This window comes from Acinetobacter sp. 24-47-66, from assembly GCF_056779755.1.
Window position 1 is genome coordinate 115,343 of sequence record NZ_JBWYIL010000002.1, and the last position, 57,671, is coordinate 173,013.

General features: G+C 38.7%; 52 protein-coding genes (2 of these 52 running past the window's edge). 31 read left to right on the forward strand and 21 right to left on the reverse strand.

Going from position 1 to position 57,671, the window contains the following annotated elements; translation table 11 throughout:
• From rpoD to AC1M84_RS02910, 8 genes are all read left to right on the forward strand, one after another.
• Positions 1-650 carry the final stretch of an RNA polymerase sigma factor RpoD gene (rpoD, locus tag AC1M84_RS02875; protein WP_228133303.1) on the forward strand. The gene continues 1,288 nt to the left of window position 1, outside the view, so 650 of the gene's 1,938 nt are visible here — the last part of the coding sequence; its start codon lies beyond the left edge, outside the window; the stop codon is at positions 648-650.
• A 127-nt stretch (positions 651-777) separates the two neighbouring features.
• Entirely contained in the window at positions 778-1,065 is a 288-nt protein-coding gene (locus AC1M84_RS02880) for a YbeD family protein (RefSeq protein WP_481594464.1), read from the forward strand.
• 130 nt (positions 1,066-1,195) lie between these two features.
• Positions 1,196-1,852, forward strand: a complete 657-nt coding sequence (gene lipB, locus AC1M84_RS02885) for a lipoyl(octanoyl) transferase LipB (protein WP_481594387.1) — start codon at positions 1,196-1,198, stop codon at positions 1,850-1,852.
• Positions 1,853-1,929: 77 nt separating this feature from the next.
• Positions 1,930-2,463, forward strand: coding sequence for a hypothetical protein (locus tag AC1M84_RS02890; RefSeq protein ID WP_179997739.1), 534 nt, complete (start codon positions 1,930-1,932; stop codon positions 2,461-2,463).
• Between the two features lie 2 nt (positions 2,464-2,465).
• On the forward strand, positions 2,466-3,650 hold the full coding sequence (locus AC1M84_RS02895) for an iron-containing alcohol dehydrogenase (RefSeq protein WP_481594388.1): 1,185 nt from the start codon (positions 2,466-2,468) through the stop codon (positions 3,648-3,650).
• Between the two features lie 68 nt (positions 3,651-3,718).
• On the forward strand, positions 3,719-3,892 hold the full coding sequence (locus AC1M84_RS02900; protein ID WP_481594389.1) for a hypothetical protein: 174 nt from the start codon (positions 3,719-3,721) through the stop codon (positions 3,890-3,892).
• A gap of 24 nt (positions 3,893-3,916) precedes the next feature.
• Positions 3,917-5,311 carry an APC family permease gene (locus tag AC1M84_RS02905; protein WP_035267885.1) on the forward strand — a complete coding sequence of 465 codons (1,395 nt, stop codon included), beginning with the start codon at positions 3,917-3,919 and terminating at the stop codon, positions 5,309-5,311.
• Positions 5,312-5,617: 306 nt separating this feature from the next.
• Positions 5,618-7,135 carry an outer membrane protein transport protein gene (locus AC1M84_RS02910; RefSeq protein ID WP_092766849.1) on the forward strand — a complete coding sequence of 506 codons (1,518 nt, stop codon included), beginning with the start codon at positions 5,618-5,620 and terminating at the stop codon, positions 7,133-7,135.
• A gap of 37 nt (positions 7,136-7,172) precedes the next feature.
• On the opposite strand, the gene AC1M84_RS02915 is transcribed toward AC1M84_RS02910, so the two are convergent.
• On the reverse strand, positions 7,173-7,625 hold the full coding sequence (locus tag AC1M84_RS02915; RefSeq protein ID WP_481593095.1) for a hypothetical protein: 453 nt from the start codon (positions 7,623-7,625) through the stop codon (positions 7,173-7,175).
• A 167-nt stretch (positions 7,626-7,792) separates the two neighbouring features.
• Between AC1M84_RS02915 and AC1M84_RS02920 the strand changes: the two genes are divergently transcribed.
• On the forward strand, positions 7,793-8,872 hold the full coding sequence (locus AC1M84_RS02920) for a hypothetical protein (protein ID WP_481593096.1): 1,080 nt from the start codon (positions 7,793-7,795) through the stop codon (positions 8,870-8,872).
• Positions 8,873-8,931: 59 nt separating this feature from the next.
• On the opposite strand, the gene AC1M84_RS02925 is transcribed toward AC1M84_RS02920, so the two are convergent.
• From AC1M84_RS02925 to cysG, 4 genes are all read right to left on the reverse strand, one after another.
• Positions 8,932-9,906: an isopenicillin N synthase family dioxygenase gene (locus AC1M84_RS02925; protein WP_481594390.1), complete on the reverse strand. Its 975-nt coding sequence runs from the start codon at positions 9,904-9,906 to the stop codon at positions 8,932-8,934.
• 108 nt (positions 9,907-10,014) lie between these two features.
• Entirely contained in the window at positions 10,015-11,349 is a 1,335-nt protein-coding gene (locus tag AC1M84_RS02930; protein WP_481594465.1) for a solute carrier family 23 protein, read from the reverse strand.
• 449 nt (positions 11,350-11,798) lie between these two features.
• Positions 11,799-12,278: a tRNA (cytidine(34)-2'-O)-methyltransferase gene (locus AC1M84_RS02935; RefSeq protein WP_035267879.1), complete on the reverse strand. Its 480-nt coding sequence runs from the start codon at positions 12,276-12,278 to the stop codon at positions 11,799-11,801.
• A gap of 28 nt (positions 12,279-12,306) precedes the next feature.
• Entirely contained in the window at positions 12,307-13,692 is a 1,386-nt protein-coding gene (gene cysG, locus AC1M84_RS02940; protein WP_481594391.1) for a siroheme synthase CysG, read from the reverse strand.
• A gap of 199 nt (positions 13,693-13,891) precedes the next feature.
• On the opposite strand from cysG, the gene AC1M84_RS02945 reads away from it, so the two are divergent.
• From AC1M84_RS02945 to AC1M84_RS02965, 5 genes are all read left to right on the forward strand, one after another.
• A complete protein-coding gene (locus tag AC1M84_RS02945; RefSeq protein ID WP_035267873.1) occupies positions 13,892-15,142 on the forward strand; it encodes a dienelactone hydrolase family protein in 1,251 nt (416 codons plus the stop codon).
• A gap of 45 nt (positions 15,143-15,187) precedes the next feature.
• On the forward strand, positions 15,188-15,709 hold the full coding sequence (locus AC1M84_RS02950) for a flavin reductase family protein (protein WP_179997732.1): 522 nt from the start codon (positions 15,188-15,190) through the stop codon (positions 15,707-15,709).
• Between the two features lie 30 nt (positions 15,710-15,739).
• Complete coding sequence (locus AC1M84_RS02955; RefSeq protein ID WP_179997731.1) at positions 15,740-16,825, forward strand: LLM class flavin-dependent oxidoreductase; 1,086 nt, start codon at positions 15,740-15,742, stop codon at positions 16,823-16,825.
• Between the two features lie 60 nt (positions 16,826-16,885).
• Complete coding sequence (locus AC1M84_RS02960; RefSeq protein ID WP_481594392.1) at positions 16,886-17,728, forward strand: hypothetical protein; 843 nt, start codon at positions 16,886-16,888, stop codon at positions 17,726-17,728.
• Positions 17,729-17,884: 156 nt separating this feature from the next.
• Complete coding sequence (locus AC1M84_RS02965) at positions 17,885-18,904, forward strand: AraC family transcriptional regulator (protein WP_481590631.1); 1,020 nt, start codon at positions 17,885-17,887, stop codon at positions 18,902-18,904.
• Positions 18,905-18,959: 55 nt separating this feature from the next.
• Here the strand turns inward: AC1M84_RS02965 and serS are convergent, their stop codons facing one another.
• The 5 genes from serS to rplU all read right to left on the reverse strand — a co-directional run bounded on the left by serS (position 18,960) and on the right by rplU (position 22,744).
• A complete protein-coding gene (gene serS / locus AC1M84_RS02970; protein ID WP_179997729.1) occupies positions 18,960-20,231 on the reverse strand; it encodes a serine--tRNA ligase in 1,272 nt (423 codons plus the stop codon).
• Positions 20,232-20,343: 112 nt separating this feature from the next.
• On the reverse strand, positions 20,344-21,129 hold the full coding sequence (locus AC1M84_RS02975; RefSeq protein ID WP_481594393.1) for an RsiV family protein: 786 nt from the start codon (positions 21,127-21,129) through the stop codon (positions 20,344-20,346).
• Between the two features lie 110 nt (positions 21,130-21,239).
• Entirely contained in the window at positions 21,240-21,938 is a 699-nt protein-coding gene (gene lolA, locus AC1M84_RS02980) for an outer membrane lipoprotein periplasmic chaperone LolA (RefSeq protein WP_035267863.1), read from the reverse strand.
• 217 nt (positions 21,939-22,155) lie between these two features.
• On the reverse strand, positions 22,156-22,413 hold the full coding sequence (gene rpmA, locus AC1M84_RS02985; protein ID WP_035267862.1) for a 50S ribosomal protein L27: 258 nt from the start codon (positions 22,411-22,413) through the stop codon (positions 22,156-22,158).
• Between the two features lie 19 nt (positions 22,414-22,432).
• Entirely contained in the window at positions 22,433-22,744 is a 312-nt protein-coding gene (gene rplU, locus AC1M84_RS02990) for a 50S ribosomal protein L21 (RefSeq protein ID WP_035267860.1), read from the reverse strand.
• A gap of 407 nt (positions 22,745-23,151) precedes the next feature.
• Here rplU and sdsA point away from each other — a divergent pair, with 407 nt between their 5' ends.
• The 8 genes from sdsA to AC1M84_RS03030 all read left to right on the forward strand — a co-directional run bounded on the left by sdsA (position 23,152) and on the right by AC1M84_RS03030 (position 33,783).
• Positions 23,152-24,129, forward strand: coding sequence for an All-trans-nonaprenyl-diphosphate synthase (sdsA, locus tag AC1M84_RS02995; protein WP_035267858.1), 978 nt, complete (start codon positions 23,152-23,154; stop codon positions 24,127-24,129).
• A 23-nt stretch (positions 24,130-24,152) separates the two neighbouring features.
• A complete protein-coding gene (locus AC1M84_RS03000) occupies positions 24,153-26,204 on the forward strand; it encodes a site-specific recombinase (RefSeq protein WP_180027964.1) in 2,052 nt (683 codons plus the stop codon).
• A 163-nt stretch (positions 26,205-26,367) separates the two neighbouring features.
• Positions 26,368-27,003 carry a phosphatase PAP2 family protein gene (locus AC1M84_RS03005; RefSeq protein ID WP_481594394.1) on the forward strand — a complete coding sequence of 212 codons (636 nt, stop codon included), beginning with the start codon at positions 26,368-26,370 and terminating at the stop codon, positions 27,001-27,003.
• Entirely contained in the window at positions 27,003-28,244 is a 1,242-nt protein-coding gene (locus tag AC1M84_RS03010; protein ID WP_035267853.1) for an efflux RND transporter periplasmic adaptor subunit, read from the forward strand. The genes AC1M84_RS03005 and AC1M84_RS03010 overlap by 1 nt, the downstream gene beginning before the upstream one ends.
• Before the next feature lie 12 nt (positions 28,245-28,256).
• Positions 28,257-31,433 carry an efflux RND transporter permease subunit gene (locus tag AC1M84_RS03015; protein ID WP_481594395.1) on the forward strand — a complete coding sequence of 1,059 codons (3,177 nt, stop codon included), beginning with the start codon at positions 28,257-28,259 and terminating at the stop codon, positions 31,431-31,433.
• A complete protein-coding gene (adeK, locus tag AC1M84_RS03020; protein ID WP_481594466.1) occupies positions 31,433-32,884 on the forward strand; it encodes a multidrug efflux RND transporter AdeIJK outer membrane channel subunit AdeK in 1,452 nt (483 codons plus the stop codon). Before AC1M84_RS03015 ends, adeK begins: the two co-directional genes overlap by 1 nt.
• Before the next feature lie 98 nt (positions 32,885-32,982).
• Positions 32,983-33,333: a YbjQ family protein gene (locus tag AC1M84_RS03025; protein WP_180027966.1), complete on the forward strand. Its 351-nt coding sequence runs from the start codon at positions 32,983-32,985 to the stop codon at positions 33,331-33,333.
• A gap of 9 nt (positions 33,334-33,342) precedes the next feature.
• The gene (locus AC1M84_RS03030) at positions 33,343-33,783 is read left to right on the forward strand and encodes a YbjQ family protein (RefSeq protein WP_481594396.1); all 441 of its coding nucleotides are present in this window, start codon (positions 33,343-33,345) and stop codon (positions 33,781-33,783) included.
• 161 nt (positions 33,784-33,944) lie between these two features.
• On the opposite strand, the gene AC1M84_RS03035 is transcribed toward AC1M84_RS03030, so the two are convergent.
• Positions 33,945-34,751, reverse strand: coding sequence for an SDR family NAD(P)-dependent oxidoreductase (locus AC1M84_RS03035; RefSeq protein WP_035266703.1), 807 nt, complete (start codon positions 34,749-34,751; stop codon positions 33,945-33,947).
• Between the two features lie 18 nt (positions 34,752-34,769).
• Positions 34,770-35,450, reverse strand: a complete 681-nt coding sequence (locus AC1M84_RS03040) for a hypothetical protein (protein ID WP_481594397.1) — start codon at positions 35,448-35,450, stop codon at positions 34,770-34,772.
• Between the two features lie 187 nt (positions 35,451-35,637).
• Here AC1M84_RS03040 and AC1M84_RS03045 point away from each other — a divergent pair, with 187 nt between their 5' ends.
• From AC1M84_RS03045 to AC1M84_RS03055, 3 genes are all read left to right on the forward strand, one after another.
• Positions 35,638-38,532 carry a valine--tRNA ligase gene (locus AC1M84_RS03045; RefSeq protein WP_481594398.1) on the forward strand — a complete coding sequence of 965 codons (2,895 nt, stop codon included), beginning with the start codon at positions 35,638-35,640 and terminating at the stop codon, positions 38,530-38,532.
• A gap of 66 nt (positions 38,533-38,598) precedes the next feature.
• Positions 38,599-39,843, forward strand: a complete 1,245-nt coding sequence (locus tag AC1M84_RS03050; protein ID WP_035266712.1) for an AAA family ATPase — start codon at positions 38,599-38,601, stop codon at positions 39,841-39,843.
• Positions 39,836-40,501 (forward strand): HNH endonuclease, encoded by a 666-nt coding sequence (locus tag AC1M84_RS03055; protein WP_035266696.1) that lies wholly within the window; start codon positions 39,836-39,838, stop codon positions 40,499-40,501. Before AC1M84_RS03050 ends, AC1M84_RS03055 begins: the two co-directional genes overlap by 8 nt.
• A 42-nt stretch (positions 40,502-40,543) precedes the next feature.
• On the opposite strand, the gene AC1M84_RS03060 is transcribed toward AC1M84_RS03055, so the two are convergent.
• On the reverse strand, positions 40,544-41,581 hold the full coding sequence (locus tag AC1M84_RS03060; RefSeq protein ID WP_051586557.1) for a hypothetical protein: 1,038 nt from the start codon (positions 41,579-41,581) through the stop codon (positions 40,544-40,546).
• 57 nt (positions 41,582-41,638) lie between these two features.
• Positions 41,639-43,300 carry a sensor domain-containing diguanylate cyclase gene (locus AC1M84_RS03065; RefSeq protein WP_035266695.1) on the reverse strand — a complete coding sequence of 554 codons (1,662 nt, stop codon included), beginning with the start codon at positions 43,298-43,300 and terminating at the stop codon, positions 41,639-41,641.
• Positions 43,301-43,609: 309 nt separating this feature from the next.
• Here AC1M84_RS03065 and AC1M84_RS03070 point away from each other — a divergent pair, with 309 nt between their 5' ends.
• On the forward strand, positions 43,610-44,287 hold the full coding sequence (locus tag AC1M84_RS03070; protein ID WP_035266694.1) for a YetF domain-containing protein: 678 nt from the start codon (positions 43,610-43,612) through the stop codon (positions 44,285-44,287).
• 82 nt (positions 44,288-44,369) lie between these two features.
• Here the strand turns inward: AC1M84_RS03070 and AC1M84_RS03075 are convergent, their stop codons facing one another.
• Complete coding sequence (locus AC1M84_RS03075; RefSeq protein WP_035266693.1) at positions 44,370-45,362, reverse strand: NAD(P)H-quinone oxidoreductase; 993 nt, start codon at positions 45,360-45,362, stop codon at positions 44,370-44,372.
• 131 nt (positions 45,363-45,493) lie between these two features.
• Between AC1M84_RS03075 and AC1M84_RS03080 the strand changes: the two genes are divergently transcribed.
• From AC1M84_RS03080 to AC1M84_RS03090, 3 genes are all read left to right on the forward strand, one after another.
• Positions 45,494-45,784: a hypothetical protein gene (locus AC1M84_RS03080; protein WP_481594399.1), complete on the forward strand. Its 291-nt coding sequence runs from the start codon at positions 45,494-45,496 to the stop codon at positions 45,782-45,784.
• 138 nt (positions 45,785-45,922) lie between these two features.
• On the forward strand, positions 45,923-48,382 hold the full coding sequence (locus AC1M84_RS03085) for a glycerophosphodiester phosphodiesterase family protein (RefSeq protein WP_481594400.1): 2,460 nt from the start codon (positions 45,923-45,925) through the stop codon (positions 48,380-48,382).
• Positions 48,383-48,646: 264 nt separating this feature from the next.
• Complete coding sequence (locus AC1M84_RS03090) at positions 48,647-51,067, forward strand: glycerophosphodiester phosphodiesterase family protein (protein ID WP_481594401.1); 2,421 nt, start codon at positions 48,647-48,649, stop codon at positions 51,065-51,067.
• A gap of 56 nt (positions 51,068-51,123) precedes the next feature.
• Here AC1M84_RS03090 and AC1M84_RS03095 read toward each other — a convergent pair whose 3' ends face one another.
• The 5 genes from AC1M84_RS03095 to cysD form a co-directional block, all read right to left on the reverse strand.
• Positions 51,124-51,999 carry an SDR family oxidoreductase gene (locus AC1M84_RS03095; protein WP_481594402.1) on the reverse strand — a complete coding sequence of 292 codons (876 nt, stop codon included), beginning with the start codon at positions 51,997-51,999 and terminating at the stop codon, positions 51,124-51,126.
• 121 nt (positions 52,000-52,120) lie between these two features.
• Positions 52,121-52,369, reverse strand: coding sequence for a DUF2798 domain-containing protein (locus AC1M84_RS03100; protein ID WP_481594403.1), 249 nt, complete (start codon positions 52,367-52,369; stop codon positions 52,121-52,123).
• Positions 52,370-52,665: 296 nt separating this feature from the next.
• Positions 52,666-52,839 carry a hypothetical protein gene (locus AC1M84_RS03105; RefSeq protein ID WP_481594404.1) on the reverse strand — a complete coding sequence of 58 codons (174 nt, stop codon included), beginning with the start codon at positions 52,837-52,839 and terminating at the stop codon, positions 52,666-52,668.
• A 120-nt stretch (positions 52,840-52,959) separates the two neighbouring features.
• On the reverse strand, positions 52,960-54,576 hold the full coding sequence (gene cysN, locus AC1M84_RS03110; RefSeq protein ID WP_481593905.1) for a sulfate adenylyltransferase subunit CysN: 1,617 nt from the start codon (positions 54,574-54,576) through the stop codon (positions 52,960-52,962).
• Positions 54,577-54,701: 125 nt separating this feature from the next.
• Positions 54,702-55,616, reverse strand: coding sequence for a sulfate adenylyltransferase subunit CysD (gene cysD, locus AC1M84_RS03115; protein WP_035266686.1), 915 nt, complete (start codon positions 55,614-55,616; stop codon positions 54,702-54,704).
• A gap of 141 nt (positions 55,617-55,757) precedes the next feature.
• On the opposite strand from cysD, the gene AC1M84_RS03120 reads away from it, so the two are divergent.
• Together AC1M84_RS03120 and AC1M84_RS03125 are read left to right on the forward strand one after the other, a co-directional pair.
• Positions 55,758-56,201, forward strand: coding sequence for a GNAT family N-acetyltransferase (locus AC1M84_RS03120; RefSeq protein ID WP_481593906.1), 444 nt, complete (start codon positions 55,758-55,760; stop codon positions 56,199-56,201).
• 15 nt (positions 56,202-56,216) lie between these two features.
• The gene (locus AC1M84_RS03125) at positions 56,217-56,744 is read left to right on the forward strand and encodes a hypothetical protein (RefSeq protein WP_481586517.1); all 528 of its coding nucleotides are present in this window, start codon (positions 56,217-56,219) and stop codon (positions 56,742-56,744) included.
• Between the two features lie 48 nt (positions 56,745-56,792).
• Here AC1M84_RS03125 and AC1M84_RS03130 read toward each other — a convergent pair whose 3' ends face one another.
• Positions 56,793-57,671, reverse strand: the 3' portion of a protein-coding gene (locus AC1M84_RS03130; RefSeq protein WP_481594405.1) for a capsule assembly Wzi family protein. Its footprint extends 570 nt past the window's final position; only the last 879 of its 1,449 coding nucleotides appear in the window; the start codon falls outside the window, past its right edge; the stop codon is at positions 56,793-56,795.

Genomic DNA, 57,671 nt, shown 5'->3' on the forward strand with positions numbered 1-57,671 from the left:
TACAGTTCCTCGATCTGATTCAGGAAGGTAACATTGGCTTAATGAAAGCCGTAGATAAGTTTGAATACCGTCGTGGTTATAAGTTTTCGACTTATGCAACTTGGTGGATTCGTCAGGCGATTACACGTTCAATTGCTGACCAAGCACGTACAATTCGTATCCCTGTCCATATGATTGAAACCATTAACAAGATCAACCGCGTATCTCGTCAATTGCTTCAAGAAATGGGACGTGAACCTACACCTGAAGAGTTAGGTGAACGCCTTGAAATGGACGAAGTCAAAGTTCGTAAAGTGCTTAAGATCGCTAAAGAACCGATTTCAATGGAAACACCGATCGGTGATGATGAAGACTCTCATCTTGGTGACTTCATTGAAGATGGTAACATCACTTCACCAGTTGATGCTGCCACTTCTGAAGGCTTGAAAGAAGCAACACGTGAGGTACTTGAAAACCTGACTGAACGTGAAGCTAAAGTCTTGAAGATGCGTTTTGGTATTGATATGCCGACAGACCACACTTTGGAAGAAGTTGGTAAACAGTTTGATGTAACACGCGAACGTATTCGTCAGATTGAAGCAAAAGCGTTACGCAAATTACGTCATCCGTCGCGTTCTGAACATTTACGTTCGTTCCTTGAGAATGACTAATCTATCCATAGGATAATACAGGCTTGAATATGGGGGACACTCCCCCATAATATAAAGCGTGTAGCAAATAATTCTAAATACCTGCGCATAGCAGGTATTTTTACTAATGAGGTGTCCTATGACTGACATGATCGATCGCAATCCATCACGCGAATTACAAGAGCATCTTTGGATGTTTCCGATGGACTATCCAATTAAATTGATTGGTCTTGCAGGTGAGGATTTACGCAAAGCAGTGAATGACATTTTTGTTAAACACTTCCCTGATTTTGATGGTAATGCAATGACAATTACACCATCGCGTACAGGCAAGTATCATTCAATTACTGCGCAACTTCGTTTTGAAGAGCTTGAGCAAGTACATCAAGTTTATGCAGACTTGGCTGCTTGCCCTTTAATTAAAACTGCACTTTAATAAAAAAACACGCTTCATGCGTGTTTTTTTTATGTTTGTTAATTATTCATCAAGTATGTGCCTAGGTCACACTTAATTCAACAATATTGTCTATAATAAAACTTATTTTTGAATGTGAGCCTCAACCTCCGTGGATGTCAAAACCAAACCTCAATTGATTATTCGTCACTATACCCAAACCACTTCTTATGAAGATCACTTCCATGAAATGAAGCTGATGACAGAACAGCGTGACGAACAAACAGCAGATGAATTTTGGATTTTGCAGCACAATTCTGTGCTTACCCAAGGACAAGCTGGCAAACCAGAACATATATTAGTGCCTAGCCATGTCCCAGTTGTTCAAACTGATCGTGGTGGACAAGTCACTTGGCATGGTCCAGGACAATTAGTTGCATATTTTATGTTTGATTTAAATCGATTAGGCTGGAATGTCCGTACTTTAGTCAGCTATGCAGAAAATGTCATGATCGATTTATTAAAAAAATACGGTATCGAAGCCTATGCTAAACCAGATGCACCTGGTGTTTATGTTGATAGTAGAAAAATTGGATCTCTCGGCTTTAAAATCCGAAAAGGTCGCAGTTATCATGGACTCTCACTTAATATAGATTGTGAACTGGAAGGCTTCCAAACTATTAATCCATGTGGTTATGCAGGTCTTGAAATGGTCAGAATCTCTGATTTGATAAATCCCTACCCAAGTTTTGATATGTTAGTTAAAGACCTCATTGTCTATCTCGAAAAAAGTGACCTGTTCAGTCAAATTATCGTGAAAGATCATTAAAACTCCTTTACTTTGTCATTAGATAATTTTAGAGTATTTACTCTAAATTATAAAACTATGTGATAAGGGACAAGTGAGTGATTTCTATTAACTCTGTAAAGCCCGCGCTAGAACAAGCTTATGTCAAACTCATGCTTGACGTGATTGGCAGAGGCTTAGCGATGGCAAGTCAAGTCGATGAAGAAATAAAACAGGAAATTGCTAAATTTCCTGTCGGCTTCACGATTTCAATGGACGTTTTCAACAGTGATGCGGCTTTTATTGCACAAGTGAATCCACAACATCAACTTGTCTTAGTCGACCATGCATCAAAAAAACCAGATTTAACGATTACCTTTAAACATATGCATCATGCTTTTTTGGTATTTTCTTTCCAAGAAAGTACTGCACAAGCATTTGCAAATGACCGTATGATTGCTGATGGCGATTTAGGTCATGCAATACGTTTAGTGCGTTGTCTGAATAAAATGGAAGCCCTTATTCTTCCAAAATTAGTCGCTGAACTAGCAGTCAAAGAATATCCGGTCAATCTGTCATTAAAAGAAAAATTGACAGGTGCAGCAAATATTTATCTCAAAGTTGCTCAGTCATATATTAAAGGGAGTGCTTAAGCATGGCTAAACCATATTATGAATTTTTCTGTCCAGTTAAAGTGATTGCTGGTAATGCTGCGCTTGAACACATTCCATTTGAGCTAGATTCAATGGGTTCAAAAAAACCGCTCATCATCACAGACAAAGGCGTACGTGCCAATGGTCTACTTGAACCAGTGGAAGCTGCTTTTGCAGCGACAGAAGTAAAAATTGGCTCAATTTTTGATGAAGTTCCACCGGACTCAAGTTTAAAAACAGTAAAAGCCGTGACTGAAATGTATCGTAACAATCAATGCGATGCCATCATTGCAATTGGTGGTGGTTCAGTCATCGACACAGCAAAAGCTGCCAATATTCTCGTCTCCGAAGGAGGCGATGATCTGCTGAAATATTCAGGAGCTCACAACCTACCTCGCCCATTAAAGCCTTTTTTTGTTATCCCAACAACATCAGGTACAGGCTCTGAAGTCACGATGGTTGCTGTGGTTTCAGATACAGCGAATAATCAAAAAATGGCATTTGCTTCAAAATATTTAATGCCTAGTGCTGCAATTTTAGATCCACGTATGACTTTAACATTACCTCCACACCTGACAGCAATGACAGGAATGGATGCAATGACACATGCAGTTGAGGCCTATACGTGTTTGGCAGCGAATCCTATCAGTGATGCTTACGCTACTGCTGCAATTAAAAAAATTAGTGAAAACTTGTTTAAAGTTTTGGAAAATCCAAAAGATGCTGATGCCCGTTTAGAACTTGCTCAAGCATCGACCATGGCTGGTATTGCATTCTCAAACGCAATGGTCGGTATTGTTCACTCCCTTGGACATGCTTTAGGTGCCGTTGCTCACTTACCACATGGTTTGTGCATGAACTTATTCCTCCCTTATGTGCTTGATTACAACAAGGATGTGAATGGCGATAAGATTGCTGATCTGTTATTACCGCTTGCAGATACTGATATCTATGCACAGACACCAGCAAATCAACGTGCAGATAAAGCTATTGCGATTATCAACACAATGCGTGATCGCATTTATGATTTAACTAAACTGCCACGTACATTACGTGAGACAGGCAAAGTTACGCAATCTCAATTAGATGAAGTTGCCGAAAAAGCGTTAAATGACGGATCAATCATTTTCAACCCTAAAGAAGCAACATTAAAAGATTTGAAATCTATCTTAGAAAAAGCTTGGTAAATTTCTCAAAATAAGTAAAGATACGCTTAAAACTAGCCTGATGTTTTTTTAGACATCAGGCTTTTCATTTGTTAGTTGTTTTAACTCATGAGTTCAATACTTTTGGCATAAATCCTGCTAAAAAACTCACACAAACTACTGACAAACTGCACCAATATGGTTTAGATTGGCGCACTTTTGAAAAAACATTAGGGGGGATCGTTCGTCTCAAACGATCCTTAATTGATTTGACTGATCCTTGATCAACGATTAAGAGGATAAAGCCGTTGACTAATATAACTGGGACTCAATCGGCAGCTAAACTGCAAAAAACGCTAGGACTCTGGCATATCATTATTATCGGTTTAGCTTATATTCAGCCAATGACGTTGTTTGATACTTTCGGTTTGGTATCAGAAGAAAGTAATTTCCACGTTCCTACATCATATATTTTTGCACTTGTTGCAATCCTACTGACTTCATTGAGTTATGGTCATATGATCCGTAGATATCCATCTTCAGGTTCAGCGTATACCTATGCTCAAAAATCTATCCACCCTAACGTTGGTTTTATGGTTGGCTGGTCATCATGGTTAGATTACCTGCTCTCCCCCATGGTCAACATCATCCTTGCGGTGATTTATCTTGAGGCTTTATTCCCTGATGTCAATCATTGGGTCTGGGTCATTGTGTTAACAGCATTTATGACAGGTATTAACCTTCGTGGTGCGCGATTTGTTGCAAATTTCAACAGCTTAATTGTATTCGTACAATTAATTGTGATCGCTGTATTTACATGGATGGTCTATACCAAGCTCCAAATGGGATATAACGCGGATGGTCCAATCTCTGCTGAACAACGCTACCAACTTTGGAGTTTAGAACCATTTTGGAATGAGTTAACTTCAGTGGGTGCCTTGATCACAGGTGCAACATTACTCTGCTTCTCATTTACAGGATTTGACTCACTCAGTTCTCTCGCTGAAGAAACTAAAGATACTGAGAAAACGCTACCAAAAGCAATTTTCTTAACTGCTTTAATTGCAGGGATTATCTTTATCGTCAGCACTTACTTCATGCAGATCTATTTCCCTAATAATCCGGGATCATACTTCCAGAATATTGCAGAAACTCAACCTGAAATTTTGTTGTTGGTTGGTGGATCTTTGTTCCAGTCTTATGTGCTTGCATTTGCCATCATTACTGTTATGGCATCAGGTATTTCTGCACATGCAGGTGTATCACGCCTTATGTATGTTATGGGACGCGATGGTGTCATCAATAAGAAAATTTTTGGTCACATCAGCCCTAAAAACTTCACTCCATCATATAACATCATGATTGTAGGTGCAGTCGCATTAACCGCTGGTTTTATGGATTTAGACTTTGTCATTTCATTAATTAGCTTCGGTGCGTTAACAGCATTTAGCTTTGTGAACTTATCTGTTATCTCACGCTATGCGTTACGCGATGGTCGTACTAAAACAGCGAAAGAAATTATTAATTTCGTTATCGTACCATTACTCGGCTTTATTGCAGTATTTGCATTGTGGTTAGAGGTCGATCAAGCATCGCTTAAATATGGTTTGATTTGGGCGATTGGTGGTATTTTGTATTTAGGTTATAAAACCAAAGGCTTTAAATACCCTGCTCCACAACATGATGAGTTTAATGATCGTTAAAAATTGATTTTTTAGAAAAGGCGCTTAGGCGCCTTTTTTTATCATGGAAATTGACCAAAATGATCAAACATCAATCAAAATTTCTTATTTAAAAATAAACTCTACATCATAATATGCAGCTTTATTTCAAAATAATGAGACAAATAACACATTTAAACGCAAATACATGAAATTAAATAAAAAATGATTGGCAAAAAATTACATATTTGTCAGGATACTCATTGACCAAAAATTACACGATGTGTATAAAGAGCAAAATATTTGAGTAAATGCTCTAATAATATTAATTACACAGGGAATGTAATAATGCGTTTGAATACACTTACTGGGGCGATTTTGGTCGCAATGTTTCCAACCGCGGGCGCTTATGCTGCAGCTATGGATCGTTCAGGCCAATCGATGAATGGCTTTTTACAGCCAGGAAACTATGTAGATTTTAGTTACTCAATTTTGGATGCTGATCTTTCAGGAACAATGAGAACTGAACCTTCGGGCCCTGCTTCTGCAGGATTAAGAGACCCGAATGGTTGGAATATGCCTACAGCAGATGATATTAATGCAGGTGGGGAAATTGCGGGCTCAAATTTGAGTGATATTGCTGACACGTTCGGATTTGCAAATATTAATTTAAAATTTCAAGTAACTGACAATATTTCATTAGGTTTAATTTATGACCAACCTTTCGGAGCAAAAGCCTCTTATTCAAACTCTGATAAAAAACATTCCAGAGTCAACAGCTCAGGACGATTGCCATTAGGTGACCTTGAATCTGCGACAAAATATGGTGCATTTCACAGTGAGTATGGCAGTACAGAGGCTGAAGTATCGACAAATAGTTTATCTCTAGTCGTAGGCTTCCAACCTAATGAACACCTTAATTTTTATGCAGGCCCAGTTTATCAAACAGTAAAAGGTGATCTTAGTTTACAAGGAACTGCTTACAGTCTATTAGGTGGTTATTTATGTAATTCACAGACTAGTGGTGTAGCACTGTGTAGTACTTTTAAGGAAAAAGGTACAGGTTCAAGAGATCTTCTTGGTCGTGATACAAGAAAAGATTATCAAGGCTATAAAGCAAGTATGCCTGAAGAAGGTGCTTTTGGTTGGCTAGCGGGTGCTGCATTTCAAATTCCTGAAATTGCATTAAGAGCTTCATTAACCTACAGATCAAAAATTTCTTATTCAGTTCAAGCTGAAGAAAGTATGCCTGAAGTGATTACAGATACATTACCTATTGTACATCCTGGGTGGCATATTGTAGATAAAATTGGGGCACTTGGTACCGACTACCAATATACAGAAGGTAAAACCTCAGCATCAACTCCACAATCAGTTAACCTTGATTTCCAATCAGGTATCATGGCTGATACATTAGCTTATATCAATTTACGTTGGGTAGATTGGTCTGAGTTCAAAATCCGTCCATACAAATTTGGAGTTTTAACTTCTTCTATTACGGAGGGACAAGGTAAAGGACCTCGTGGTTTCGACTTAATCGCTTATGAAAAAGATCAAATATCTGCAACATTCGGTATCGCAAGAAAATTAAATGAAAAACTCGCATTGACCATTATCGGAGGATGGGACTCTGGTGCAGGTGAATATGTTTCTACCTTAGGTCCATCTGAAGGTTTTTGGAGTGCAGGATTAGGTGGTCAGTACAGCTTTAATAAAAATACATTCATTCAAGCGGGTGCACGATATTTTTGGTTAGGTGATGCAAAAGCTCAATCTGCTAGTTGGTTCGGAACCGATCGCTATGATGCAGATTTTAAAGATAATACAGCTATTGGATATAGCTTTAAAATTGGTTACCGTTTCTAGAGTTTAAAAAGCACGGATTTTTCATCCGTGCTTTTTTTTAAATTAATCGACAACTAAAACCTAATTTAGTATCAATTTGATTATCTTTGAATCCCAAATACTCAATAAACCTGTTTCGATCATCCACAATTTTCTGTTCATCTATAGACATACGATGGCGATTTTTTTGCGCTAAAGAATATGTTTCATCTACAGAAGCTTGATATATATGACATAATTCAAGCTGTTTCTTACTTTTTAACACCAAATTTTTTCCTGTCCGCTCGAAATCATTTCGTTTTAACGCCGTACTCCAATTTTCCAAATTTTTGAACATTTTTACTTTCATCTGAGCTAATGCTTGATCGATTTCTTGTTGAGTCAATGGATTAATATTATTTAAATCCGCTTGTTCTTTATTTTCATTTTGTGACATTACTTTAGAGGTCGTCATTCCTGCACAGATGATTACTATAATTCCATAGCTGTATTTTTTAATGTTTTTAATCATACATCCCCGTATCTAATTTATTTCGATAAATTTATGCTCGTATTAGACAACTGATATTTTAAAAAAGCCATTTTAATAATGTAATAGATTGAAATATTAAAGGATTAAGGCATTTTTTTTGCATTATCAATTCACTGATTTAATTATATATTTTTGGTATTGAATTTATGAAAAAAATGTTTCCATTAGGCTGTGCTGGACTAGGCATACAAGCCTCATCATTTGAGCATCCAGTATCTCTTGAAGAACCATCAATAATGGAAAAATTCGACCTACTTGCAGAATCGAGCGTGTGGGATTTTATCGATCACATTCCGACTCATCGTGAAATGATTGATGATTACATTAAAGGGAGTCAAAAATACAATATCTCAGTTTATTCAGGTTACGGATGCTATATTTGGGGAGAACATGAAAAAATATTCAAAGAAAATATCGAGCTTACATGTGCCGTAGGCGCCAAATACCACAACATTATGCTTGCAGCAAAAGACAGTAAATTCAACTATCTTAATGATCAACAAGTTGCTGATGCCTATTTATATTTTTATGAGTATGCCCTAAATAAGGGTATAACCATTACCTTCGAAAATCACGTAGATAATTGGTCTGAAGATTATCGCCGGGTAGAAAGAGTTGCAGCTTTAGTCAATCATCAAGGTATTCCATTTAAAATGGCGATGGACTATAGCCACTGTATTTTCAAAATCGAAAATCCAATCGAATCTTATATCTCATTTCAACATGACCAAGAAGCGATTAGAAAACTTGATCCTTTCAACTGCGATAGTTTTGCAGATGATTGGTTAAATCAAAATTTGGTGCATTGGGGGCAAATACGTCCTGCGGTTCCAAACGGGCCATTAAATACATGGTCCCAAGAATACAGCCCATGGGAAGGTCACGGTCTTAATCGCCCTGGAAGAGGCATTCAATACCCATTTAGGCAGCCACCAAAAAATGCGTGTCCTCATGATGAGTGGCATGCATATAAATTAAGCTGTACCAAAGAGGTCATTCGCAAGATGATTGACCATTATTTAGATCATGAGGATACAAATATTGAAATCATGACCGTGGATAATATTAATTTATGGTCCTATGGTTTGGGTTGGAAATATAATATGTTTGCAGATAGCTGCGAAGTAGCACGCTATATCAGACAAATATATGCGGAAAGAGCATCAATTCATCATGCTAAAAAAGGACTAAGTTCTGAGGACTTTATCAATCAATATCGCTCATAAATCATTAAAATAATTAAAAAAAGCATTATATTGATAATGCTTTTTTTGTATCGCGATATTTAAGCTACCGCATTCTCTTCCGCTTTTTTATACGAACGATTATACATTTCTTCTAAATGCTCCCCTACTGTACATGGTGCATATAAAGGTAATTCACCTTCTTTCAATGTTCCTGGAACTGGCTCAATCACAGCGTGATAGTCTGGTTCATAAAAAAATGGAATTGAGTAACGATAAGCACCATTTGAAAAACTATTTTTTACTCGATGTGGATTGGAGTGATATAGACCATTGGTCCATTTTGGAATCATATCACCTAGATTAACTACAAATGTTCCTTCAATTGGTGGTGCTGCAACCCACTCTCCGTCAGGCATGCACACTTCTAATCCGCCTATTTGATCTTGTGCCAAAATGGTGACTGACCCCCAATCTGTATGCGCGCCAACGCCATATGTTTCATCATCATCTCTAGGTGTAGGTGGATAACGCAACATACGTAATGTTCCCATAGGATCTTTACTAGAAGCATCAAAATAGTTCGATGGCAGATTTAACGTTAATGCCAAAAGTTGCATCAGAAAATTTGCCAGTTTATACATTTCATCGATGTACTCCTGACAAATCAATTCACATTGAGGTAATTCTTCAGGCCACTGATTTGGACCATAGTTTTGATATTTAGCGATTGCAAAAGGATGATCTTGAGGATAATTACGACCACAATAAAACCCTTCTTTATAATCTGGCTTGCCGTAAGGGTCTAATTGCTGACCATTCAGTTTATCAAATCCACGGAATCCAAAAAAATTACGTACATCATATTTTTGCTTAACGTCTTCTGGAAGCGCCAATAATTCTTTTGCTAATGCAAACTGTCGCGTCATCATTTCTAAAGGAACTGTATGATTCTTCACATAGAAAAAACCTGAATGCATCGCAGCTTTTCTCAGTTCAGCAACTACACGTTTAGTCGCCTCACTTTCTGGTTTGTTTATATCTACGCCTGCTAAATCAATTACTGGTATTCCCATTTTTATCCCCTTGTATCAAGTATACATCTTTTACGTTTTCATTATCTTGCTGAAACTTTCGACAATTTAGGATTGACTAAAATTTGTCATAAAAGCTAAGTCTCAAACTTAAGTTTTTTCTGGTACAACGTCTGCTACAATTTGATTCTGCTTTTGCTTAGCTCGATTAAAAATCAGATTTAGAATAATTCCCGCAAATGTCGCCGTTGTAATGCCGCCGAGATCAAGTCCACCAACCATAATCGAATAGTTCCCTGCGCCCATAATCACAGTCACTGATGCCACAATAATGTTGCCGTTTTGAGTAAAATCGACTTTATTTTCGATCCAGATTTTCGCACCAGCGATTACAATTAAGCCGAAAACAATCATTGAAGTCCCTGTCAAAATTGCGACAGGTAATGTGCTAATGAGTGCTCCAAATTTTGGTGATAATCCCAGAATAATGGCGACAATACCCGCAATTACAAAAACCACTGTAGAGTAAATACGCGTTGCCGCCATGACCCCAATATTCTCTGCATATGTAGTTAATCCTGTTCCTCCTACAGCACCAGACATAGAGGTACATACTCCATCTGCCAAAAATGCTCTCCCCATATAAGGCGTAATATTTTTGCCTGTCATTTCACTTACAACTTTGAAATGCGCAAGATTTTCAGCAATAAGAATAAATGCGATAGGTAGGATCAGCAAAATTGCATTCATTTGAAATTCGGGTTGATATAAAGTTGGTAAACCAAACCATGCCGCATTTGAAACCGAGCTAAAATCGATTGGTTTACCCATTCCCATCATGTTAGCTAAAACAAAATATACAAGATACGAAACTATCAAACCCACCAATAGCAATAATCGTCTCAACATTCCTCTTGTAAATACTGCGACACCACCAATACACATTGCGGTCAACAAAGCCATCCATGTATCAAACTCATTACCTGATACAGCTTTAATCGCCCCAGGTGCTAAATTTAATCCAACTATCATAATGATTGCACCAGCAACAACTGGTGGTAAAAGATTCTCCATCCATTGAGAACCCGTTTTCATTACAAGCAAACCCATCAAGGCATAGAAAATACCACATACCACTATTGCACCTAAGGCAATCCCAATATTTGGATTTAACCCTGAACCGGTATAGCCTGTTACAGCAATCACAGCACCAATAAAAGCAAAACTCCCCCCAAGATAGCTTGGCACTCTCCCACCTGTGATAAGGAAAAATAATATCGTGCCAATACCAGATAACAGGATCGTTAGACTAGGATCAAACCCCATGAGCAGCGGTGCCAACACTGTTGCACCAAACATGGCAAATGTATGTTGAAGTCCAAGTACAATACTTTGTCCTGCAGGCAAGTACTCGTTCATGGCAACGGGAGTTTTTTCAATATCTCCTTGAAAAGGAGTAAACTTGGAAAACCAATTCTCTTTCATCACATACCACCCCATTGGTAATGTGAGCCAATGTCGAACATCTTTAGACATTGGCTGTACAATGATAAATTCATTTCGTTTAAGTACAAATCACAGTTCGTCTATCAAATTTATCGGAACCATATATTCACTTTAACTAAGCAACAAATATACCAATTGGTCGAATTTCTAATATCTCATTTGGATGACAGCTAGTTTAAGATCAACAAAAATAAAACCTAACACTCTGTTTTATATAAATATTAAATTCATTAACAAATAAAAAATTTGACCATTTTGTATATTTTTTAAACTTTTACTCAAAAAAATTGGATTCCCGAAATATAAAATCAAATCGTATTTAAAATCATTATTTTAATTTTATTCTTAATGAATATTTCATTATATTAGCCAAGTTTTACTAAACTTTTATGCATTAAAAAAGGTCACCTTTCGATGACCTTACTGACTTAAGTTAAATCTTTAAATCCTTGTTGTCGCCATGCTTCATAAACAATCACTGCCGTAGCATTAGATAAATTTAAGCTTCTAGAATTTGGTGCCATGGGCAAACGAATCCAATGTTGCTTTGGGAACATCATACGGACATGTTCAGGTAGTCCGCGCGTTTCAGGCCCCATGAGTAAAGCAACTGGCCTATTCAGATTCGAGGTATGTGGTGTTTCGGTACCTTTGGTCGTTAAAGGATAAATCGAATCTTGATCCACACCTTGACTCGCTAGATTTTCCAGACATGCTTCAATATTATCCCATATCTGCATGCGAGCCCATTCATGGTAATCTAATCCAGCACGCTTTAACTTCTTATCATCCAGCTCAAAACCTAGCGGTTTGACCAAATGTAATTGTGCTCCTGTATTTGCACATAAACGGATAATGTTTCCTGTATTTGCAGGAATTTCTGGTTCGTATAAAACAACATGAATCACAATAATTTCTCAACTTTATAGCAGACTTTTACAGTTCGTCTTGCCATTTCAACTGTTCTCTTAATTTCACCACCTCACCAATAATGGTCAAAGTTGGCGCCTGAATTTGATTTTCTAACACTTTCGAAGCGATATCTGCCAAAGTCCCCACAACAACTTTTTGTTCTGGTGTCGTACCTTTAGAAATTAAAGCAACAGGCATGTCTGCTCGTTGACCATGTTGAATAAGCTTTTCACAGATTTTTTCTAATCCAACAAGCCCCATGTACAGTACCAATGTTTGGTGTTCATACACGAGTTCATTCCACGGAAGTTCAGGAGAACCTTCCTTCAAATGTCCAGTCAAGAAGCGAACACTTTGTGCGTAATCACGATGAGTTAAAGGGATACCCGCATAGGCTGAACACCCTGATGCTGCGGTAATTCCGGGAACGACCTGAAATGAAATTCCTGCCTCATAGAGTTCTTGAATTTCCTCACCACCTCGCCCAAAAATAAAAGGATCTCCTCCTTTTAAACGGCAGACACGTTTGCCTTCATTCGCATATTTCACGAGTAAAGCATTAATGCCTTCTTGCGGAACAGCATGATTTGACCTTGCTTTACCCACATAAATTTTTTCAGCATCCCGGCGGCATAACTCCATAATAGCACCAGAAACTAAACGGTCATAAATCACAACATCTGCTTGTTGCATCAACCTTAAAGCTTTGAGTGTGAGAAGCTCGGGATCACCTGGACCAGCCCCAACTAAATAAACTTCACCTTTGGGCTTGTTCCATTCTATTAAAGACTGATGAATAATTTTTTCTGCTTCAGCCAGATTATTATTAAATACCCGCTCTTTGAAAGGTCCAGCATACAGCTCTTCCCAAAAGATACGGCGTTCATCAGGATTTTCAATTTTTTGTTTTATACGTTGTCGCCATTCACCCGAGATTTTAGCTAATGCTCCCATTCCATGCGGGATAACAGTCTCAAGTTGAGTTCTAATCTGTCTGGACAAAACTGGGGATGTACCATTACTCGCAATTGAAATAACAAGTGGAGAGCGATCAACAATTGCAGGGACCATAAATCGGCAATGTGGTGGATCATCAACACTATTCACCAATACATTTAAGTTTTCACATTCTTCAAAAACTTGTTGATTCACTAAAGGCTGATCTGTGGCAGCAATCACTAAACGGTAATCGTTTAATTTTAAATCGTGATCTTCAAAATGAGCTTGAATATATTGACCAGAGCTTTTCTCGACAATTTCTAAAAGTTGCGCCTCAATCTCAGGTGAAATAACCGAAATTTTTGCTCCTGATTTTTGCAGTAACAGTGCTTTGCGATATGCAATATGCCCTCCACCGACAATCAAACAAGGTTGCTGCTGCAATTTTAATGAAATTGGAAAAATATCCACTGAATCGATCCTCATATGCCCACTCTATTTTAGCACCTTCTCCACGACTCAAGCTGCTTAAAAGTAAGCAAGTGGTAGCTTTTTTAACAGATGCATATCAATGAAGGGACCTAAAACGGATAAAACTTGAACTCTATTTGGATAGTCAAAAATCCTGCTGATGCCGATGATAAGTTCAACAGTAAAGGAGATTATCGAGATGGCTGGTTCATATATTGATGTACATTCATCAGCAGGTTCGTTTAAAGCATATCTTTCAGTACCTGAAGCAGGTAAAGGTCCTGGTCTTGTGTTATGTCAGGAAATTTTCGGTGTTAATGAAGTTATGCGTCAAAAGGCAGACTTTTTGGCTGAAGAAGGTTATACCGTTATTGTTCCTGATTTATTTTGGCGTATTCAACCTAATGTAGAACTCGGTTATACCGAAGAAGACTTTCAAAAAGCATATGACTTATATACTCAATTTAATCAAGATCTGGGTATTGAGGATATCAAATCTACAATTGAAACACTCAAATCCCTTGAAACAGTTGATCAAGATGCAGGTACTGGATTGGTCGGATACTGCCTAGGCGGTAAATTGGCATATCTCGCAGCTTGCCGCATTCCAGATTTAAAGTGTTCTGTTTCTTACTACGGTGTAGGAATCGAGCAAAACCTAGAAGAAGCAGTCAACATTCAATCCAAACTGGTTCTTCATTTTGCTGAACAAGATCAGTTCTGTGATTCTAACACTCGTGATCAAATCCTACTTGCTCTGCAAAACAACTCAAAAGTCGAAACATATATTTATCCAGATGTTGATCATGCTTTTGCTCGCCCACAGAGTATGCATTATCACAAGCCTAGTGCACTCATGGCACATGAAAGAACCATTACAGCTTTACGCAAAGCAATAGGACCAAATTACGACCTTGCTGCGCTATGGGAAGAGCATGTTCGATTTGAATTTGACACTCGAAATGTTCCAGACACGATGGCAACAATGGTGGCAGAGCCTTATGTCAATCACATTCCAACATTGACAGGTGGCGTCGGCTACAAACAATTAGCTCGCTTCTATCAATACCATTTTGTTCATAACAATCCAAAAGATATGAAACTGACGCCTATTTCACGAACTGTAGGCGCAACTCAAGTCGTTGATGAATTCATTATGAGTTTTACTCATGATGAGGAAATTGATTGGTTAATTCCTGGAATTAAACCGACGGGAAAATATGTAGAGATTCCAATGCTCGGCATTATCAAGTTCCGTGGACCGAAACTATGTCATGAGCATATCTATTGGGATCAGGCAAGTTTACTGGTGCAAATTGGCGTATTAGATCCAACTGGACTACCTGTTGCAGGTGTTGAAACTGCCAAGAAACTTTTAGATGAAACTTTACCCTCAAATGAACTGATGCCAACTTGGCCATCCAGTGAAAATAAACCGATTGGCGAATAAAGGAACTCATTCTGACAATCAGAATTAAGATGAAGGATTATGATCATGTTAAATGAAATGACACCTGTAATACAGTTGGAGCAACGCTCGTTACGCCAACTCTTAGGTCAGTATGCAACTGGGATTACAGTAGTAACTGCATTAGATTCAAATCATAAAAAAATTGGAATGACAGCGAACTCATTTACTTCTGTATCGCTTGATCCACCTTTAATTTTATGGAACATCGCAAAATCTGCGACACATTTCGAAGATTTCAAACAGGCAGAATATTTTGCCATCAATATCTTGAGTGAAGATCAGTATCAAGAGTCTAAGCATTTCTCAAAATCTTCTGATGACAAATTCGAAGGCTTAGATGACGTTGATGAGTATATGGGCATCCCCATTCTAAATAAATCCTTAACCACTTTTGTTTGTCGTCAGTATGAGCTTCATGAAGCTGGGGATCACTACATTATTGTGGGACAAATTGAAGCCTGCCGTAATCAGCTTGGAAATCCATTGGTGTTCCATAACGGGCAATATAAACAAGCAAATCTTCATCAAGCATTTGCTGGTGTATAGCGAATTCACGAAATTTAAGGATTTTTTAAAATGAATCAACATCACTTTTTCAATGATAATCGCTTTCTACTCGGCTCATTTGCTTCTAACTGCTCAGGTGGAATGACCATTTCAACTCTTGAAGATCGATGGAGTGCGAGCTGGGAAAAGAATCTCGAACTAGGAAAAATGCTAGATGAAGCTGGTATCGACTTCATGTTACCGATTGCTCGCTTTACAGGCTATGGCGGTGAAACAGACTTTCAGGGAACAATTTTAGAGACCATGACTTGGGCGGCCGCATTATTGGCTTTAACCAAAGACATTACAGTTTTTGCGACAATTCAGACTGTCCCCAATCATCCAGTTGTAGTTGCCAAGCAGATTGCAACGCTATCTGAGATTAGTCAAGGTCGTATTGGACTCAACATTGTTGCAGGCTGGAATAAACCTGAATATGAAGCACTCGGTCTACATTTACCTGATGATCACGAAACTCGATATGGTTATGCACAAGACTGGTATGACCTGATTAAAAAAGTATGGACCAGTGAAGAAAAATTTGATTTTGAAAGTAAGTTTTTCAAAACCAAAGGAACTTATGGAAAACCAAAACCACTTGTACATCCGCCTATCTTCAATGCTGCTGGTTCAAAAAATGGACGTGAATTTGCCGTTAATAATGCGGACTTTCTTTTTACACCAGCTTCAGATTTGGGCAGAAGCAAGATTGAAATTGATGAGCTTAAACAAGCAGGTCGCGACGTAAACCGAGAAGTCAATGTGATGACCTTCTCCCATGTCATTTGCAGACCTACACAAGAGGAAGCCAAAGCAGAATGGGATCGTCAATTAAACAATGCTGATACTGTTGCCGTTGACAATCTGATGAGCTTAATGTTTGCACATGCTCAAAGTTTCCCAAAAGAGGTTCAACAATCCATTCGTGATGCAATGAGTGTAGGCCATGGTGGCTTTCCATTAGTCGGTACACCTGAACAAGTCGCGCAAGGTATTTTAGATTTACATGAAGCTGGTTTTAGAGGAACGACTCTTTCATTCCTTGATTATAGCCGCGAATTTCCGTATTTCCGTGATCATGTTTTACCAATTTTGGAAAAGCATAATATTCGTTAATCCACCACTTAAGCCGACCGTTTCACTGTCGGCTTATTTATTTTAAGAGGGAATTTAGCTGTGAATTATATTTTAAAGGGGTTATTCACTGGATCAATCTGCTTTGCATTAGGCACTGCAGTTCAAGCGGCAAATTGGAGTGATACTTCACTGGCTGTCAGTTATGGTCAAGATTTCTCAGAACCATTTAAAGACGGTGATTTTGACAAGTATATTTTTAGTCTTGTACACCTAAGCGGCTATAAATATGGCACCAATTTTTTTCAACTCAATATGCATCAATCTTCAGCTGAACCAAATGCAAACAAAGCTTCTGGTCAAGGAGCTCAAGAGGCATATGCAATTTATCGTCATACCTTAGATATCCCAAGTATCACGCAACACAAACTGAATGATTCTAGTTGGTTCAAGACATATGGTTTTACAGTAGGTTTTGACTGGAATACAAAGAATGATGATTATGGTTCAAATCGACAAATGTATGTTGCTGGTCCAAGTGTTACATTAAATACGCCAGGCTATCTTAATCTCAGTTTGCTAGGTTATTACGAGAGCAATGATGCTAATGTACTGAGTAAAAAATATACCTACGATCCTTACTTAGCACTTCAAGTGCTTTGGGATTTTCCTCTTATGCAATCGAATTGGAATTATCAAGGCATAGGTGTTTGGATGAGCACCAAAGGGAAAGATCCTTTTGGTGAGCCTACCGCCAGCGAAATCTTTGTAGACATGTCTTTAATGTATTCTTTACTTAAAGATAAATCTGCCAATCAACCAAAATTGAAAGCTGGGATTGCTTATCAATACTGGAAAAATAAATATGGTAATGATACATCTGGTGTTGCTGGTTCAGGAGCGACCGCGAGTAGCCCTATGTTACGTGTTGCTTACCACTTTTAAATAACATATCAAATTAATCTAATTTAGTACCAAAAGAGTATTTTTATATTCTGCTATTTTAGATTAATTTATTTATTTGAGATAAAACAAAAAAAGCAAAATCATGGATTGATTTTTGCATAAGTAATGATAAGCAAGCTAAGGATAGAGGTATTTATGTATAGCCAGCAACACAGGTCTATTTCTACGATTCAATCACATACGCAGAATATTCATGATGCCAACCATTGTCTTGATTTAATCATTGGCCCACATGATTTAGTCGATTTTAATCAATATGAACCATTGGATTTTAGTTTTAATGGATCGCAAATCGGTCGTATGATTATTGGGGATTTAACATATGGTAAAGATGTAATTTTCAAAACGCATACGCATGAAAATATGAACCACTTTTGTATAACGCGCCCTAAAAATGGGCGACCACTATTTAAAAAAGATGGTCAAACTTTTTACGCCTGTTATGATCAAGCATCCATTGTTTCACCTGAAGATAAATTTGAACTAATTATTGACAAAGACTGTGTGCAAACATTCATTTCTTTTTCAAAGACTTTTGTTGAAAAAATACTTTCAGATTTAATCTCTCAGCCAGTTACCGAACCTTTGGTATTTCAAAATGTGATGGATCAAAACAACCCAAAAATTAAAGCATGGTGGGATTTAATTGACAGTATTAAAAATTTCACAAACAATTTTACCAATACTTCATTTTTTCAAGAAATGCGCTCAGATTTTGAATATATTATTGTGAAGTCATTATTATTATCTCAACCCAATAACTATAGTGATTTAATTTACAAAAATACTTTAGATTATCCTGACTTCTTTACTCGCTTGTTAGAATTCATACAAAAAAATATACATCAAAAAATTGAAATTTCAGATTTAGAATATGCATCTGGATTAAGCAAAAAAAAGCTGAATACAATTTTCAAAAAATATTTAAAATGCAGTCCAAATGCTTATATACGCCATTACCGACTTAAATGTATTTATAATGAAATTTCACAGTCTACGCATAAAATTAATATTACTGAAATTGCTTATAAATGGGGTGTTACACATTTAGGTCGTTTTTCACTTGAGTATAAAGATGCATTTGGGGAAAAACCGAGTGAGACCTTAAAAAAAATTATTGAAAGGCAAACAGGCAGTGCTCAACTCATTCATTAAAACACTCAAAAAAAAAAGCTAACTCAATTGAGTTAGCTTTTTTGTGTTTTATCGATTAATCGATAAAACTTTGTCCACCCATATAAGGACGCAAGACTTCAGGAATCTCAATCGAACCATCTTCTCGTTGATAATTTTCCATTACCGCGAGCAAAGTACGACCAACTGCTAAACCTGAACCATTCAAAGTATGAACAAACTCTGTTTTCTTTTGATCAGCACGGTAACGAGCTTTCATACGACGAGCCTGGAAATCCCCCATGTTTGAACACGATGAAATTTCACGATAGGTATTTTGGCTTGGTACCCAAACTTCTAAGTCATAAGTCTTCGTTGCACCAAAGCCCATATCACCACCGCATAAGATGATTTTACGATATGGCAATCCAAGCGCCTGTAAAATACCCTCAGCATGCCCTGTCAACTCTTCCAATGCTTGCATAGAGTCTTCAGGTTTAACAATTTGAACCATTTCTACTTTGTCAAATTGGTGCTGACGAATCAAACCACGTGTATCACGGCCATAAGAACCAGCTTCACTACGGAAACAAGGTGTATGAGCAGCATATTTCAATGGTAGACGCTCAGGATCAATAATCTCATCACGCACAAAATTGGTCACAGGCACTTCAGCAGTTGGGATCAAGTAATATTCTTTGTCACCTTGAAGCTTGAACAAATCTTCTTCAAATTTAGGCAACTGACCAGTTCCACGTAATGAATCAGCATTCACTAAATACGGTACATAAGCTTCTGTATAGCCATTTTTCAATGTATGTGTATCTAACATGAACTGCGTTAGTGCACGTTGTAAACGTGCAAGCGGACCCTTGAGCACACTGAAACGAGTACCTGTTAACTTAGTCGCTGTTTCGAACTCGAGTCCACCCATCCACTCACCAAGATCAGTGTGATCTTTAATTTCAAAGTTGAATTCACGAGGCGTACCCCATTTTAAAATTTCAACGTTGTCATTCTCATCTTTGCCCTCTGGCACCGACTCATGAGGTAGGTTTGGAATAGAAAGTGATTTTGCTTCAATTTCAGCTTGTAGTTCTGTTAACGCAAGCTCAGCGGCTTTAATTTCATCTCCGATCGCGCTCATACGAGCCATGATTTCAGAGGCATCACCACCTGCTTTTTTGATTTGACCAACTTGTTTAGCACCCGAATTACGTTCTGCTTGTAAAGCTTCAGTCTTAGACTGAATTTCTTTACGACGAGCCTCTAAAGATGCCCATTCTTCTACGTTGAGTTGCACGCCACGTTTAGCTAAGGCTAAATTTACAGCCTCTATATTATTTCTAAGTAATTTCGGGTCGATCATGGTTAATCTTTTCAGGGAAAAAAACTGCCTATAGTGTAAGCGCTTCGTTAAAAAAAATACAGTCGAAGCGCTGACAGCTGAAGCTTATTGAATCAAATTAAAATAGAGTCAATTACTCAGCAGTGAGTTTGGGTAGATTTGGAAGATATTCTGACTGTATCAAACCATTCACACTCACATAAGGTAAAGTGAGTTCAGACATTCCTTCAGCATAGGACGCGAGCTCATACAGCGGATAAACAAAGACGATACCATCAACTCCGTAATAGAAATTGTCGCTTAATTCGAGTTTATCTTGTTCAATATTGTGATCTGTAAGCCACATACTATTAGCACTATAAAGTGTTTCTAATAGCTTTTTATTTTGACCTTTCACAATTAAATCTTGTAGTGCTATTCTTTTTTTAGTTTTTAAATCGAAATGAACATATTCTTTGTGGTACATCCCATGTGCTGCACCAGCAGGATATACATAGCTCAGATATTCAAAACTCGCTATATTCTGATGTTGACTTAAATAACGTACCACAGTCTGACTCTGACTCAACTTCAGCGGATCCACAGTAGTTGTCTCTGTATTCTTAGTAGCCGATTGGAATGGTATAGGGTCTGCTTTTTCAATTCGATTTTTAAAATACGTATTAATCCACGGATGATTAGTTTCAACCGTTTGGAATGAATATTCTGTACACCCTGCCTCATCGCATACTTGCTTCTGTTTAGGCTTTAATTCGACGTTCTTCGATTCGATATACCAAGATTCTGATTGTTTTGCTTGCACAGCAGTCTCATTGCTTTTTTTAGTTTCTGCATCAGATTTAGGCTGACAAGCGCCTAACATGATCATTGATGCACAAATAACACTCAATTTTCCAAACCGATTCATGTGTTTTAGCATATAGCCTCCAATAAAAATGAGTGTTTAACACAGAGACTATAAATTCTAGATGACATGAATTCAGTTGAAATTTGTAGTTAAAAAAAGCAGCGATAAACGCTGCTTTTATATTATTGGTCAATAATGTCTGTGCCTTTAGGCGGTGTAAAGTTAAATGTTGAATCCGGAATACCTGCATTCACTTTCACATTACTAAATTTAACGTGTGTAGTTTGTCCTAATGAATCTTCTAAAATCATTAAGCTTGGCGCTTTATTTGCACCGAAACTAATGGTCAGACTCTGAAAGGCACCATCTTTCTGCTTAGGATATAACGTGTAATAAGTTTTAGCTTTATTTGGCTGTGTTACACGATATGACTGCATAATTTGGTTGGTATTACCAGACAATAATAATGCTGGTGTATTGGCAACTTGCTCATCCATATTTTGACGAATTGCCTGCTGTAGATCTGGGTCATAGATCCAAATCATCTTTCCAGAAGTCACAATTGTTTGTTTTGCTGGTGCTGTAGTTTCCCAATAGAACTTACCTGGACGAGCAACTTTCATCACCCCAGTAAAAGTCTGATTCATATGTTGAGCACTCAAACCTTGTTTTTGTGGTGCTTTACTAGATTTAGTTGCTTTCGTTGTTTGTTCAAAATTTGCCGTTAAACTTTTTATTCCGTTTAATTGACGAACCAAGTTTGCGGTCGCTTGTTGCTCCGAAGCAGCCACTGGCGCTGCGAAAACTTGAGTGCTTGCGACTGGTGCCATCATTGCAGCACTCATTGTAATTGCACCAATCGTTTTACGAAGCATAGTCATGATCCCACCTTTTGTTATTGATCATCATTTGATATGGAGTCATCTTAAACCAAATTTGATCGCTAATAATTGAGAAAATAAGAACTTTTGTATTGTTATTTAGCTAAATTGTTGAAAATACTTCATCATGATGAAGATTCACTTCAGTTCAAAAACTTTCTTTCAGATATAAAAAAACCCACTCAAGAGTGGGTTTTTTGGTTATGCCTGATAAAACTTATACAGTTTCAACAGATACATAACGACGGCCAAATTGACCTTTAACTTCGAATTTGATCACGCCATCAGCGGTAGCAAATAAAGTATGGTCACGACCCATACCAACGTTAGCACCAGCGTGGAACTCTGTACCACGTTGACGAACGATGATGTTACCAGCAGTCACAGCTTGACCACCGAACATTTTAACACCTAACATTTTAGGATTTGAGTCACGACCGTTACGTGTCGAACCACCGGCTTTTTTAGTTGCCATGTCTATTTACTCCTCGTAATTAGCCTGAAATAGCTGTAATTTTCAACTCAGTGAACCATTGACGGTGACCTTGTTGTTTACGATAGTGTTTACGACGACGCATTTTGATGATGCGGATTTTGTCGTGACGACCATGGCTAACTACTTCAGCAGTTACTTTAGCACCAGCAACAACTGGAGCACCAATTTGAATGCTATCACCGTTCACTAACATTAATACGTCATCAAACGTAATAGTAGAACCAGTTTCAGCTTTCAATAATTCAACTTTAAGGGTTTCACCCTCAACAACACGGTGTTGTTTACCACCGCTTTGGATTACTGCGTACATAATGTACTCCAACAGGCCCGTGTCGTCGTGCCGATAAAGGAATATATCGATCTTAAAACGAACGCCACTGGGGGTTATTCAAGGGCAAGGATTTTAAGTGATAATGAAATAAACAACAAGGTCTTTTGTCTAAAAGTTAAATTTCAACCCGAAATATCTATTTCTTACATGAAAATAACAATTTGCTGATTGATTAAACTATATTTATTCACAAAATGAACTACTTCGAATATCAAATAACATATCAAGTTTTATTGGTATTATGAAGATTAAATCACAAACATGAATAGAAACTGAACAACATTAAGAAAATCATGCATATTCATGTGGTAAAGCGACCAAAACTTTCACTTAAATTGTTACACTAGCTGAGTAACATCTACTGTTTGTATAAGGACTTCATTGTTATGGCCATCGATTTTAAGCAAGACATTCTCGCACCTGTTGCTACAGACTTTGCTGCGATGGACCAACTTATTAATGAAGGAATCAGCTCTAAAGTTGCTTTGGTGATGTCAGTCAGCAAACATGTGGTTGAGGCAGGTGGTAAACGCATGCGTCCTATTATGTGTTTATTGGCTGCTCGCGCTTGCGGTGAAACCAACCTAGAGCATGCCCAAAAGTTAGCTGCAATTATTGAAATGCTGCATACCGCTACACTGGTACATGATGATGTCGTAGATGAGTCTGGGTTACGCCGTGGTCGTCCTACAGCGAATGCAACATGGAATAACCAAACCGCTGTCCTCGTTGGAGACTTCCTGATTTCTAGAGCTTTCGATTTGCTCGTAGATTTGAACAATATGGTGTTATTAAAAGACTTCTCAACAGGAACATGTGAAATTGCTGAAGGAGAAGTACTTCAACTGCAATCTCAACATCAACCTGAAACCACTGAAGCGACTTATTTAGATATTATTCACGGCAAAACATCTCGTTTGTTTGAATTGGCGACTGAAGGCGCTGCGATTCTTGCCAATCAACATCAATATCGTGAAGCACTCAGAAAATACGCAGGTCATTTCGGGAATGCATTTCAAATCATAGATGACATACTCGATTACACCTCTGACGCAGAAACACTTGGTAAAAATATTGGCGATGACTTAATGGAAGGTAAGCCAACACTGCCACTGATTGCTGCTCTACAAAAAACTTCTGGTGCAGAGCACGATATTATCCGTCGTAGCATCACTACAGGTGGTACTGAACATTTGGATCAAGTGATTCAGATTGTTCAAAACTCTGGTGCACTAGATTACTGTCGCGAACGTGCTGTTGAAGAAACTACAGCAGCTCGTGAGGCATTGTTACAACTGCCTGAAAGTATTTATCGTCAAGCGCTTGATAATTTGGCGCAATTAGCATTAGATCGAATCCAATAAACTTCAACTAAAAAAATTTGCGTATGCATATAAACTTTAATGATCTTTTTAAACAAATGCAGGAGCAACTTGACCATCATCAAGCTGCTCCAGACGAAAACATACTCATTGAACTCGTTAATCGCATCCGTCCATCAGACAGTTATAACCTAGAAGAAATTAATCAAAAATTTCAGGCGTTGATTCAAGCGTTATTAATTACGCCGACTGCAGCCACCACTTTTCAAGCCTATATCGTTCATCTGATCAATCGCTATAAACAAACCACTATTTATGCGGACAGTGGGATTCTTTCTCTAGATGGTTTTTGGAATCAGTTGGGTCAACGAATGGGAGCGCATGTTCTTCCCCTTTTGACCGATGAAACTGATTTAAAAGATTTAGTCTTCCGTGTCTTTCATTTACGTAGCGATAAATATTGGCTAGAAAATATTGAAGATCAGCAATGGATTCAGTTTTTTCAGATTGTCAATCAAAGTAATGGCAGCTTAGATGCAAAATTTGGCATCAAACGCGACATGATTAAAGCCATTACTGTTTTATCTTACCGTATCAGCGGTATTGGACTTTATCCTGAGTTTATTAATGCACAACCAGAACTGACTGAATATGAGTCACCTTTTTTGGTGCAGAATCGTGAAATCATTGAATTTATTGAGCTATACAAAAAACATTATAGTGAAGCTGATGATCTTACTGAAATGGTCGTACCCGATGCCAACCAAGCTTTGGTGATGATCGAGCAGTGTCGCGATGTCGTTTTGAAGATTCGTCGTGCTACGAAAAGAATTGGGGTGAGTTTAAGTCTCACTTATTTATTGTCTTTGCTTGAGCAATGTTTAGATCGTATTGAACTATTACTGAACTTATTGACTGAAACTGGAAAAGTTCAATACTTAGCACTAGCTGAGTTATGTCAAGATTTAGTTGCGGCTCACTATGAGGAGCGAAGTGTTCGAGAGCTTTTAAAAACAAACAGTGAATTAATCGCATTACAAGTCACTGAAAATGCCAGTAAAACAGGCGAACATTATGTAAGTACCAATAAAGCTGGTTTCTTCAGTATGTACAAATCAGCCGCAGGTGCAGGCGTCATTATCGCTATCATGGCGACCTTGAAGATTCTCACTGCGCGCATCGCCATGGCACCTATCATGCAAGCCTTCGCGTATAGCATGAACTATGCATTAGGTTTCATGTTGATCCATGTACTGCATTTTACCGTTGCAACCAAACAACCTGCTATGACTGCAGCTGCCCTAGCCGCGACAGTTCAACAAAAGAAAGGGTCTCGAACTGCACAAATTGCAGAACTTGCTGCACTGATTATCAATATTATCCGTACGCAGTTTGTCGCTATTCTCGGCAATATTTCCATTGCAATTCCGGTTGCAGCATTGATCACCATGATGTGGCCGTTGATTCTGGGTGAACAATTACTCAATCACAGTAAAGCAACATATTTACTTCATAGTTTGAATCCTTTTACATCCCTAGCAGTCCCACATGCAGCTATTGCAGGTGTATGTCTATTTTTATCTGGTTTGATCGCAGGTTACTTCGACAACATGGCAGTGTATCGTAAAGTCGGACCTCGCTTAAAAGCACATCATCGTCTAAAAAACTGGCTAGGTGCTGACAGACTGGAAAAGTTTGCAAACTATATTGAACGTAATTTAGGCGCACTAGCCGGGAATTTCCTGTTCGGAATCATGCTAGGCAGCATGGGGACAATTGGCTTTATTCTTGGTCTGCCTTTAGATATTCGTCATATTGCCTTTGCTTCAGCAAACTTTATGCAGGGCCTATTGAGTATCAATGGCACGCCTGAAATAGGGCTCATTATTGTTTCATTCCTTGGTGTATTATTAATTGGTTTGACCAACTTATTTGTCAGCTTTAGTCTCACTATTATTGTGGCATTACGCGCAAGACGTGTTCGTTTTGAACAATGGAAACCTCTGGCAAAATTAGTATTTACTCACTTTGTTACACGACCAATGGACTTTTTCTGGCCCCCAAAACAACCTTTAGAGGTCGAAGATCCAATTTCACCAAAGAAATCTTCTCATTAGATATTAGTGTTATTTTTTGTGCTAAAAATAAGATGCACATTGTAATGAAATTACTATAAATTATGCTTTTACACTGACTTGAAAAAAAGTGTACTGGCGAGTACACTTTGACGCATTCATGCAATAAATGTATGCGACTATAATATAACTCAGGTTATTTTATATGCATTACTTACTGATTTTAATAGGTTGTTTAGGAATAACGATAAGTAGTATAGGAATCTATATTCCAACGATACAACAGCTCGATCTCACTGCTGTTTCATGGATGAGTCAACACCGCAATCCCCTCATAGATGGAATTGCGGTTTTATTGTCTCATGTTGGCGGTTTACCGATCATGCTGATGTGCGTGGCGATTTGGACCTTACAGCAATGGCGATTAAAACAATATGCTAACTGTCTATTTATCTCACTTGGTCTCGTTGGTGGTGCCTGTCTTGGCTGGTTACTCAAATATGCTTTCGACCGACCTCGTCCAAATGCAATTTATCAAATCGTTGAAACTTATGGAGCCGCATTTCCAAGCGCACATAGTCTCTATGCAGCAGTGATTGCTGGTTTGATGATCATGATCTTTCGAAACCATCATCAAAGTAGAATCATTTTTGTCGCTGCCTGTATATGGTTTGTTGGCATGGGTTTTTCACGGGTTTATCTCGGTGCTCATTACCCGACAGATGTTGTTGCAGGTTGGAGTATTGCGTTGATATGGCTGACTATACTGTGGTTAGTCCTATCACAACGGATAGCAAAGCAAACAATTATTTTTAGAGAAAAATCTAACGAGGTGGAATAATGATGTCGGCAAAGCTTTGGGCCCCTGCCCTCACTGCTTGTGCTCTTGCAACAAGTATTGCACTTGTGGGTTGTAGCAAAGATCCAAAAGATGCAGAGCAAGCCGCTGCACAACAGCAAATGCCACCAACTGAAGTTGGTGTCATCGTTGCTCAACCACAAAGTGTTGAACAAACTGTCGAGCTTTCGGGTCGAACTTCAGCCTATCAAATTTCTGAAGTACGTCCGCAAGCAAGCGGTGTGATTTTAAAGCGTCTGTTTGCTGAAGGTAGTTTTGTGCGTGAAGGACAACCTCTGTACGAAATTGACGCAAATACCAACCGTGCGAACTTAGACAGTGCAAAAGCAGCCTTAGTTCGTCAAAAAGCCAATCTCAATGCGCTTCAAGTTAAAGCTGACCGTTATCGCCAACTTGTCGGTATCAATGCTGTATCTAAGCAAGAATTTGATGATCTACAAGCACAAGTAAAATTGGCACAAGCAGATGTTGCAGCTTCAGAAGCAGCGGTGAAAAATGCGCAGATTAACTTAGGTTATTCTACTGTTCGTTCACCCATTTCAGGGCAATCAGGCCGCTCTAGTGTGACTGCAGGTGCATTAGTAACGGCTAATCAACCTGAAGCATTGGTGACAATCCAACAGCTTGATCCAATCTATGTTGATATCAACCAATCAAGTGCAGAGCTTCTTCGCTTACGTCAACAGTTGAGTCAAGGCAGCATCGACCGCAGCAATAATACTAAAGTTCGTTTAAAACTTGAAGATGGCAGCATTTACCCTATTGAAGGTAATCTTGCATTCTCTGATGCAAGTGTAAATCCAGAAACAGGGACAGTTACCCTTCGTGCTGTGTTCTCAAATCCGAACCAATTATTATTGCCAGGAATGTTCACTAATGCTCAAATTGTGCAAGGTGTAATTCCTAATGCGATTTTAGTGCCTCAAGCGGCTGTGACCCGTACACCAACAGGTCAAGCGACTGCGATGATCGTGAATGCGAAAGGTGCAGTTGAAGTACGTCCAATTGAGACTGCAGGTGTTCAAGGTAAAGATTGGATTGTGACCAAAGGTCTAAATACGGGTGACAAGGTCATTGTAGATGGTGTGGCGAAAGTTAAACCTGAACAACAAGTTGTAGCTAAACCTTACCAACCTCAAGCTGCAGCACCTCAAGCCGGCAAAGATGGTCAACAAGCAAAGCCTGCAGCTCAATCTGAACAAAAAGCTACTTCAAATGCATAAGGAGTAGACTGAATGGCTCACTTTTTTATCCATCGCCCAATTTTCGCTTGGGTGATTGCATTGGTCATCATGTTGGCGGGTATTTTATCCCTCACCAAGATGCCAATTGCCCAATACCCAACGATTGCACCACCAACGGTATCGATTTCTGCAACATATCCGGGTGCATCTGCTGAAACTGTTGAAAACACAGTAACGCAAATTATTGAACAACAAATGAATGGCTTGGATGGGTTGCGTTACATCTCATCTAATAGTGCGGGTAATGGACAAGCTTCCATTACTCTAAACTTTGAACAAGGTATCGATCCTGATATTGCACAGGTACAAGTTCAAAATAAACTTCAATCAGCGACTGCACTTTTGCCTGAAGACGTACAACGTCAAGGTTTAAAAGTTACCAAGTCTGGTGCAAGCTTCTTACAAGTTATTGCGTTTTATTCTGAGTCAGATGCATTAGATGCAAATGACATTAAAGACTATGTAAACTCAAATATCTCTGAACCACTTAGCCGTGTGACTGGTGTTGGTGAAGTGCAAGTATTTGGTGGTTCATATGCTATGCGAATTTGGATGGACCCATCCAAAATGGCCAACTTGCAAGTTACACCGAGTGATATTGCAAATGCATTAAGAACTCAGAATGCGCAAGTGGCTGTAGGTCAGTTAGGTGGTGCACCTTCTGTACAAGGTCAAGTTTTAAATGCGACTGTAACTGCTCAAAGTCTTTTACAAACACCTGAACAATTTTCAAATATTTTCCTTAAGAACTCACCAAATGGTGCGCAAGTTCGTTTAGGTGATGTCGCTAAAATTGAATTAGGTGCAGACAACTATGCGTTTGACTCTAAATTTAATGGTCAACCTGCAGGTGGTGTAGCGATTCGTTTGGCAACGGGTGCAAACGCATTAGATACAGCCCAAGCGATTGAAGATCGTTTAAAAGAATTACGTCCAAACTACCCAACAGGTATGGTGGACAAACTTGCATTTGATACAACACCATTTATTGAGCTCTCAATTAAAAGTGTTGTGAAAACCTTAATTGAAGCAATTATCCTCGTATTCTTGGTCATGTTCTTGTTCCTACAAAACTGGCGTGCAACCATTATTCCAACAATGGCTGTTCCAGTGGTTGTATTGGGTACATTTGCCGTGATCAACATGTTCGGATTCTCGATCAACACATTAACCATGTTCGCTATGGTTCTCGCCATTGGTCTTCTGGTGGATGATGCGATTGTCGTCGTAGAAAACGTTGAACGTGTGATGGCAGAAGAGCATCTTGAGCCTGTGGAAGCAACTGAAAAGTCGATGGGACAGATCTCTGGTGCATTAATTGGTATTACCTCTGTCTTAACTGCAGTATTCGTACCTATGGCATTCATGGGGGGTACGACAGGTGTAATTTATCGTCAGTTCTCTATCACGCTCGTTACAGCAATGATTCTTTCATTGATTGTTGCATTAACCTTTACCCCTGCATTGTGTGCGACCATGTTGAAAAAACATGATACCAACAAACCTCAAAGCAATAACATTTTTGCCCGTTTCTTCCGTTGGTTTAACAATGGTTTTGACAAAATTTCGGTGAAATATCAAAACGGCGTAAACCGTTTAACACATGCCAAGCTATTTGCAGGATTGGTTTATGGTGTTGTGATTGCTGTGATGGGTTGGTTGTTTGTCAACCTTCCTTCTTCATTCTTACCAGATGAAGACCAGGGTGTGGTGATGACTCTCGTTCAGCTACCACCAAATGCAACGCTTGAACGCACTGGTAAAACAATTGATCAAATGACAGGCTTCTTCCTCAATAACGAGAAAGAACATGTTGAATCTGTATTCAGTGTTGCTGGTTTCTCGTTCACGGGTATTGGTCAAAATGCGGGTCTTGCCTTCATTAAGTTGAAAGACTGGAAAGACCGTACCTCTCCTGAATCTCAGGTCGGTGCAATTATCCAACGTGGTATGGCACTGAATATGATTGTGAAAGATGCCAGCTATATCATGCCTCTTCAACTCCCAGCAATGCCGGAGTTAGGCGTGAGTGCAGGCTTTAACCTACAGTTAAAAGCAGCTGCAGGTCAAAGTCACGAGCAATTATTAGCAGCACGTAATGCTGTACTCGGCTTAGCTTCTCAAGATCAGCGCTTAACAGGTGTTCGTCCTAACGGACAAGAAGATACGCCTCAATATCGTGTCATCGTCGATCATGCTCAAGCAGGTGCTATGGGAGTCAGCATTGCTGAAATCAATAGTACGATGGGTATGGCATGGGGTGGTACATACATTAATGACTTCATCGATCGTGGTCGTGTGAAAAAAGTGTATGTCCAAGGTGAAGCGAGCTCTCGTATGATGCCTGAAGACTTAGACAAGTGGTATGTCCGCAATAACCAAGGTACGATGGTTCCATTCTCAGCGTTCGCAACAGGCGAATGGACTTATGGTTCACCACGTTTAGAGCGTTATAACGGCGTTTCTTCCATGAACATCACAGGTACTCCAGCTCCAGGTGTGAGTTCGGGTGATGCAATGGCCGCGGTTGAAGAAATCATTGCGAAGCTTCCTTCAATGGGCTTACAAGGCTTCGATTACGAATGGACTGGTTTATCTCTCGAAGAACGTGAGTCTGGCGCACAAGCACCATTCCTTTATGCTCTTTCGTTATTGATTGTCTTCCTTTGCTTGGCAGCCTTATATGAAAGTTGGTCTATCCCATTCTCTGTACTCATGGTTGTGCCATTGGGTATTGTTGGTGCACTTGCCTTAACATTCTTGGGAATGATTATTTTGAAAGATCCAAACCTTTCAAATAACATCTACTTCCAAGTGGCGATTATTGCCGTGATTGGTTTGTCCGCGAAGAATGCGATCTTGATTGTAGAATTTGCGAAAGAGCTTCAAGATCAAGGTGAAGAACTCTTCGAAGCAACCTTACATGCCGCGAAAATGCGTTTACGTCCAATCATTATGACCACATTGGCTTTCGGTTTTGGTGTTCTTCCACTAGCTCTCGCTTCTGGCGCAGGTGCAGGAAGTCAACATTCCGTGGGTTATGGTGTACTTGGTGGTGTAATCAGCTCAACACTTTTAGGGATCTTCTTTATTCCAGTGTTCTATGTATGGATCCGAAGTATCTTTAAAACAAAACCAAAACAAAATAAACAGGAGCAAATTTCGTGATGCAAAACGTATGGTCTATTACAGGTCGTAGCATTGCGGTATCTGCAATTGCGCTTGCTTTGACAGCATGTCAAAGCATGCGTGGTCCAGAACCGGTCACTCAAGCCAATATTCCAGGAAGTTATCTTGGCAATGCTTCTGGTCCATCTATTGCGGAGCAAGGTTATAAGGATTTTTTTGTAGATCAACGCTTAATCCAAGTTTTGGATTTAGCCTTGGCAAATAACCGTGATCTTCGTAAAGCGACGCTAAATATCGAATTAGCACGTCAACAATTTCAAATCAGCCAAAACAATCAATTGCCTACGATTGGTGCAAGTGGTGGTGTTTTACGACAAGACACGGTCAATTCGCCAAGCCCAGTAACAACTTATAATGTAAGTTTAGGTTTAACGGCTTATGAAATTGATTTTTGGGGTCGTGTTAGAAGCTTGAAAGACAATGCCCTAGACACTTATCTTTCAACTGCAAGCGCACGTGATGCCACTCAAATTGCCTTGATTAGCCAAACAGCTCAAGCTTGGTTGGCTTACTCATATGCGCAAGCGAATCTTAAGCTCGCTGAACAGACGCTAAAAGCTCAACTTGAATCTTACAATCTCAACAAAAAACGTTTTGATGTGGGAATCGACAGTGAAGTTCCGCTTCGTCAGGCTCAAGTTTCTGTTGAGACGGCACGTGGCGATGTTGCTGAATACAAGACTCAAATTACACAAGCGGTTAATGCGTTAAACCTCCTTGTAGGTCAACCACTACCTGACAATTTATTGCCTAAAGAGAGAATCACACGTGTGACATCAACCACTGCTTTTGCGGCTGGTTTGCCAAGTGATCTACTCAACAACCGTCCAGATGTTAAAGCGGCTGAATATCAGCTAAGTGCGGCTGGTGCGAATATCGGTGCTGCAAAAGCGCGTTTATTCCCAACCATTAGCCTCACAGGATCAGCAGGTTATGCATCAACAGACTTAAGTGATTTATTCAAGTCTGGTGCTTTTGTTTGGTCTGTTGGTCCTAGTCTAGATATACCAATCTTTGACTGGGGTACACGTCGTGCCAATATTAAAGTCTCTGAAACACAGCAACAGATCGCATTGTCTGATTATGAAAAATCAATTCAATCTGCGTTCCGTGAAGTGAATGATGCTTTGGCAGTGCGTCAAAATATCGGTGAACGTTTAACTGCACAACGCCGTTTAGTTGATGCGACCAATACAACCTACAAACTCTCAAATGCCCGCTTCCGCGCTGGTATTGACAGTTTCTTAACTGTATTAGATGCACAACGTACATCGTATAGTGCTGAGCAAGGTTTATTGCTGCTTGAACAAGCGAACCTTAACAACCAAATCGAGCTCTATAAATCACTCGGTGGTGGCTTAAAAACCAATACTACGGATCAAGTGATTTATCAGCCTTCAAGCTCAGACTTAAAATACGACAAGAAGTAATTTTTTGTTTGAACAAAGCTCACCTCGGTGGGCTTTTTTATTGTCCCAAATACTGATATTTTGTCATTAATTATCCTTTTTATAACGACTTCAATCAAATGCTGTTAAGTAATTTAGAATCTGTACCTGGTCATCAAATTCAACAACAATTTGACGTGGTATATGGCAGTACCGTCAGAAGTAAACACGTTGGACGTGATTTACTCGCAGGACTTAAGAATATCGTCGGTGGAGAACTCACCGCATACACGGAATTACTTGAAGAGTCTCGTCAAGAAGCAATGAACCGTATGATTGATAAAGCGCGTGCCTTAGGGGCGAATGCGATTGTCGGAATTCGTTTCTCAACTTCCAATATTACCCAAGGTGCTTCCGAATTATTTGTTTATGGCACAGCTGTGTATGTCACACCGAATGCACCTAAAATTCCTGATCCATTCACCTCTTAAGGATTCGTTATGGATGGTATCATTTTTCAGGTGGTCATCTTTCTCATCCTATTTTGTATTGGATTTGGATTTGGTCGCTATAATGAACAAAAGCATCTTAAGCAACTTGATGAACAAGAAGCGCGCTTAGCTTATATCAAGTTAGATAGTCAGCGTTTTAAAACTTCTGAAAACCACGGACAAATGATCAGCAGTAATGTGGTGATTTCGCATGATTATTTTAAGTTTGTACTTGCGCAAATCCAAAATTTCTTTGGTGGACGCTTACGCAGTTATGAAAGTATTGTTGAACGTGCAAGACGTGAAGCTATCGTTAGACTTAAACTTCAAGCAGAAAAAATGGGCGCAACTGAAATCTTAGGGTTAAGACTCAGCACCACAGATTTAGGTCTTCAAGGTGGAATGGTTGAAGTATTCGCTTACGGAACTGCTATACAAAAGAGAGACTAAAAGTCTCTCTTTTTCTTTACAGGTATGTAGTAGTCACTCAAGCCGTACACTTTGCTTGAGGAGTCTTCAAACCCCTTATCGCTCGCATGATCATTGAGATAGAAATGCAAACATATTTGATTAAATTTTTCTCATCGATATGGGATCATGATCATTAAAATTTACTTCACTTTCATTTTTCGGATCATTCGATACAGTATTGCTGGTGATAACCGTGAAATAAAGACGCCTAATTTTTCTTTTGCTCCACCCACGACAATATACTCATCCCCTTTCAATAATGCCTGTACGGTTTGTTTAGCAAATTCCTCTGCTTCTAAACCATTTTCAATAGCCTCATCTTGATAACCTTGGGGCTTTCCTTCACCGTTTAAAGCATTAAAGGATACATTAGTTTTCACAAATCCTGGGAAAATTACCGAGACACCCACACCATCTTGCGCAACTTCAGCACGTAAGCTATTCGCCCACATATGAATCGCACCTTTTGCTGCCGAATAAGTCGCACGATATTGTGTGCCCAATAACCCAGCGACACTTGAGATAAAGGCAATTCGTCCTGACTTCTGTTGCTGAAAAGTCGGCAAAACCGTTTTAGTTAAAAAGACTTGAGAAAAATAATCAACTTCCATGATCGCACGTTCAGTTTGCATGGTCGTATCTTTAATTAATGCACGTTGTGATAGACCTGCATTATTGATTAACCAATCAATACGTCCCTTTTGTTGGAGAACTTGTTCATAAGCATGACGAACTTGTGATTCATCTGTGATATCCGCTTTAATGGAAATATGTCGTTCTGGGTGTGCCAAAGACTGCCTTACCGTTTCCAGCTCTTCAAAACGACGAGCCGTCAAAATAACCTGTGCCCCTAAACTGGCACATTCAGCAGCCAACGCTTTACCAAGACCCGATGATGCACCTGTAATCCACACCACTTTCTGATCAAGCTGTTCCAACTTTGCCATTCCCTTTATCCTTATGGTTTAAGCATTTAATTTTGCTTTTTGCTGTCCTTCATTATCAAGAAAAACCAGAAAATGGTCAAAGTACTTCACGATACTTTGTGCATCATGAATTTTGCTTAAATTTTCAAATCGCTTGTACCCTAATCCTGTGGTCAGACTGATCACACCATTTAAGGTTTTATCCACCACCATATTAAATTTCAGCATTTTTTTAGGCTCACGAATTAAGCTCGTAACGCCTTGATCAACCACTTTAGTGAAGGCTTTTAATCCGGGAGCAACATATTGATTTTGACCTTCACGCATACGTTCTGCACAGCCCAGTAACTCATTCACAATAACTTTTTCAACTGGGTATGAAATATAGTATTTTCCATCTTGTTCATACATCAAACTTTGTACATGATTCACCATAGGCGTTAAGCGATCATTACCAAAAAAAGATACCGACCAAGGCATGTATTTCAAGATTGCATCTTGCACTTGTTTCAATACTTTTGCTGAGTCTTGATCCTTTGCATTAGAATCTTTGACCAGTGTGCCAAAGGCTTGATCAATAATCTCACAAGCAATTTGGGACAGATTATCTCCAAGAATTTTAGCTTGCGCTTCACGATCTCCTGCATTGAGTTTTTGGTGAATGGTTTGATATTGCTGATAAGTTTCAGGTTGTAAGCGCAAAGAAATAGTATAGGTCATGCTATTGTTATCCTTTATTGTCAGGCCGATTCCGCGAGTTGACGCTGGCTTTAGTGTTATTCAAAATCAATTACTGTTCGATTGTGTGTGATTTGAAACGAGAATGCATTTGCTTAACGTGCCTCTCCATGCATTTTTTTTGCTACAATAGATGCAATTTTTTATCTACTTTTGATCTGTTCGAACTATGACTGATTCAGCGCAAAATATTGCTACAACCTACGATCCGACCGAGATCGAGAAAAAATGGTACCAAACTTGGGAAGAACGCGGTTACTTTAAGCCGTCTGAAAAAGGCGAGTCTTTCTGTATCATGATTCCGCCACCAAACGTCACTGGTAGCTTGCACATGGGTCATGGTTTTAACAATGCCATCATGGATGCTTTGACACGTCATAAACGTATGTCTGGCTTCAACACGCTTTGGCAACCGGGTACTGACCACGCAGGTATTGCAACGCAAATGGTTGTAGAGCGTCAGTTAGGTGCACAAGGCGTAAGCCGTCATGACTTGGGGCGTGATAAATTCATCGAAAAAGTATGGGAATGGAAAGAACAATCTGGCGGTAATATTACCCGTCAAATTCGTCGTTTAGGTTCGTCTGTTGATTGGTCACGTGAACGCTTTACCATGGATGAAGGTTTATCAAATGCTGTGAAAGAAGTGTTTGTAAAACTTCACGAAGATGGTTTGATCTACCGTGGTAAACGCCTTGTTAACTGGGATCCTAAATTACAAACTGCCCTTTCTGACCTTGAAGTTGAGTCTGATAAAGAAGAACAAGGTTCATTGTGGCACTTCAAATACTTCTTTGAAGATAAGTCACTTCGCACGCACGATGGTAAAGATCATATCGTTGTGGCAACGACTCGTCCTGAAACATTATTAGGTGATACAGCGGTTGCTGTTGCGCTTGATGATGAACGCTATGCAGCTTTAGTTGGTAAGAACATTATCCTACCGATTACAGGTCGTGCTGTTCCAATCGTTAAAGATGAATATGTTGACAAAGAATTCGGTACAGGCTGTGTAAAAATCACCCCTGCACATGACTTCAATGACTATGAAGTAGGTAAACGTTGCGAATTGCCAATCATCAACATCTTCAACAAAAATGCTGAAGTGTTGGCTGAGTTTGAATACATTGCGAAAGCCGGCGAGCAAATTTCTAAAACCATTCCTGCACCAGCAGACTATGTTGGTTTAGAGCGTTTTGAAGCGCGTAAAAAGTTAGTAGAGCAAGCGGAAGCTGAAGGCTGGTTAGACCAAATTCAACCGTACACATTGAAGCCACCTCGCGGTGACCGTTCAGGTGTAATCGTTGAGCCGTTATTAACAGACCAATGGTACGTGAAGATTGCACCGCTTGCTGAACCTGCAATCAAAGCCGTAAAAGATGGCGACATCAAATTTGTACCTGAGCAGTACAGCAACATGTACATGGCATGGATGAACAATATCCAAGACTGGTGTATCTCTCGTCAATTGTGGTGGGGTCACCGTATTCCTGCTTGGTACGATGCGGAAGGTAATGTTTACGTTGGTCGCAATGAAGCTGAAGTTCGTGAGAAAAACAACATTCCTGCCGATGTTCAATTAGATCAAGATGAAGATGTACTTGATACATGGTTCTCATCGGGTCTTTGGACATTCTCAACTTTAGGTTGGACGGGTAATGAAGCGAAAGATAAAGAAAACTATTTCTTAAATACTTTCCACCCGACTGATGTTCTTGTAACAGGTTTCGACATCATCTTCTTCTGGGTTGCTCGTATGATTATGCTTACGATGCACTTCATGAAAAATGAAGATGGTACGCCACAAGTACCGTTCAAAACTGTGTATGTTCACGGTTTGGTACGTGATGGCGAAGGTCAGAAGATGTCTAAATCTAAGGGTAACGTACTTGACCCATTAGATTTGATTGACGGTGTTGATCTTGAAACTTTAGTACAAAAACGTACGACAGGTTTGATGAACCCGAAACAAGCGGCGAAGATTGAAAAGTCGACTCGTAAAGAATTCCCTGAAGGTATTCAATCTTACGGTACAGATGCAGTTCGTTTCACATTCTGTGCGCTTGCAAATACGGGTCGTGACATTAAGTTCGACATGAAACGTGTTGAAGGTTACCGCAACTTTGCCAACAAAATCTGGAACGCAACTCGTTTCGTGATGATGAACTGCGAAGAGCAAGTGATTGGTCAAGACGTTCGCCAAGACCTTTGGGAATTGCCTGAACAATGGATCGTCAGCCGTCTACAAAAAGCGGAACAAGCGGTGCAAACCGCATTTGCAACGTATCGTTTGGACTTGGCTGCACAAGCGATTTACGAGTTCATTTGGAATGAATACTGTGACTGGTATGTAGAGCTGACTAAGCCTGTTCTGAATGATGAAAACGTATCGGTTGAGCGTAAAGCTGAAGTACGTCGTGTGCTTCTGTCTGTGATGGAAGCGTCTTTACGTTTGGCTCATCCATTGATGCCGTACCTAACAGAAGAAATCTGGCAAACACTCGCGCCAAAACTGAACATCGTTGGCGAAACAATTATGCTTGCACAGTACCCTGTTGCTGACCAAGCGTTAGTTAATGAACAAGCTGAAGCAGATATGCAATGGCTTCAAGGTTTGATTGGTGCGGTACGTAATATCCGTGGTGAAATGGGCTTAGGTAATGCTCGCTTATTGCCTGTTCTACTTCAAAACACGACTGATGCTGAAAAAGCACAAATCGCACGTATTGAACCATTGTTTAAAGCATTGGCAAAAGTTGAAAGCATTACATTCTTGGCTGATGCTGAACAACCGCCATTATCTTCTTCATCTGTAGTCGGTCATGTGTCTGTATTCGTTCCAATGAAGGGCTTAATTGACCCTAAAGCGGAGTTGGGTCGTCTACAAAAAGACTTAGACAAGGTTCAAAAACAGCATGACCAAATTGCAACTAAACTTGCGAATGAAGGTTTTGTGGCTAAAGCACCTGCGGCTGTGGTTGAAGGCGAGAAAGTAAAACTTGCTGAGTTTGCTGATCAGTTAGCGAAGATTAAAGCGAATATGGAGCAGATTGCAGCGCTTTAATTTGTTGTTAGTTTGATCTAATTTGTGTATAAAGGGCTGATTATTCAGCCCTTTATAATTTTAAATATGAAGTATTTAGTAAACATTAGTGGAGAGATTCCACATGCAAACCTTTATGACATCAATATTCCATTAAATGGGAGAAATTTGATTCTCACTGGACGAAATAGTAGCGGAAAAACAAGTTTCCTTAATAAGCTTTTTGAAACTTTAAATAATGATTTAGATTCATTAAATGATAATCAACAACAATATAAAAATAATATTTCTCATTGGCAGTCAGAGATTCACCGGTTAGGGCCTTCAAATCCAGATTCCCAAGGATTAAAGAATCTAGTCAAAGAATATCAAGGAAAATTAAAACTACTTGAAACTGGTTTTAATATTGAAACAATAAACTTTGAAGAGTTCAAAAATAAATATAAAGAATATAAAGCAATCTTTAGAAATTTTGATGCTATGCGTGAGATTCATATTGATGAGTCTACACAAACTACTCTGTCTAATACTGAAATTGAAAGAGCAAGAAACGCATTTAGGCAAAATATAGGTAGCCGTCTAGAACAACATCTTGTCAACTTAAAAACATCTGAAGCTTTTGCTAAAGGTATTGAACAAAATGAAATCAAAGGGAAAAAATTTGAGAACTGGTTTAGCGATTTTGAAATTTCTTTAAAAAAATTATTTGAAAACGAAAAAACACTGTTAGTTTTCAAAAATGAAGAAAGAAAATTTGAAATTTATAATGGAAAAAACTACACAACTTTCCAAAATTTATCTTCTGGATATAAAGCAATTTTTGATATTTTTGCTGATCTTTTATTAAGAACGGAATTTTTTGATATAACACCTTCTGATTTAGAGGGAATTGTATTAATTGATGAAATAGATGCTCATTTACATATATCACTTCAAAAGTTAATTCTCCCATTCTTTAAAGATTCATTTCCAAATATTCAATTTATTGTAAGCACTCATTCTCCTTTTGTTATTACATCAACAGACAATGATACTGTAGTTTATGACATTTCTAGTGGTGAATTTTTTGAAGAAGATTTAAGTCGCTATTCATACGAATCGGTTATTAAAGGTTTATTCCATGTAGAAATAAAATCGGCACAATTAGAATCAGAAATTAAAGCTATCGCTGAAATTTTAAATAAAGATCCTAATAATTATGAGAAACTTAGAGATCTTTTAAAAAATATTTCACCATTCGCAAAACAACTTGATGTTGAATCTAAATCTTTTTACTTCAAGGCATTAAATCATTTATTAGACAATCAAGAACTAGGTGATCTTGATGTTTAAAGTTATACGATCAGAAAGACCCGAAGATTGGACTAATTCGGATTACACAGATCCAGTTGTAGTTAAACAATTGAAAAAAGATTTCTTATCTAAATGTTATTTGTGTGAACAAGCAGATTTCGGTTATATCAATGTAGAACACTTTGTGCCACACCTTAACAAAAGTGAAAAGTTAAGAACCGATTGGAATAATCTTTATTATGCTTGCTCTCACTGCAATAGTATTAAAGGCTCAAGACATAAGGAATTACTAGATTGTTGTGAAGAAAGCCATAATGTAGATACGGCTATTTCTTTAGAAGCACCAAGCGTTCCAAATGGTAAAATTATCTTAATCAATGCATTAAATAATGATTCTGATTTGTTTGAACTCACAAATAAAACCATAGCATTATTAGAGCAGTGCTATAACAATGCAAATAGTGGTAATCAGCAAGTGAGCCATCAATATTTGAAAGAAAAGATATTGGAAGAACATGCTTATTTGCAAAATTTACGTTTCCAACTAAAAAATGGTTTAAATCGTTTATTGCAAAGAGAAAAAGATGATCTAGTCGAAAGAATAAGTAATATGCTCAAACCTAATTATCCCTTTTCAGCGTTTTGGAAAACATATGTCAGAAATGATCCATTTTTATCAGAGATTTTAAATCAGTAACCCTCACCCCGACCCTCTCCCAAAGGGAGAGGGAGAAAAGCATTAAAGCACCCCATGCTCCAACAACATCTCCAACCCAGTCTTTTTCCCCATATACATCAACCTTTGCTTTTCCGCTTTAAGCTGTTGCTTCACCGCAGACACATCCGCATCAATCTGCTTATATAAGTCCGTAATATTCAATTGCCCTTTCGACTTCCTCACCGCAATTTTGGCTTTATTTGACCACACAAGCGAGTCAATCAATTCCTGAATTTGCTTTTTTAATGCTTGGCTTTGTGCTTCTAAAGCCTGCTGATAAAACTTAACTTGCTCCGCTGTTAAACCTTTATTTGAACCATTTTTACTTTGCTCAACTTCAAGCTGAAGTTTCAATAAATAGAACAAATCTTCCTGTTCATAGGCTTCATTAGCACGCTGTAACAGCTCGGTCTTTTCCGCTTTTTTCGACTCATCAGGCTCACGGTCAGGGTGAATAATCGAGGCAATCTTTAAATATACGGTTTTTAGCGATTGATTCACTAACTTTTCTGCTTCGGCTTGTTTATCTTGCTGCCGTTTAAGTTTGGCTTGCTGCCTTGCTTGTTGATACTGCGCTTTGTCCCATAACGAATCGTCATCAATCGTTGAATCATTTTGTTCACCATGAGCATCTGGTGTTTGACTAGATTCGAAGTTGTTCTTTTTATCTTGCTTATTTCGTGGTTGAGCAAACACCTGTTCGAAATAAATATGGAATTTTTCAACTGTCTCAAGTTGAGTTTCATTGAGCATATTTGATTTGCTCAACATTTGGGTCAAGTTAAAACACTTCTCTTCCACAACCTTTTGAGACGACTTATTTAAATCTATTTGACTTAGGCTATTCCATAGACTTTGTAATTGCTGAAACATCACTTTATAAACATCACGATAGACAGGAATAAGTTTCTTCTGCGTGTAGGTACGAATTTCTTCTTGGGCGTGTTGCCATGCGGATAATTGTAATTTTTGCTGCTCAATCTGATTAATCAAAACCCGTAGCTTATGATCTTGAACAAGTTGTGCAGAAGAACTGGATTGAATTTCGAATGAAGTCACGTCAGGTGTTTAGTCCAATGAGAGAATACTGAGTTTAACAAAATGTGGATGCTTTATTTAAGCATCGATCACAGTTTGATTTCGACCATTGGCTTTTGCTTGATAAAGATGTCGATCTGCTCGTTTAAGAATGGCATAAGCATCAGCATCGTTGAGATCAGTCACACTGACACCAATACTGACGGTCAAAGTTTTCTCTGCCAAAATAACAGCTTGTTCCACCAATGTACGAATTTTCTCTGCCAAAACTTGCGCACCCATCAGATGTGTTGCAGGCAATAAAATTACAAATTCTTCACCACCATAACGTGCCACAAAATCGGTTTCACGTGTTGCTTGATCAAGGATTTTTGCTACTTGTTGTAACACTTGATCCCCTTGATCATGACCATATTGATCGTTGACTTGCTTAAAATAATCGACATCCAATATAAGTGCTGCATAGCCAATTTGATTTCTTTTATGTTGAGCAAACAAGTATTCAAGTTGCTCATTTAAAGCACGGCGATTGTGTAAACCTGTTAATGCGTCATGTCGTGACAATCGAATCAACACAAGATTAGCCAATTCAAGTGCTCGAGTGCGCTCTTGAACCTTACGCTCTAGAGATTGGTTTGCATCAAGTAATTGTTGTTTTTGTTCCAATAAGGTTTGCGTCATGCTTTGTAGAGAATGTGATAATCCTTGGATTTCACGGATGCTGCTTTGACTATGAAATGCCGTATGCACGTCTCCCTGTTCGACCGCATAAGCCGATTTGGCTAAAGCCTCAATGGGTCTGCTCAATTTATTGGCAAGTTGATAAATCACATAAAAGATAAACAGCGAGACGAATAAACCAATCAGAAAGATTTTGAACTGCAAATCACGCATATCAGCCAAAGCAATCGCCAAAGGTTGACGAATAACCACATGCCAACCAATATCACTTTTAGTCTCGGACTCCACCGCAATATTTGCGGTTAAGAAATCCTGTCCTTCATTCCAATCATCAATATAATAAAGTGCATCGTTGACTTGAAATTGAGGTGGCTGGACTCGTCCAATACTTTTAAATGGATACAGCAGTTCACCCTGTTTATTTAAGATAAAGACTTCTATGCCACGCTGAGATGCTGTTTGAGATAAAGCTCTATTGAGAATATGACGTGCCCACTCCCAATCTGCATGTGCAGCTAACACTCCTTTTAATTTTTGAGTATTTGGATCATAGATTGGTGTTGCGAAATCAATAAAACGCATCGGCTCATGAGGATTTAAAGCTTGAATTTTTTTTGCCAATAACACAGCTTCATGCACATCACCTAAGTATGTACCCTGTAAACCTGCCTTAAACCATGGCCGTGAAGAAACATTTTCACCTTCAAGAATACCATCCGCAGCGATTTGAACATCACCGTTTAAATCCGTTACCCCCATCCAAGCATAATAGACATACGCATTTTTGACTTGTTCCAAGCGTGTACGGACACGTGGATCATCTAGATTTGCTTCTGAAAAGAAAGGAGATTGGCTGAGCAGCACCATTTCGCGCTCGCGTTCGGCAAGAGAAGTTGCCAAGGCATTACTGATATTTTTTGCTGCGACATGTAGGGTCTGTCCACTGGCTTTAGCCAAGTGCTGAGATGCGATATTTCCAATATACAGCGATACGCATATCCCAAGGATAATGGTTAACCCAGCAAATATGAACAGAACGCGATTACGGAATGAATCCAAAATACACCTTAACTCTTGGTTAAACACCGAAACATGCAACCATAAGAATATAACAGAATATTACAAATACATAACAAACATTTCAGCTCATTGTAATGAATAAAAAATGCCAACCTTATCTCATATATTCAAAATCCTGATTAACATTAACAACTGTAATTCCACTCCCTATCTTTTAAACAACATGATTTAATATTCAAGTCACGCACCACATCTACATAAAGTCATAATAATTCGACAATAATTCTGTATTTCTTTTTTTTGGCGCTTGATAGCTTAAGTAGAATCACCTAGAAAATTGAGAAACAAATGGATTTTGCTTCTATCTTTTTTTACGACACCACATGGGTATTTGTTTTCGAGATTTTAATCCGATGTGTGGTGATGTATTTACTGATCATTCTGTTTCTTCGTTTGACAGGCAAGCGAGGGGTTAGACAACTCTCCATCTTTGAAGTTGCCATTATTCTTTGTCTTGGATCAATTGCTGGAGATCCAATGTTTACGGAGGATTTACCCTTAATTCAAGCCGTAGTCGTCATGAGTGTGATCATCTTACTTTACCGCACCACAACGTGGTTAATGATGAAATATCAGCCTTTCGAAGACTTAGTCGAAGGTAAATCCTGCTACATCGTTAAAGATGGCATGCTCGTCCTTGAAGCATTCAAGCGAGGTAATATGTCGCATGATGAGTTCTTTTCGGAAATGCGTCGTCAATCTGTTGAGCATTTAGGTCAAATTCGAGTCGGTCTATTAGAGTCCGATGGGAATTTCAGTATTTTGTTTTATCCCGATGAGCAAGTTAAATATGGCTTACCAATTTTTCCAGATCAAGCTCAATCAATATACAAGGTAAAACCTAGCGTAATATATGCGTGTACACATTGTGGATTCTGTACTGAACTTCAGCAACCACTTCAAGATTGTCCGCGCTGTTCTTGCCAAGATTGGACGCAAGCAATGAACAGTCTAAGAATTGGTTAGCAGATGAATAATCTACAGTCTGTTGGGACGAAGCAGATTATTCATCCTCAGCGCTGACTCAATCGAACATAGGTGGTTGAGATTAATCCAAGACTTTCACCACAATTTTACCAATGTGATCACCTGCATCCATTGCCAAATGAGCCGCTTGAATCTCATCAAAATTAAAAGTTTTATAAATCATCGGTAGACATTCACCTTTTGCCCATAACGGCGCAACATGTGTCTTTAAATCTTGAGCGATTTTGGCTTTTTCTGCTGTGGTACGTGCACGCATGGTTGAGCCAGTAATGGTTAAACGCTTCATCATGATTTGACCTAATTTTACGCCATCGGCTTTAGCTCCTCCAAGAAATGCGATATAAACCAAACGTCCATCACGACGTAGTATATTCAGGTTTTGAGCTAAATAAGGCGCTCCAACCATATCTAAAACAATATCTACACCATTTTCTTCCGTCGCTTGCTGAATGACCTGTTCAAAGTCTTCCGTTTTATAATTAATTGCATGCGTCAAATCTTGAATTGCTTTTAGTTTCTCATCTGAACCAACAGTCGCAAAAGTTTTTAAGCCAAATGCGTTACACAACATCAATGCCGTTGTTCCAATCCCACTGGTTCCGCCATGGATTAAAGCCGTTTCCCCTGCTTTAGCTTTGCCCATTTGAAAAATATTCGCCCAAACGGTAAAAAATGTTTCTGGAATTGCAGCAGCTTGAATATGACTCACCCCTGCAGGAATATTAATCAGCTGAGATTCAGGCACCACACAGTATTCCGCATAACCACCACCATTGGTAAGTCCACACACTTGATCCCCCACCTGATAGGCGTTTACCTCAGCCCCTACTGCAACGACTTCCCCTGATACCTCTAACCCAGGTACAGGTGTGACCCCTTTAGGCATTGGATATAAACCTTGGCGCTGTAAAATATCAGGACGGTTAATGCCGAAAGCATGTACTTTCACCAAGACTTCATTGTCTTTAGGTTGCGGAATATCAACCGTTTCATAAGCCAACTTCTCAACGCCGCCTGGTTCAGTAATGATCACATGTTGCATGCTTTGTGCCATAATCAAATCCTTTATTTACAATACTTTTCATTCATTTCAATCAATTTCATCATAGTTGATCACATTGATAAAGTCCTGTATTACTTATGTATAAGGATGAAAACGAATCATTATTTTTTGGGGAAAATAATATGCGTTACTTGCTGCAATTTATTTTGCCATGCAGTTTTGCTGCCTTGGTCATCATCTGTTGGACTTTTTTGTTAAGTTTTCCATGGGATTCAGCAGTAATTGCGATGATCTACTTCCAAATTGGGCTGGTGTTGTTATTGCTATACATTGAATACGATGCGAGCAAAGTGGATGGTGCAGCAGGTTGGACTTTTTTATTTTTCTGTTTTTTTGAAATGATATTGTTCGTCGCTTTGGGGATCATTCGTGTCATTATTGGTGGATGGCAAGTTTTAAATCTTTTATTTTGAACCTTGCCTCAGACACGAATATTAAAATAACTCAATAATATAAACAAAGCTTCGTATTTTTCTGATTTACAAAGGAATTGTAACCTTAATATCTTAGATTTTAAGGTCGTCATGGATCGTACACTCGAGAATTTTAAAATGAAAAAGCAGACTCTAGTTGTCACACTATCGCTCATGCTCGGTTTAGCAGGATGCTCTGGGGAAGATCAACCTAAATCAACCTTACCAAATACCCCTGAGCCACCCATACCAATTCAACCTGAAGATCCAAAACCATCCCTACCACCAGATCTCGAACCTGAAACACCGATCAATGTTCCACAACCAAAAACGTATTTAAATCTGGATTTTACTGAAATTTATTCAATACCTTCTGATTGGAATATCCTGACTTCAAATTCAGGTAGCATTCAATTTAAAGAAGGTGCCTTACTGATTGATGGTCGCAAAGATTTAACCAAACCCACCACCATCATGTTAAGTTCGGATTTTCAAAAGCTTCGCAACTATAAAATTGAGTTAGAATTTGAATACCTTGAGCGTAATAACGGTACTCGTTGGGGAAGTATTATTTATAGAGCTTCAGATGTGTTTGCGCAACCTGAATATACACCATACTACCAATTTGCTATTCGTGCAGATGCATCTGCTTATAATGGTCTAGAACTCGCACTTAGACGCTCAAATAACACATGGAATGTCATCAATACATCCAAATTCGAATCAAACATCGCTTTAAATACACCTTATAAGGCTACAGTTGTTGTTCATAATCAACGTGTTCGTCATTACTTGAATGATCAATTGGTTTTTGATGGTGAATTACCCATCAACCTAAACCAAGGTGCCATTGGACTTTCAGCAGCAGGATTGCTGATGAAGGTCAACACAATACGGGTGATTGAACAACTTGATGCTTTCCCTACTCAAGATCGGATTACAGATGTCATTGATCACAAATATCCAGTTGCAATGGCGCCTGCTTTAGCACAACCAGCCGACTCATTAACAAATGATAACGCTCATACCGCCACTTATATTGCTTACCAACTTGATGAACAATTATTTTTAAAAGATTTCGACAATAAGACCTCGATGCACCTTAGAAGTCTTCTTTCTGATCAAACCAAAAGAACACTTCCTCTTCTGCATATCAACTCTGAAAAGACACTGGCTGAATTAAGATCTTTATCTTCAGATTATGATTTTAGTGATGTCACGCTAGTCTCTGATGATCCATATCTATTAAGAAAAGCGCGTGTGGAGATTCCAGAAATCCGTACAGCATTGGATTGGTCTGAAAAGTTCAATTTGATTTCAGATCAAAATAGTGTTGTGAAAATTGCACAGGCAACCAATACATCACTTTCTAAAATTGTGATTTTACCAGCCCATTTGGTTCAATCTCATCTGGTTGCACACTTGCAACGTTTATTGATCACACCTTGGGCAGGTTTTACCCACAATACTTCTGGACAGACCAGTCCTAAACTTGATGCCTATCAAGCTGCTGAGATATTAACGACAGGAGTGAATGGCATTTATACGCTTCAGCCTGAATTATTTCATTCCATCATGCGCTCAATGGCGCCCAACACCCTACTTCGTAAACCGCTCATTACAGGTCATCGTGGAATTCCATCTCAAGTTGATGAAAATACCCTTGAAGGTATTCTTAAGGCGATAGAAGTTGGCGCTGATGCCGTGGAATATGATGTCTATCTGACGAAAGATGACCATGTCATTTTAATGCATGATAAATCGGTTTTACGCACAACGGGTATCGCAAAAAATATTGAGAACATGACGCTCGAAGAGGTTCGTAAACTTAAAACGACCGGGCAGCGACTTGCCATACCGACGATGGATGAAGTATTGGCTGCAGTAGTTGAAAAATACCCACATGTCACCAATTTTATCGAGATTAAGAGTGCAAAACCCGAAATAATTTCAAAAATTAAAGATTTACTTGATAAATATGATGCATATGGTCAAGTGATTGTCATAAGTTTTGATGGGCAACAAATTCTTCAAATGAAGAACACTCTAAAAGGTGTATCAACGGGTTTATTGGTATATCCACCAAAGGAACAAACTACTTTTCTAAACGTTCGAAGAATTTTGGAAACAACACGACAATTTTCTTCAACATTTAATCCGAATTATAGTGGTTTGAATCAGGACGTCATGTATCTAGCAAGTTTACGTGGTGTAACCTTCTGGCCTTGGACGTTCCGTTTAATAAAAAATGATTTCTATCGTATGTACATTCAAGGTACACATGGGTTGACCACAGATTATGCACAAGATGCATCAAATTTTGTGGTCAAAATTGAAACTCCACGACAAATATCAGCAACTGTTGGTCAACCTTTACAAATCACTGGGCAAAAATTAACGCAACTGGGTCAATCTAGTTACCAAAGCTTCAATACGATGCTCGTACTACCAGGCTCTGCAAAATATAGTCTAAATGGTCAATCTGTGAGTTTCAGTGAACGTGGTACTGCCTATGTCATGCCAAGCTACCAATACACCATAGCACCCAATTTCACCTATACCATCTATGCAAAACCCGTGACTGTGACCATTCAATAAGCACATCACATTGATATTTGGAGACCAATTCAGTTCGCTGAGTTGGTTTTTTTCGAAAATCGCATTTTCCCTTATCTTTTCATAAGATTTCAACTGGACTTTTAATGATGTTCACCGCTTAAACACGACAGTATTTAAAACTGATGAATTTCATAAATATTTAATATGTAATATTTTTTTTACTTTATGACAAATCCATAGAATTGTCATTTTACGTACTTAGATTGTGTCTCGCTTAGGGACATACTTTTCGAGTACTTTTTAATGATGAAATTTACAACACTGACGTCAGCAATATTATTAACATTAAGCTTAACAGCTTGCTCCGATGATGATCAAAAAAACGCTGTATCAAATCCAGATCAAACGGAAAATCCTAATCCATCTCCAGAACCTGAAACACCAGAAATTGAAGTTCCTGTACCCAAAATACTTTTTGAAGAAAATTTCAATGCTTTAACTGCTATTCCAAACAATTGGACTCAACTTCGTAGCAATCCTGGGAATATTGAGGTTAAAGATGGAGCACTAATCATCAATGGTACGGCGCACAATACACAAATGACGACCATTATGTTGCCAAATGAACTACAACAACATCGTAATTATCGTATTGATATGGATTTTGCATTCTTAGAAAAAAACAATGGTGGTCGTTGGGGTAGCGTGATTTATCGTGCCGCTGATCAATATGCTGATCCAGCTTTTACGCCGTATTACCAATTTGCATTTCGTGCTGATGCATCAGGTGAAAGTGGCCTTGAACTGTCTATCCGTCAACCTAGCAACACATGGAATGTTTTACAGAAATCTGCACATAAAGAGAATTTTGAGTTAAATAAAACCTACAAAGCAACAGTCATCGTACATGGCCAACGCGTACGCCATTATATTAATGATGAACTCGTACTCGATAGCACGCTACCTTACAATTTAAATCAGGGTGGCATTGGCATTTCTACAGCTGGCGCTTTGATGCGTGTAGATTCAATTAAAGTGACTGAGCAACTTGAAGCCCTACCAGAGTCTAATCGAGTTACAGATCTAATCGATCAGCAATTGCCAGTCTCTATGGCACCAGCACTCGCTCAGCCTGCTGGCGCAACTACACTGAACTCAGCTCCATTAGCAACTCATGTTGCCTACCAACTGGATGAGCAACTCAATCTTCTTAACCAAGATCAAAAGAAAATTACTCATTTAAAAGATTATTTAAATGATTCAACACGACGTCATATTCCGCTATTAACGATCAATTCAGAAAAAACAATTCGTAATCTGAAAACGTTGACAGAAAACTATGATCTCGCTGATATCACCTTGGTGTCGGATCAGCCTGAACTCTTACGTAAAGCTCGTGTTGAAATCCCTGTATTGCGTACAGCACTCGACTATTCAAAACAATCTGGTTTAACCAATAGTAAATCAGATATTGTAAAAATTGCTCATAATACCAATTCTTCTTTATCAAAAATTGTCATTTTACCGCCGCACTTAGTGCAATCAGAAGTCGTATCTCATCTACAACGCTTATTAATTACACCTTGGGCAAGCACACTTCATCCAGATCAAAAAGATGGCATTGATGCATTCAAAGCAGCTGATATTTTAAGCACTGGGATTAATGGGATCTATACACAACAGCCAGATGTTTTCCAAAACATTATGAAGCAGATGGCACCGAATACCCTGTTAAGAAAACCCCTCATCACAGGCCATCGTGGCATTCCAGCTTTAGAGGATGAAAATACTTTAGAAGGAACAATTAAAGCTATTGAGGTGGGTGCTGACGCAGTTGAATATGATGTTTATCTATCGAAAGATGGTCATGTTTTCCTGATGCATGATGGAACATTAACTCGTACCACAGGTGATAATAGAAATACTGAAGATCTGACCTTAGCTGAAATTCGTCAGTTACGTACGATTCCCAATGGTCGCCCAGTTCCAACCATGGATGAGGTTTTGGCTGCAGTCAAAAAATACCCCCATGTGACCAATTTCATCGAAATTAAAAGTGCTAAGCCTGAAATTGTAGCGAAGATTAAAGAACTTTTAGATAAGCACAATGCCTATGATCAATCGATTGTCATCAGTTTTAATGGTGATCAAATCTTACAGATGAAAAATACCTTACCGGGTGTTTCTACAGGCTTCTTAACGAGTACGCCGAACGCACAAAGCAATATTGTAAACACACGTCGAATATTAGACGCGACTCAAAAATATTCTTCTACATTTAACCCGTCTTTTGCAGGATTAAGCAAAGAGTTAATGTCAATGGCGAGCTTACGTGGCGTAACTTTCTGGCCTTGGACATTCCGTACCAATAAAGATGATTTTAATCGTATGTATGTACAAGGAACACATGGCTTAACCACCGATTATGCTCATGAATCTTCTGATTTAGTCGTCAAGATCAATACTCCAGGTCAAATTACTGCGAAAGTGGGACAGCCTGTTGTTTTTAGTGGAGAAAAAGTTACTCAGATAGGTAAAGCTTCAGCACAAAACTTTAATTCAATGATTGTTCTGCCTGGTTCTGCCAAATATAGTAAAAATGGTCAGTCGATTACGTTTAGTGAAAAAGGCAAAGCCTATGTCATGCCGAGCTATCAATACACGATTGCTCCGAATTATAGCTACACCCTGTACGGTAAACCCGTGACAGTCACGATTCAGTAAGAAACTTTAAATTTACATGCCCAATTGTTAAGTTTAAAGCTTCAATTGGGCATTTCTTATTTTTTTAAATTTTGAATCACTTCGGGTAAAAAAGAACGGTGAAATCCATCATAGGCTTGATTATTCTCAGCCGGACTTAATGGAAATATACGTGTGCCTTGAGAAGCTGCGCCATCAATCCTTATCGTGACACCCGATATAAATTTAGACGCTTCAGACAATAAATAGACGATCGCTGACGACACCTCAGCTTCTGTTCCCATGCGTTGCAAAGGAACTTTCTCCGCCATACTTGGAATCACTTTTTCAGCCATTTCACCAGTATATGTATCCATACCTGATGACAAAATCCATCCAGGTGCTACGGCATTCACACGAACTCCAGATTTGCCCCACTCGACAGCAGCTGTCTTGGTCAGATTATCAACCCCTGCACGGGCTGCGCCTGAATGTCCCATATTCGGCATACCTCCCCACATATCAGCAGTCATGTTGACAATACTTCCACCATGCTTATTCATCCATTGATTGTAAGCTTCGCGCATAAGATAGAATGTAGCGTGTAGATTGTTTCGAATGACAGCATCAAATCCATTGGCTGAGATTTTTTCTAAATGCGCTGGAAATTGTCCGCCTGCATTATTCACCAAGCCATCAATTCGTCCGAATTTTTCAATTACTTCGCTAATCATGGCTTTCACTTGTGCTTCATCACGATTATCACAAGCGATGCCATAGGCTCTGCCACCATCCTCCATGATTTCAGCAACAACTTTATCGAGTTTTTCTTGGGTACGCCCTGTAATAATCACTTGTGCATCCAATGATGCAAGCTCATGAGCTGTACAACGTCCAATACCAGAACCACCTCCTGTCACAATGATGACCTGATTCTGAAATAAGTTTTCCTTAAATACTGAGTTATATGTCATGCCAATCCTTAGGTTGTAATTTTTATCAACTTGCAAAATTATCCCGATTTTTTAACAGTTGCAAGATCATAGAATTTTATAATTGTTGTTTTAAATGCTAATCAAACCTTTCATTCAAGGGCTATGGTATCGTTTTTACAAAACGCATTAAGATTTTTCTTACCACAGGTAAAAATATTAAGATCAATGGAAATGCGATTAACCAAGACATTGCCCACGTCTTTATCCAGACCACCCAGATCCCATCAAAAAATCCACGATTCATTACAATATTAATTAAAGAAATTGAACCACTCATCAAACATGACAAAATTAACGGCATCAGCCAATTGAGATGTTTGGGGTGAAATTTTGGGAATGCTTTATTCATTGTAGCGCCTAATCATTTCATCTCATTTAATTTAGCACCAATGCAATCACTATTCCTATATTTTTCAAGTTTCAAGCACACAAAACTAATCCAATATCGTTAAAATTTTGAACCTTGAGGCATGGTTTAATAATTTTTCTTAGTAAATGAATATTAAATAGAATGGATTAGTTTCCTTCTTAATCAAGACTCATGAGCAATAAAAAAATATTTAACTTTAAACGATGATTTTATTTTTTAGCTTTTCTACTCTACGAAAATGTTTTAAGTTTTTAGTTCAATTTTACCGTTAATCTCTATTCTTTAGATTCGAAGCATTTTTTTTGCAGTTTTTGCATAGCTTCTCTAGGCATAGGCGCTGTCATCATCTGTTGGTATTCTAAACAGGCTTTACTGGGTTGTTTTTGTTGTATCGGAGCATTAACACACGCCGTTAAGAGCATCAAAAGCAAATAAGCTACTATTTTCATAATATCTCGAATTTATCGTTAATGTTTACCCTATCTTAGCTCACTAAGACTAGTGTGGTCGTTATTAAATTTTAAATAAAAAAGCCCGCCATCAGGCGGGTTTTTTTAAATCAGTCAATCTTAAAGACGAACCAATTCCACAATCTTCTCAGCCAATTCTTCAGCAGCTTCTACTTCAAAACTTGCATCCGTACCTGTTGCAGTATCAGTAATGACCACCACTCCAGTTTCACGTAATAATGCAACTTGCTCAGCAGTTAAACCAGCTTTAGCAATCGCGACAACACCTTGTTGGATCAATAAGCTTTCTAATACTTGTGCATTCACAATTGCAGCATTTGATACAGTTACCGCAGCAGGTTTTTGACCCAAACGCGCCGCACGTGCTTCTGATGTTACAGGCTCATTATGTGCAGTCCATTCAACTGCCTCTTCAACCATACCTGCACCAACAGTTACGTTGCTTAGGCGGTCAATAAAGATAAATGAACCTGTGTAACGGCTGTCTTGGTAACGGTCAAATACGACTGGTGCATCAAATTCAATCGTTACATTCGCAATCGCATTCAGCTCTAAGTTTTCAACTTGAACTTTTTCAAGCGTATTTACGTTTGTACGGAAGTTAATTGCTGTTACCTTAGCAGGAACAGTTTGCGTACCAATCTTCACGTTATATAACTTACCAATCGCAAGCGGTTGATCTGCCATCCATACAGCAGTCGCTTGGACAGAACGAGAAATTGAAGGTACTTCTTGATCCGCACGTACAAGTACGTTACCACGAGAAATATCAATCTCGTCGTTTAACGTTAATGTCACTGCTTGACCAGCAACTGCACGTTCTAAGTTACCATCAAAAGTAACGATTTCTTTAACTGTAGATGATTTACCTGATGGCAACGCAGTAATCGTATCTCCAACGTTGATATCACCTAATGCGATCGTACCGCAGAAACCACGGAAATCGAGGTTAGGACGGTTCACATACTGTACAGGGAAACGGAAGTCAGCTTTAGCTGAAGTACGATTAATCTCTACAGATTCAAGCGTACCCATCAAAGTTTCGCCTGTGTACCAAGGTGTATTTGGTGATTTGTTTACAACGTTATCACCATTTAACGCAGAAATCGGCGTAAAGATGATGTTAGATGGTTTACGATCGCCAAGTTGTGCAACAAAGCCTGCGTATTCTGTTTGAATCTCATTAAAGCGTGCTTCAGAGAACTCAACCAAGTCCATTTTGTTGATCGCAACAATAATGTTCTTAATACCAAGTAAGCTTGCAATATACGTATGACGACGTGTTTGCGTTTGAACACCGTAACGCGCATCAATTAAAATGATCGCAAGGTCACACGTAGACGCACCTGTAGCCATGTTACGTGTGTATTGTTCATGCCCCGGAGTGTCGGCAATAATGAACTTACGTTTTTCTGTAGAGAAATAACGGTAAGCTACATCAATAGTAATACCTTGTTCACGCTCTGCTTGTAAACCATCTACAAGTAACGCTAAGTCAGGTGCATCACCTGTTGTACCGACTTTTTTAGAATCACGTGTCACTGCTTGCAATTGATCTTCATAAATCAATTTTGAATCGTAAAGTAAACGACCAATTAAAGTTGATTTACCATCATCTACGTTACCGCAAGTCAAAAAGCGTAATAAGTCTTTATTTTCGTGTTGTTTTAAATAACCCAAGATATCTTGGCTAATCAAATCTGATTGATGAGACATGGCTCATAGCTCCACAAATATGTTGAAATCGGTGTATTTGAATCCCCCTCGTTCCCCCTTTGAAAAAGGGGGATGACTCCTCTCTTTTACAAAGAGATGAGCAGCGCTGCTGCGGAAGAGAGATTCTAGAAGTAACCTTCTTGCTTTTTCTTTTCCATCGAGCCCGCTTCATCATGGTCAATCATTCGACCTTGGCGCTCAGAACTCGTTGCAAGCAACATTTCTTGGATAATTTCTGGCAAGGTGTTAGCAGTCGACTCCACCGCACCTGTCAATGGGTAACACCCCAAAGTACGGAAACGAACCGATTTCATTTGTGGAACTTCACCTTCTTTTAAAGGCATACGCTCATCATCCACCATAATTAATGTACCACTACGCTCAACAACAGGTCGTTCTGCCGCCAAGTACAATGGAACAAGTGGAATACTTTCTAAGTAAATATATTGCCAAATATCAAGCTCAGTCCAGTTCGACAATGGGAACACACGGATACTTTCGCCTTTATTCACTTTACCATTGTAAAGATTCCAAAGTTCTGGACGTTGGTTTTTAGGATCCCAACGATGTTTATCATCACGGAATGAATACACACGTTCTTTGGCACGTGATTTTTCTTCATCACGGCGAGCACCACCAAATGCAGCATCGAACTTGTATTTATCTAATGCCTGTTTTAAACCCTGAGTTTTCATGATATCAGTATATTTCGAACTACCATGATCAAATGGGTTAATCCCAGCATCCTTACCTTCTTTATTTTGGTGGACGATAAGATCGAAACCGTGTTGCTTAGCCATATTGTCGCGGAAAGCAATCATGTCCTTAAATTTCCAACCTGTATCTACATGTAACAGTGGAAAAGGGAGTTTTGCAGGATAGAATGCTTTAAGCGCTAAATGCAGCATAACTGCCGAGTCCTTACCAATCGAATAAAGCATGACTGGATTTTCGAATTCTGCAGCAACTTCGCGAATGATATGAATACTCTCAGCTTCAAGCTGTTTAAGATGAGTAAGTCTTTCCTCATTTAATGACATGGACAACACCAGCTAGAATATGTGTACTTATGACACTTTTGAAAATTTATATTCATTATAGTGATTTAGACAACAGAGCTTTATCTCGTTTTTTTATATTAATATACTCAAATAGAATATAAGCAAAGAGACAATCTAATTATGATAACAATTACAGGCCTTTCAAATATAAAATACCAAGAATGGTTACCCCTTTGGTCAGCTTACCTTGAATTCTACAAGACCGAATTGAATCCTCAACAAGCGGCTCTGACTTTCAAACGATTATCTGATGCGTCGCAAACCGATATGTTTGGCTATGCCATTATAAAAAATCAAAACGTCGTCGGAATTGTACATCTCATTTCTCACGCAAGCACTTGGACTAAACTCCCTTATTGTTATCTCCAAGATTTGTTTATTGATGCAAATTATAGAAATCAGGGCTTAGCCAGGAAATTAATAGAATTTAGCTATGACGAATGTAAAAATAATTATGATAGAGTGTATTGGTTAACCCATAAAAGCAATGATAATGCTAGACTTTTGTATAATCGTGTTGCAACCGAAACGGGATTCATTCAATATAAAAAATCTCTAAATTAGTTATTTTTATCTCCCATGCTTAGCCTTGAATCTCTTAAACAACATTTAGAGCGAGCTCAAATTGCTGGTCATATTTATCAGCATCATCAAATTCTAGTGTTACAAGAACCGTTTACTGAAAATGGTTCTGCTTTAAATATTTTTGTTCAGCACGAGTTAACTGCTGATCAAATTGGCTTACAGTTTGCTGTTGAACATACTGATCAAAAACTAAAGTTCTTGATTGGCGTTACACATAGCAATCAAGATCATAGAAGTGAAATTAGTATTGGTCATTTAAAAGGCAATCAAAAAGCTTTTAATTTGTGCTATGCCTTTTACAATTATCCAAAACATTTTTTTGTAGTTGAAACAGATTTATATGCGAACGCTGAGCAATTTAAAGACTGCTTAGAAAAGCAATTATTCAGTCAGCCTGAGCTTAGTTTTTTAGACACAGCCACTAAAGTAAATCCAATGGGACAGAATTACCCATGGATGAAGGATTATATCGCGCAACTTAGCTTAGAAATGAAAGTTCGGATACAAACAAGTCTCATGTAAAAAAAGCCACCTTTTTAGGTGGCTTTTTCAAATGCTAATCTAAGAATATTAACGTCCCAGTTTTTTGACATCTAAAGGTATTTCAATACCAACAGAAGCACCTGCATCATTACCATGACGATCTGAATCTGCAATCCAACCATTAATCTTTAATGGCAAATTCGGCTTCACAAAATGCGTCCAAGTTAAATCTAATGCTTGGATATCATCTTCCTCAGAAAATGCAGCATTGGTATCTCGATTTGATTGATTTACTTTTGCAAATAATACGCGACCTGAAAGTCTATTCATGGCATCAAAACGAATATTTCCACCCAAAGAAATCATCTCACCATCTCCTCCAATCGCATGTGCAAGAGGATAGCCATGTTGATAATATCCATCTGTATAAACACTGTGATTATAAGATATTCCTTGGGCCTTCCCATTTGTAGTGGTGTCTACCCACTCAGCATAAACCTGATAAGGCATTTTTTTTAAAGATGAAGAATAATCCACCCCAGCCTGATACATTTTCTTAGCAGGTAAGCCACCTGCTTCATCTTCCCCCACGTATTGAGCATAGACGCCGATTGGCTGGTTCAATAAATAGCTTAGATTCAAACGCGCATCAAATCCAGCAATCTGGTTAGATGGATTAACAGTATCCCCGTAAACATTATCTTTACCAATCCAAGCATCCCAGAGAGTTCCTAAATCCTCAGGGCGACCTTCACCACCCCATTGAATAATGCGTGATGCACCGAACTCTAAATAAGGTAGTGGTTGTGCGGTCAAACGTAAACCAATAATTTTCGCATCAGGAACTGCTTTATAATCATCTAACTGGCCGCCAAAAGCTTGGTATTGCCAAGGCCCGATCCATGAGAGCCATTTATGATCAAAAGCAGCCTGTTCAGCACGCTGTAGAGTGAAACCATATACTGG

What these genes read in the sequence shown, in the direction of transcription:
- AC1M84_RS03035 (WP_035266703.1), bottom strand. Translation starts at nt 34,751, where the DNA reads ATGGCAAAGTTGGAACAGCTTGATCAGAAAGTGGTGTGGATTACAGGT.
- AC1M84_RS03000 (WP_180027964.1), top strand. Translation starts at nt 24,153, where the DNA reads ATGCATATAAACTTTAATGATCTTTTTAAACAAATGCAGGAGCAACTT.
- AC1M84_RS03015 (WP_481594395.1), top strand. Translation starts at nt 28,257, where the DNA reads ATGGCTCACTTTTTTATCCATCGCCCAATTTTCGCTTGGGTGATTGCA.
- AC1M84_RS02945 (WP_035267873.1), top strand. Translation starts at nt 13,892, where the DNA reads ATGGCTGGTTCATATATTGATGTACATTCATCAGCAGGTTCGTTTAAA.
- lolA (WP_035267863.1), bottom strand. Translation starts at nt 21,938, where the DNA reads ATGACTATGCTTCGTAAAACGATTGGTGCAATTACAATGAGTGCTGCA.
- AC1M84_RS02915 (WP_481593095.1), bottom strand. Translation starts at nt 7,625, where the DNA reads ATGATTAAAAACATTAAAAAATACAGCTATGGAATTATAGTAATCATC.
- rplU (WP_035267860.1), bottom strand. Translation starts at nt 22,744, where the DNA reads ATGTACGCAGTAATCCAAAGCGGTGGTAAACAACACCGTGTTGTTGAG.
- AC1M84_RS03090 (WP_481594401.1), top strand. Translation starts at nt 48,647, where the DNA reads ATGATGAAATTTACAACACTGACGTCAGCAATATTATTAACATTAAGC.
- AC1M84_RS03070 (WP_035266694.1), top strand. Translation starts at nt 43,610, where the DNA reads ATGGATTTTGCTTCTATCTTTTTTTACGACACCACATGGGTATTTGTT.
- AC1M84_RS03095 (WP_481594402.1), bottom strand. Translation starts at nt 51,999, where the DNA reads ATGACATATAACTCAGTATTTAAGGAAAACTTATTTCAGAATCAGGTC.
- cysD (WP_035266686.1), bottom strand. Translation starts at nt 55,616, where the DNA reads ATGTCATTAAATGAGGAAAGACTTACTCATCTTAAACAGCTTGAAGCT.
- AC1M84_RS02910 (WP_092766849.1), top strand. Translation starts at nt 5,618, where the DNA reads ATGCGTTTGAATACACTTACTGGGGCGATTTTGGTCGCAATGTTTCCA.
- AC1M84_RS03075 (WP_035266693.1), bottom strand. Translation starts at nt 45,362, where the DNA reads ATGGCACAAAGCATGCAACATGTGATCATTACTGAACCAGGCGGCGTT.
- AC1M84_RS02880 (WP_481594464.1), top strand. Translation starts at nt 778, where the DNA reads ATGATCGATCGCAATCCATCACGCGAATTACAAGAGCATCTTTGGATG.
- AC1M84_RS02920 (WP_481593096.1), top strand. Translation starts at nt 7,793, where the DNA reads ATGAAAAAAATGTTTCCATTAGGCTGTGCTGGACTAGGCATACAAGCC.
- AC1M84_RS02925 (WP_481594390.1), bottom strand. Translation starts at nt 9,906, where the DNA reads ATGGGAATACCAGTAATTGATTTAGCAGGCGTAGATATAAACAAACCA.
- AC1M84_RS02895 (WP_481594388.1), top strand. Translation starts at nt 2,466, where the DNA reads ATGGCTAAACCATATTATGAATTTTTCTGTCCAGTTAAAGTGATTGCT.
- adeK (WP_481594466.1), top strand. Translation starts at nt 31,433, where the DNA reads ATGCAAAACGTATGGTCTATTACAGGTCGTAGCATTGCGGTATCTGCA.
- AC1M84_RS03105 (WP_481594404.1), bottom strand. Translation starts at nt 52,839, where the DNA reads ATGAAAATAGTAGCTTATTTGCTTTTGATGCTCTTAACGGCGTGTGTT.
- AC1M84_RS02955 (WP_179997731.1), top strand. Translation starts at nt 15,740, where the DNA reads ATGAATCAACATCACTTTTTCAATGATAATCGCTTTCTACTCGGCTCA.
- AC1M84_RS02950 (WP_179997732.1), top strand. Translation starts at nt 15,188, where the DNA reads ATGTTAAATGAAATGACACCTGTAATACAGTTGGAGCAACGCTCGTTA.
- AC1M84_RS03040 (WP_481594397.1), bottom strand. Translation starts at nt 35,450, where the DNA reads ATGACCTATACTATTTCTTTGCGCTTACAACCTGAAACTTATCAGCAA.
- AC1M84_RS03025 (WP_180027966.1), top strand. Translation starts at nt 32,983, where the DNA reads ATGCTGTTAAGTAATTTAGAATCTGTACCTGGTCATCAAATTCAACAA.
- AC1M84_RS02965 (WP_481590631.1), top strand. Translation starts at nt 17,885, where the DNA reads ATGTATAGCCAGCAACACAGGTCTATTTCTACGATTCAATCACATACG.
- AC1M84_RS03010 (WP_035267853.1), top strand. Translation starts at nt 27,003, where the DNA reads ATGATGTCGGCAAAGCTTTGGGCCCCTGCCCTCACTGCTTGTGCTCTT.
- rpmA (WP_035267862.1), bottom strand. Translation starts at nt 22,413, where the DNA reads ATGGCAACTAAAAAAGCCGGTGGTTCGACACGTAACGGTCGTGACTCA.
- AC1M84_RS03030 (WP_481594396.1), top strand. Translation starts at nt 33,343, where the DNA reads ATGGATGGTATCATTTTTCAGGTGGTCATCTTTCTCATCCTATTTTGT.
- sdsA (WP_035267858.1), top strand. Translation starts at nt 23,152, where the DNA reads ATGGCCATCGATTTTAAGCAAGACATTCTCGCACCTGTTGCTACAGAC.
- AC1M84_RS03055 (WP_035266696.1), top strand. Translation starts at nt 39,836, where the DNA reads ATGTTTAAAGTTATACGATCAGAAAGACCCGAAGATTGGACTAATTCG.
- AC1M84_RS03120 (WP_481593906.1), top strand. Translation starts at nt 55,758, where the DNA reads ATGATAACAATTACAGGCCTTTCAAATATAAAATACCAAGAATGGTTA.
- AC1M84_RS03080 (WP_481594399.1), top strand. Translation starts at nt 45,494, where the DNA reads ATGCGTTACTTGCTGCAATTTATTTTGCCATGCAGTTTTGCTGCCTTG.
- AC1M84_RS03085 (WP_481594400.1), top strand. Translation starts at nt 45,923, where the DNA reads ATGAAAAAGCAGACTCTAGTTGTCACACTATCGCTCATGCTCGGTTTA.
- AC1M84_RS03125 (WP_481586517.1), top strand. Translation starts at nt 56,217, where the DNA reads ATGCTTAGCCTTGAATCTCTTAAACAACATTTAGAGCGAGCTCAAATT.
- AC1M84_RS03045 (WP_481594398.1), top strand. Translation starts at nt 35,638, where the DNA reads ATGACTGATTCAGCGCAAAATATTGCTACAACCTACGATCCGACCGAG.
- cysN (WP_481593905.1), bottom strand. Translation starts at nt 54,576, where the DNA reads ATGTCTCATCAATCAGATTTGATTAGCCAAGATATCTTGGGTTATTTA.
- AC1M84_RS03050 (WP_035266712.1), top strand. Translation starts at nt 38,599, where the DNA reads ATGAAGTATTTAGTAAACATTAGTGGAGAGATTCCACATGCAAACCTT.
- AC1M84_RS03100 (WP_481594403.1), bottom strand. Translation starts at nt 52,369, where the DNA reads ATGAATAAAGCATTCCCAAAATTTCACCCCAAACATCTCAATTGGCTG.
- AC1M84_RS03005 (WP_481594394.1), top strand. Translation starts at nt 26,368, where the DNA reads ATGCATTACTTACTGATTTTAATAGGTTGTTTAGGAATAACGATAAGT.
- serS (WP_179997729.1), bottom strand. Translation starts at nt 20,231, where the DNA reads ATGATCGACCCGAAATTACTTAGAAATAATATAGAGGCTGTAAATTTA.
- AC1M84_RS02930 (WP_481594465.1), bottom strand. Translation starts at nt 11,349, where the DNA reads ATGAAAGAGAATTGGTTTTCCAAGTTTACTCCTTTTCAAGGAGATATT.
- AC1M84_RS02975 (WP_481594393.1), bottom strand. Translation starts at nt 21,129, where the DNA reads ATGCTAAAACACATGAATCGGTTTGGAAAATTGAGTGTTATTTGTGCA.